Source organism: Maribacter polysiphoniae, assembly GCF_003148665.1.
GTDB classification, from domain to species: domain Bacteria; phylum Bacteroidota; class Bacteroidia; order Flavobacteriales; family Flavobacteriaceae; genus Maribacter_A; species Maribacter_A polysiphoniae.
On record NZ_QGGQ01000004.1, the window covers coordinates 230,686 to 288,356 of the forward strand.

Below are 57,671 nucleotides of genomic sequence, written 5' to 3' on the forward strand. Positions count from 1 at the left end.
TTCGAAGTAAATCAACCACATGGGCTTCCAACTCCTCCTTATTGATGACAATCTTCATACCTTGACCCCCTAACACATAGGATGGTCTTACCAACAATGGGAAGTCCAGTTTGTCGGCCAATTCCAAAGCCTCCTCGGCGGTTTCCGCCACCCCGAATTGCGGGAATGGGATATTGTTTTCCTCCAATAAAGTGGAAAAACTACCCCTATCCTCGGCCAAATCCAAGGCTTTAAAGCTGGTTCCAATAATCTTGATTCCGTATTTATCCAATTTTTCGGCCAGTTTCAAGGCTGTCTGCCCTCCCAATTGCACAATAACACCCTCCGGCTTTTCATGACGGATGATATCATAGATATGCTCCCAGAAAACCGGTTCGAAATATAACTTATCGGCCGTATCAAAATCCGTCGATACGGTTTCGGGGTTACAGTTGATCATTATCGTCTCATAACCACATTCCGCTGCTGCCAATACACCATGTACACAGCAATAATCGAACTCTATCCCCTGCCCTATCCGGTTGGGGCCCGATCCAAGTACCACTATCTTTTTCTTATCGGTGACAATACTATCGTTTTCAACCTTTTTAACGCCATCCGCGGTTTCGTATTCCGCTTCGAATGTTGAATAATAATAGGGAGTCATCGCTTTGAACTCCGCCGCACAGGTATCCACCAGTTTATAAATCCTATTGATGTTGAGCTCTTCCCGTTTGGAATAAACCTCGCTTTCATAGCAATCGAGCATATGGGCAATCTGCCTATCGGCAAAACCCTTCTGTTTGGCCTCCAACAACAGACTTTTCGGAAGACTGGCAATGGTATATTCCGATATCTCCTTTTCAAGAAAATGCAATTCCTCATACTGTTTCAGGAACCACATGTCTATTTTGGTGATGTCATGGATCCTTCGAAGTGGAATACCCAATTGAATCGCATCATAAATAACGAAAACCCTATCCCACCCGGGAATCGTAAGTTTGTTAATAATTTGATCGTAATCGGAATATCCCTTTCCATCGGCACCAAGTCCGTTTCGCTTGATCTCGAGCGATTGGGTCGCTTTATGAAGCGCTTCCTGAAAAGAACGGCCAATACCCATCACTTCCCCCACAGACTTCATTTGAAGTCCTAAGGTTCTGTCAGAACCTTCGAACTTATCAAAATTCCATCGCGGTATCTTTACGATTACATAATCCAAGGTTGGCTCAAAAAGAGCGGATGTTGATTTTGTAATTTGATTATCCAACTCATCCAAATGGTACCCAATGGCTAATTTTGAGGCAATCTTCGCAATAGGATACCCTGTTGCCTTTGACGCCAATGCCGAAGATCGGGATACCCTTGGGTTGATCTCAATAGCAATAATATCCTCTTCTTCATCCGGACTAACAGCGAACTGCACATTACAACCACCGGCGAAATCACCAATACTTCGCATCATTTTAATGGCCATGTCGCGCATTCTTTGAAAGGTACGGTCAGACAAGGTCATTGCGGGTGCAACGGTTATGGAATCCCCTGTATGGATACCCATGGGGTCCATATTCTCAATGGTACAGATAATCACAACGTTGTCATTCTTATCCCGTAACAACTCCAATTCGTATTCTTTCCACCCCATTAGGGCTTTATCGATCATAACCTCGTGAATAGGCGAGATTTCAAGTCCCCTACTCAATAACTCATCAAAATCCTCAGGTTTATACACAATGGATGCCCCGGCGCCCCCTAAGGTATAGGAAGCACGGATTACCAACGGAAAGCCAAATTCCTGGGCTATTTCCTTTCCTTTTAAGAAAGACGTCGCTGTTGCCTGGGGAGCCATTCCCACTCCAATTTTCAACATCAATTCCCTGAACTTCTCACGATCTTCGGTAATATTTATCGCATCGATATCAACCCCAATGATCTCAACATTGTGATCCACCCAAATTCCTTTTTCATCCGCCTCAATACATAGATTCAAGGCTGTCTGCCCTCCCATCGTAGGCAAAACCGCATCGATTTGAGGGTGTTCCTTCAATATTTCAAGAATAGATTTTGTCGTCAGCGGTTTCAGGTAAACATGATCCGCCATTGTAGGGTCGGTCATAATCGTGGCTGGGTTGCTATTGATCAAGACGGTTTCTATACCATCCTCCCGTAAACTACGAAGTGCTTGGGAGCCCGAATAATCGAATTCACAAGCTTGTCCGATTACAATTGGACCTGACCCTATAATCAATATTGACTTTAAATCTTTTCTTTTTGGCATGCTCTCAGTTTTGTTTAGATATTACAAGGATAAAAAAAAGGTGCTACTTTTAGAAAAGTAACACCTTAATATTTTAAAAAAATAGTTCTAACATTATTTTTTATGTCTCGGCTCAGAGGATACAGATAATTTTTTTCTTCCTTTTGCTCTTCTTCTAGAAAGAACTTTTCTACCATTAACGGTTGCCATGCGCTCTCTAAAGCCATGCTTATTCTTCCTTTTTCTTTTTGATGGCTGATATGTTCTTTTCATCCTCTGGCTAAATTTTTAAACTTATATTTTGTGCTTATGATTTTTGCTTATACCTCTGCAAAATCTGGGCGCAAATATACAAAGAGTTTTCGCTTTGACAAACCTAATCAAAAAAATATTTTTTTCATGCAGGTTTACTAGCTACAAGATGGTTTTTATTACTTTTGCCCATCAAGGGATTAAATATCCATTATTGGTTAAATTCATCCAAAAAACAATAGCAAACTACCATGTTCAACAAAAATATCAAACTCGTTATAGCAGGCCTGATCATTGCATATGCCATTTATCAATTTGTTGAAGGAAACATCGGAAACGGTATATTCTTGATTCTTTTTTCATTAATATTCATATTTCTTTATTTTAGGAACGAGATTATTTTACTTGCTTTTCTCAGAATGCGGAAACAAGATTTGGAAGGCACCAAAAAATGGTTGGACAAGATTAAAAATCCGGAATCTGCCCTGATCACCAAGCAACAAGGGTATTTCAACTATTTGCACGGAATCATTCTTTCCCAAAAGAACCTCACCCAAGCGGAGAAATTCTTTAAAAAAGCCTTGAAACTCGGACTCACCATGGATTATGATACGGCAATGGCCAAATTGAGCTTGGCTGGTATCGCCATGCAGAAGCGCCGCAAAAGGGAAGCTACGATGCTTTTGAACGAAGCCAAAAAATTGGATAAAAGCAACATGCTTACCGATCAAATAAAAATGATGCAACAGCAAATGAAAAAGATTTAACCTAGAGCAAAGGAGCCCATAACCTACTGATCGATTCTTGTATTTTACGGGTCATACCACGTTGTAACCACCTTTCATAATCCACTTCCTCACTTTCCAATAGATCCTTTTTGTAGATTTCCCGCATTTGCCGGTTAATTCCCGTATTGTATACCAAAGCATTGATTTCAAAGTTCAACGAAAAACTTCGATAATCTAAATTTGCGGTTCCTATACTCGTGAAATAGTCATCAATGATCATTGTTTTTGCATGCACAAACCCCTTGTGGTATCTAAAAATGCGAACCCCGGAACGCGCCAATTGCTCAATATAGGAATCCGTCGCGTACTGGGCCGCCCATGAATCTGATTTCTTGGGAATGATGACCCTAACATCCACCCCACTTCTTGAGGCTGTTGTCAAAGCGGTTAGAATTTGACTATTGGGAATTAAATAAGGGGTTGTAATACAAATGCTTTTCTTGGCCGTGTTTATGGCCGTGAACATGGCCTCCATTATATTCTCCCAATCGGTATCAGGGCCACTGGCAATGATTTGGACGGCTACAGGATCCGGTACTTTGGATTTGGATTTAGGAAAATGCCTTCCCTCCAATTCAATATCATCCTTGGCTGCAAAGTTCCAACTGAGAAAAAATGAGGATTGCAAGGCCCCTACGGCCGCACCTTGTATCCGCAAGTGGGTATCCCTCCAATAGCGCTTGTTCGTATAGTCATTATTATACTTCTTGTCAATATTGATTCCCCCTAAATAACCGATTTTACCATCGATAACGACTATTTTACGATGGTTCCTGTAATTGATCTTACTGGTGGAATTTGAGAACAATACCGGTAAGAATGCATGGTGCTGCACTCCACTGTCAGTCAGAAGTTTTTTGGATCTCGATGAAATAGTGCTTCCCACATCATCATAGATCAACCTTACCTGTACCCCTGCTCTTGCTTTTGCACAAAGCGATTCAATAATTTCAATTCCTTGTTCATCATCGACAAACACGAAATATTCCATGTGTATGTGATCTTCTGCCTGTGCAAGGTCTTTCTTTAATCTTTCAAATTTTTGCTCCCCATTGACCAGTATATCCACTTCATTCTCAAAAGTGAGTACCGCTTTCTCGTTGTGACGCAATAAATTATAGATTTTAAAGGCCCCATCACCAAATTCAGTCTTAAAGTCGAAACGCTCCTCCCTGTCCAAACTGAATTTCTTACGCCACTGCTTTAGTGACTCATTGTCGAAAATGTACTTCTTTTCAAATATTTTGTGCTTTCGATAGTCCTGTCCGAAAAAGTAATAAATGAAAATGCCCAAAAATGGCAGTATGGCCAGTATAAATATAAATGAGAGCGTTTTTACCGGATTTTTGTTCTTGAGAACGATAAGTATCGAAAAAAGAACAACCAGCACATAATTTACCCCTAAAAGAAATGGCCAAAGGTTTTCCCTAAAGAAAGAAAACATACCTATTTGGCGACTTTGTAGTAGCCTTTATTTGGGATTTCTATGGTGTATGTCTTTCTTGATGCATTGTTCAAGTGAGGCTCCCGTAACCAAGGGTTATGTCGTTTTAGGATTTTATAATTGATCTCATATTTTTGGGCAAAATCCGCAAAACTGGCAATAGGCTCATCGACCTCTACCTTAAACGTAGGAACGGCACTGTACATATCTTCCTTTTCAATCTCAAAGCCATATTTTTCTGGATTCGAAAGAATCTCTTTTATAGCCATAATCCTGAACACGTACCTTCCTGTCTCTTGTCCGAGCAAAAGATCGTAATAATCCTCTACCTTCTGGATTCCCATAAATTTATTGATTGCACCAGGACCTGCATTATAAGAGGCTGCAGTCAGTGTCCAACTTCCATATTTCTCCTTCCATTTGTTCAAGTAATCACAGGCCACCTGGGTCGATTTCTCTAGATGGTAACGTTCATCCACATTGGCATTTATCTCAAGTCCATACTCCTTTCCCGTTCCTTTCATTATTTGCCAAAAACCGGTAGCACCGGCATGGGATACCACATTGGTCAAGGCACTTTCCGCCACTGCCAAGTATTTAAAATCATCTGGAATACCATTTTTGGCCAGAATAGGTTCTATAACCGGGAAGTATTTATTGGCCCTTTTCATTAATAGCAAGGCATTAGACTGCCAATAGGTATTCACCAAGAACTCCCTATCGATACGCTCCATAATCTCAGGGTCATCCTGAGGAACCAATTCACCTGCAAAATTTAAATCTTCAGGAATCTCAATCGTAGAGATCCTATACGTATCGGAAACACTCTTGTCATTATCGTTTTCAGCAACATCCTGTACCGATTCATTTTCGGTTTCGTTAGCACCCTGTACGGCAAAAATCAGGGTCGTTATCACAAAAAAGACCCCTAACAGCATTAAAATATTCTTTAAAATCCTCATATTTCCTCATTAAGTTTAAATTCAAAGGTACTAAAGAAACATACAAAAAATGAAATCTTTATTTCTTTATACAGTAACAAACACCTTTACTACTAACTTCGTTATTCCTTAATAATTGTGGGCAAATGCTCATTAAACCATCGAGCCCGATGGATAATCATGGTATGAGTGCCGTTTTTAACAGGAATACAATCCTTAATATGCACGATAGGGAAAACAGCATCCTTATCCCCATGGATATGCACAAGGTTTTTAGGATACTGCACCTGTTTCCAATTGACAATCTGGTCGATTGACCAATCTATATACTGTTTATCCCTAATGGACAGGTACTTTTCATAAAGTTCCAACCGCTTGTGAACGGCCTCCCCAAAGGCATATTTGGCCAGCAATTCCACATTATTCACCAATCCCGTAGGTAATAACTTATGCACTTTGGTGTATTTGGCAAAGAGCATTCTTTTAGGCAGTTCTTCCGTTCTTTTTACGCTAGAGACCAAGATGACCTTTTTTGTATCTATGAGTTTGGCCATTTCCTGTACCAGCATACCCCCGAAGGAAACCCCAATCAGGACCGGGTGGTCATGTTTGATTTTTTTTACCATTTTCTCCGCATAGGCAACCAACGACATGTCCTTTTCCGGGACAAACCAATCGAGTCTATGGGTTTCAAATTCAGTTTCAGGTAAACGTATATTTTCGAATATTGTTGAATTTGCAGCCATCCCTGGCATGAAGTAAACTTGTATTTTTTCTTGGCTCATATCGTTCTGCCTTACGAATTTCTTAGGAAAATCGTATTTTTATTATTACTTTTGTATTCTGTTTCGAATAACCCCAAGCATCTTATTACAAAGCCATGTAAATGTATAAAATTACGATGCAATCTGACGTGATTTTTTTTAGATAAGACCAATAATAAAATCTAACTATATGAATGAAGTAGAAATAAATGACAATAGTTTCTTGCGCCAATTTGAAGCTAGAGTCGAAGGTCAATTAGCTAAGATCGAATATTCTTCACAAGAACGTAAAGTTTTTTTAACCAAATTGGTTATTCCGGAAGAAATCACAAAAGAAGGTTTTAAAGAAGACTTCATCAAATCTGTTTTACATCATATTCAAGATCAAAACCTACGTGTGGTACCTACGAGTCCGCAAATAGCAGGTTTCTTAAGAAAAAACAGACAGTACAAAGAGATGCTACCGGTAGGAATTAGGATCTGATCTAAAGAAAACAACTTACAAAACCTGTTATACACTGAAACAAATTCAGTCATTAACAGGTTTTTTTATGCGGTAATACCACTTGCCACAAACTGAATTTTTACGAGTCCGTCCACATCGATATCAGTAAGTTCCACTTCCTGTAGTGTATTTACCAAATCGGGATTCCAAGGATACTTTACCTTAACATAATTCTCGGTAAAGCCCTGAATATAACCTTCTTTGTTTTCCCCTTCGAACAATACGGTCCTGGTGGTCCCCAATTGACTTTCATAAAAAGCCCGTCGTTTTTTTACCGAGAGGCCACGAAGCATTTTACTTCGTTTGCTCCTTACCTTTAATGGTACGGGGTCAAGCATGCTCGCTGCAGGGGTATTATCCCTTTCCGAATAGGTAAAGACATGCAGATAGGAAATATCAAGTTCATTCAGAAATTGGTAGGTTTCCAAAAAATGGTCGTCACTTTCCCCCGGAAAACCAACAATAACATCGACCCCAATACAGGCATGGGGCATTGTTTGTCTTATTCTGTTTACCCTATCGATATAAAGTGTTCGCAGGTAACGACGCTTCATTTGCTTTAAAATATCATCGCTACCACTCTGTAGGGGAATATGAAAATGGGGCACGAATGAATTACTTTTTGCCACAAAATCAATGGTTTCATTTTTCAACAAATTAGGCTCAATGGAAGAAATCCGTAATCGATTGATACCCTCTACCCTATCCAAGGCCTGTACCAAATCCAAAAAAGTGTGCCCATGTTTTTTATTTCCGAATTCACCTTTCCCAAAATCGCCGATATTCACTCCCGTTAGTACAATCTCCTTAATTCCCTTTTCTGAAATTTCCTTGGCGTTCTTAAGTACGTTTTCCAAAGTATCACTACGGGAGATCCCCCGGGCCAAGGGAATGGTACAAAAGGTACACTTATAATCACAACCGTCCTGTACCTTCAAAAAGGCACGTGTACGATCACCAATGGCATAACTCCCTACGTAAAAATCAGCTTCCTCTATCTCACAGGCATGTACTTGCCCATAATCATTCTTGGATAGGTCATTGACATAATCGGCTATCTTGAACTTTTCCGTTGCCCCCAAAACCAAGTCCACCCCATCAACCGCGGCCAACTCTTCCGGTTTAAGTTGTGCGTAACAACCAATGGCCGCCACAAAAGCTTCTGGATTTGTTTTTAAGGCTTGTCGCACGATGGACTTAAAACGCTTATCTGCATTTTCGGTAACCGAACAGGTATTTATAACATACATATCAGCCTTCTCGGAGAAGTCAACACGCTCATATCCATCTTTTTGGAAATCTCTTGCGATTGTTGAAGTTTCTGAGAAGTTGAGTTTACATCCCAAGGTATAAAATGCTACTTTCTTCATGTGGAATTCAATTGGGTGCCCCGGGTAATTCTTTTTAATTGGGCTTGCAAATATATCAAATTTTGTAGTTAGGAGGTCCTAAAGGAATATTTCGAACGCATGGTTTTCCAACTACTGCTTATTGAATAGGATATTAATAATTCCTCCACTTTTTGGTGAGCTCAAAAACATGGCTAAGGATGTCCGCCTCTTTTTTATCAAACTCCACTCCCCTACGGGCCATCATTACTTTTGCGGCCTCAAAAGCCTTAATCGGCAAGTAGGATGTAAAACCTGAAGCGCCTCCCCAGCTAAAACTAGGTATAAAATTCCTTGGGAATCCAGGTACATAAATATTGGCGTTTACACCGATAACCGTTCCTGTATTGAACATGGTATTGATGGCCGTCTTACTATGGTCCCCCATCATCAGTCCACAGAATTGCAACCCTGTTTGCTCAAACTTCTCGGTGGCATAGTTCCATAAACGCACTTTGGCATAATTGTTCTTTAGATTGGAGTTATTGGAATCGGCCCCAATGTTACACCATTCCCCCAAAACGGAATTTCCCAAATACCCTTCATGACCTTTGCTCGAGTATCCGAATATGACCGAGTTACTTATTTCACCACATACCTTACCATGAGGTCCGACAGTAGTGGGACCGTACATTTTGCCCCCCATTTTAACCACGGCATTGTGACATAGGGCAAACCCGCCACGAATAAGGCTGCCTTCCCATATCTCGGCATTCTCCCCAATATATATGGGTCCTTCCGTAGCATTCAAAATACTGTATTCCACACTAGCGCCTTTCTCAAGGAAAATATTCTCAGGATGTATTACACTATTGGTATCAGATAAGGGCTCTGAGGTCCTTCCCTTTGTAAGAAAATCAAAATCCGCCTGTAGTGCCTCCCCATTTTTAGAAAAAATATCCCACGTATGTTCAATACGTATGACTTCCCCTTCGAACGATATTTGTTCAAATGTGGAGAAATCAACTTCCTGGCCCTCCAATGAAAAGAAGGCAATTACATCTTCCCCCTGAAAAACAGCCTGGTTTTCTTTAAGGGATTTAATTTGGTCCACTAATTCCCTGGTTGGCAAAAAAGAGGAATTGATCAACACATTCCTGTCCAACTCTACCATGGGAAACTTCCCTGAAAGATAATCCTCCGTGATTGTCGTCGTGGTCGTATTGAGATATTTTTCCCATTTTTCACGTATGGTAAGAATGCCAACACGTATGTCGGCTACCGGTCTTGTGAAAGTAAATGGCAACAAGGAATCCCTTGAAGGTCCATCAAAAAGAATATAATTCATAAATTGAATTTTGCTTAAAACAAATAGCGCCCTCGATACTAACTATCGAGGGCGCATGTTTATTGTTGAATAGTGTACTTATTCTATTCTTCTTCCTTTTTATCCGCTTTTTGGAATTTCTTGTACTTGTTCTTGAATTTATCGATTCGACCAGCTGTATCCAAGAATTTAGCCTTACCTGTATAGAAAGGGTGTGATGTCCTGGAAATTTCCAATTTCACTAAAGGATATTCAACACCTTCAACCTCTAAAGTTTCTTTGGTGTTTGCAGTTGACTTTGTTAAAAACACTTCTTCATTCGACATGTCTTTAAAAGCAACTAATCTATAATTTTCAGGGTGTATTCCTTTTTTCATTTTTTTAAAATCTTTATAACGCCCATTCCGACAGGCATGCATTTTAAGGCTGCAAATTTACATTTTTTTATCTAAATCACAATTATTTGTTTAAAAAAGAAAAAATAAATATTCGTACCTTTAAGTGTAACATTAATTACAATTAATCCACTAATATAGAAAACCAATTAAATCTTAGATACAAAAATGGAACAAAACGAACCAAAAACAGGGAAATACGCATTAAATTTTGGAGTACTACTTGGTGTAGTCAGCGTTGTATTCGGACTTATGTTATTTTCAATGGATATGCATTACGACCAAGGATGGGCGATTCGTGGAATTAGCTTGGTATTGACCGTGGCCGCCATATTTTTGGGAATATTCCAATACAAAAAAGCCAATGGAGGATATCTGACCATATCAGAAGCCTTGAAAATTGGAACAGGAATCGCATTGATTGCCGGAATTATAGGTTTGATCTATTTCTTTTTACTGTCCAATGTCATAGAACCTGGCTATATGGACAAGATGTATGAAATAGGTAAAGTGCAGGCTATGGCGGACAATCCAAATCTTACTGAAGAACAAATTGACCAAGGTATAGAAATGCAAAAAGGTTTCGCATGGCTAACCTATCCGTTCATACTAATCATGAATATTATTATCGGATTGGTATTGGGACTTATCTCTGGACTTATTTTGAAAAAACAAAAACCAGCGTATTAACAAATACTTTCAAACTTTTGAAATCAGCCAAAAAACATCCTTTTTTGCTTCTGATCAAAAAGTTTAATCGTGTTAAATGTCAAAATTGTACTTTTGAAAAGAATTTCAGAAGTTTTCAATGAACCTATCTGTAGTAATACCATTACTGAACGAAGAAGAGTCCTTAAACGAACTGCACGATTGGATTGTAGCTGTTATGCAATCCAATCGTTTTTTATATGAAATCATCTTTATAGATGATGGCAGTACCGATGGTTCGTGGAACATTATTTCCCTTCTTTCCGCCAAAAACGAAAATGTCAAAGGCATCCGTTTCAGCAAAAATTTCGGCAAGTCACAAGCCTTGCATGCCGGCTTCAAGGCAGCACAAGGCGATGTGGTCATTACCATGGATGCCGACCTACAGGATAACCCTGAGGAAATTCCCGAATTATTCGACCTGATCCAAAATCAAGGGTACGACCTTGTATCCGGATGGAAGAAAAAACGATACGACTCGGTCATAACCAAGAACATCCCCTCTAAATTGTTCAATTGGGCAGCCCGTAAAACTTCCGGGGTCAAATTAAACGATTTCAATTGTGGGTTAAAAGCCTACAAGAAAGCGGTAATCAAGACTATTGAAGTACGTGGTGAAATGCACCGCTATATACCCGTCCTTGCCAAAAGTGCCGGATTCACCAATATCGGCGAAAAGATAGTACAACATCAGGCCCGTAAATACGGTAAAACCAAATTCGGTATGGAACGTTTCATCAATGGTTTTTTAGATTTGATCACCATTTGGTTTGTTTCCAAATTCGGAAGAAGACCCATGCACCTTTTTGGCGCCCTTGGCGTGTTGATGTTCATCATAGGCTTCGGGTTTGCCATTTTTCTAGGCATTGACAAACTGTTTATAAACCCTACCGCCCGATTAATAACCGATCGACCTGAATTCTTTATTTCATTGACTTCAATGATCATCGGGACACAACTGTTCCTTGCGGGGTTCTTGGGTGAAATCATGGTACGATCCCGAAAAGACGAAAAACGATATAATATATTGGAGGAATTGAATCTTGCCCAAGAAAAAGAGCAATTTTCTTCGTAAATTAACCTATAAAACAAAAAGTACATGGATTCTATTTTAAACGCTGCCAAAAGCTGGCTTTCAGATTTTTTCGACGCTGATGTCAAAACTGAGATTCAACAACTAATCGACAATGACCCTGAGGGACTAAAAGACCGGTTTTACAAGAACATGGAATTTGGGACAGGTGGTATGCGCGGTATCATGGGCGTTGGAACCAACAGGATCAACAAATATACCTTGGGAAAAAGTACCCAGGGACTTAGTAACTATCTAAAAAAGAGTTATCCAGAGGAAGAAATCAAGGTGGTAATCGCATATGATTGTCGTCATAACAGTGATACGTTGGCTAAAACGGTGGCCGATGTGCTATCAGCCAATGGTATCAAGGTTTTTCTTTTCTCCGAATTAAGGACCACACCCGAATTATCATTTTCGGTAAGACACCTCAATTGCCATGCGGGAATCGTTTTGACGGCTTCCCACAATCCCCCGGAATATAATGGCTATAAAGTCTATTGGACCGATGGAGGACAAATAGTACCTCCACAGGATGGGGAAATCATTGGTGAGATCGACAAACTGGCTTACGAGAATATCAACTTCAACGCCAATGAAGATTTAATCGAATACATCGATAAGGATGTTGACGAGGCCTTTATTACCGCTTCGGTTGCCAATGGTAGTTTCAATGCCAAAGGAAAGGATGATTTCAAGATTGTTTTCACTTCATTACACGGTACATCGATCACAGCGATTCCCGAAGTTTTGAAGAGAGCTGGTTATAATAATGTAACCATCATTGAAGAACAGGCAAAACCCGATGGGAATTTTCCAACCGTAAAATCCCCTAACCCAGAGGAACCTGAAGCCTTATCCATCGCGATCAAGAAAGCTAAGGAAATCGGGGCCGATATGGTTATAGGTACAGACCCGGATAGTGATCGATTGGGCATTGCCGTTAGAAACCTTAAAGGGGAAATGGAATTGCTCAATGGTAACCAGACCATGGTAATGATGACCAAATTCCTATTGCAGAAACGCAAGGAAAAAGGGATGCAGGGCAATGAGTTCATAGCCTCGACCATAGTTTCCACCCCCATGATGGGTGCCTTGGCCAAAGCATATGATGTCGAATACAAAATAGTGCTGACCGGCTTTAAATGGATTGCCAAAATGATCAAGGATTTCCCGGAATTGCATTTTGTCGGTGGTGGCGAGGAAAGTTTCGGATTTATGGTTGGGGATTTTGTACGGGACAAGGATGCTGTTACCGCTACCCTATTGGCCTGTGAAATAGCAGCGGATGCCAAAGCCAAGGGAAGTTCGTTTTACAAGGAATTGATCCAATGTTATGCGGATTATGGTTTCTATAAGGAAAAATTGATTTCAATGACGAAAAAAGGAATCAGTGGCGCCGAGGAAATAAAACAAATGATGGTGGATTACAGGGAGAATCCAATCAAGGAAATCGATGGTTCCAAAGTTGAATGGGTACACGATTACGATAGCTCAGTAGCCAAAAATATGATTACAGGAGAAACGGAAGCTATTGAAATCCCAAAATCGAATGTGTTGATCTACACTACCGAAAATGGGACACGAATGGCCGCAAGACCAAGCGGAACGGAACCAAAAATCAAATTTTATTTCAGTATAAATTCAAAACTCAATACTGTGGAAGATTTCGAGAAAGTTCAAAAAGAACTTAATTCGAAGCTCGATCGGATTGTAAATGAACTGAAACTCGGTTAATGGATTATTTTAAAAAAATCCTTCGCTTTGCGAAGCCTTATAAGAAATACGGATTTCTTAATATATTTTTCAATATCCTTTATGCCTTGTTCAGTGCCTTGTCCTTTGCGGCATTGATCCCGATGTTGGATGTGCTTTTCAAACCGGAGAAAAAGGTTCTAAAAGAGCCTGTATACACCGGAATAGGCCAATTGAAGGATTATCTTCAGGATTATATCAATTACAGGGTCACTGACTATTCAGGGGACGATCAAATGAAAGGTCTCGTCCTGGTCATTGGGCTCGTTTTGGTCTTGTTCCTGCTAAAGAACTTCTTCAATTATGCGGCTATGTATTTTATTACATTCCTGCGTAATGGGGTCCTCAAGGACGTTCGTAACCGCATGTACCAAAAAATTACGGAACTGCCTATTTCCTATTATTCCGAAAAACGCAAAGGGGATGTCATCGCCCGTATTACCTCGGATGTACTGGAAATACAGCATTCATTCCTTTCTATTTTGGAATTGATCGTTCGCGAACCCTTGACCATAGTGTTCACCATCTTGATCATGTTTGGAATAAGTTCCAAATTAACCATTTTCGTGTTCATTTTCATACCGGTTGCAGGAGCCATTATTTCGAGAATCGGCAAATCGTTGAAAAAGAAATCGGATCGCGTCCAAAAAGAACAAGGGGAGTTTTTATCCATTGTGGAGGAAACTTTAGGCGGACTCCGGGTCATCAAGGCCTTTAATGCTGAATCCCGCTTTTATAAAACATTCAGTACCTCTACTGAACGGTTCTTTAAATTCTCGAACAAGTTATTGAACCGTCAGAATTTGGCATCACCAACAGGGGAGTTTTTGGGTATTTTGGTCATTGGTGTCCTATTGTGGTTCGGTGGTAAGATGGTATTGGTCGACAAGACCCTTGATGCCTCATCGTTCATCGCTTATATGGGACTGGCTTACAACATCCTAACCCCCGCCAAGGCTATCAGTAAAGCTTCATTCGGGGTCAAAAAAGGAAATGCGGCCGCGGAACGCGTCCTTCAGGTATTGGAAACTGAAAATCCAATTGTTGACAAAGAGGATGCCCTGGAAAAAACAACCTTCGACAATAGCATTGCCCTTGAAAACATCTCCTTTAAGTACGAAGATGAGTATGTATTGAAAGACTTTGATTTGAACATCCCCAAAGGGGATACTGTTGCCTTGGTTGGTCAATCAGGAAGCGGTAAGAGCACCATAGCCAATTTGGTCACCCGATTTTATGACGTCAACAAAGGGGCCATTAGCATTGATGGCACGAACATCAAGGATATAAGTAAAAAATCGCTGCGTAATTTGATGGGATTGGTCACCCAGGATTCTATCCTGTTCAATGATACCGTTCGCAACAATATCGGTATGGGCAAGGAAAATGCCACCGATGATGAGATCATCGAAGCTGCGAAGATTGCCAATGCCCATGAATTCATAGCCTTGCTACCAAATGGATATGACACCAACATCGGGGATAGCGGAAATAAACTAAGTGGTGGCCAAAAACAACGTATTTCCATTGCCAGGGCGGTTCTTAAAAACCCTCCGATAATGATACTCGATGAGGCAACCTCCGCGTTGGATACTGAAAGTGAACGATTGGTACAGGATGCCCTGGAAAAAATGATGTTGCACAGAACTTCTATTGTTATCGCACATCGATTATCCACTATTCAGAAAGCGAATTCCATTGTTGTACTCCAGAAAGGCAAAATCGTTGAACAAGGTACACACAAAGAACTTTTGGCCAAAAACGGGGTTTATAGGAAACTGGTGGAGATGCAATCTTTATAAAACACAATACCACACATTAAACCTTTTGCATTTTAATAGGTCTTAGATTAAACTTAAGTGCTGTAATTTGATTGCCGAAGAGACATTACTAGACGAGTTGAGACGTCCGGAAACCCTGGACAAGGCCTTTGAAGTGTTGGTAAACACCTACAAAGAAAGGCTTTATTGGCATATACGAAGAATCGTTTTAAACCATGATGATAGTGATGATGTACTTCAGAACACCTTCATCAAAGTCTATAAAAACATCAACGGCTTCAAAGGGGAAAGTCAATTGTATTCATGGATGTACCGTATTGCCACCAATGAATCCCTGACCTTTCTGAAGAAAAAATCCAACAAGATGGGGATTTCCGATGCAGAGCTTCAAGACAGAATGGTATCCAATTTACAAGCTGATGTCTATTTTGATGGGGATGAGATACAAATAAAACTTCAAGAGGCTATTGCCCGTTTACCAGAAAAACAAAAATTGGTATTCAATATGAAGTATTTTCAGGAAATGAAATACGAGGAAATCTCAGGAATATTACATACTTCGGTTGGCGGTTTAAAAGCATCCTATCATTTGGCGGTTAAAAAATTGGAAGCTTTTTTAAAAGAGGATTAAACCTTTTAAACTATTGAGAGTCAAAGAATAGAAATGAAAAAGACAAACAACAAAAAGGATTTTAAAGTCCCCGAAGGTTACTTCGAAGGATTTACTGATAAACTAATGGAACGTATTAAAACTTCCAATGGCGATCAGAAGAACCTTATGTTGCCCAAATCAGACGGTTTCAAAGTACCTGACACCTATTTTGAAGGCCTGCATTCAAAAATACAATCAAAATTGAAAGAGGACGAAACCAAGGTTATCCCCCTCAATCCTTGGCGCAAACAGCTTTATTACGCCGCTGCATCAGTGGCAATCGTAGTCCTTCTCACAATTGCAGTACAGTTTAACCAATCACCAGAACTGACTTTTGAGAGTTTGGCCAATTCTGATATCGAGGATTATTTTGAACAGACCGATTTAGGGTTTTCAACCTATGAGATCGCAGAAGTCATCCCTGTTGATGACCTTGAAGTTTCCGATATTCTGGAATATCAGTTTAAGGATGAAAACATCATCGATTATTTGGATGATGATATTGATAATATTGAAGAATTAAATCTATTGGACAATGATTAACTATAAGAACATCACAGTACTCCTGTTATTGCTGTTCACTACAACATTTACCTTTGGACAGCGTAAACCTGATAAAGAAAAGATACGTACACTCAAAGTGGCGTATCTTACGGAACAACTGGAATTCACAACGAGTGAAGCCGAGGCTTTTTGGCCCATTTACAATACCTATCAAGATAAAATGGATGCCTTTAGAAACAAGGAACGGAACCAAATCTATGGCAAAACAAAGGACATGGAATCCCTATCGGATCAAGAAGCGAATGCCCTATTGGAAGATTTGATAGCTTTGGAAGACGAGAAGAACAAGGTGAACAAGCAGTTTTTAAAAGATATCCGAAAAGTGATTTCCGCTAAGAAAACCTTTTTATTATTGAAAAGTGAAAACGGATTTAAGCGACACCTATTGAAGCAATACCATCAAAAAAGGAATGGCGGTCAACGATGATCGTCAATCCATAACGATTAGGATACATTCCGAAATAGGGGCCAAAAGGCCCCTATTTTGATTTAAAAACCAATTTGGCAATTCTATTTTTGCCGGCCGCATAGGCAATGGAATCATTTAAAAAACGTACCGTATAAAAGGATTCATCCGAAAGCTTCGACCAACTTTCACCTTTGTTGCTACTATAGGAAATCCCTGTGAAACCTACCGCAACGATCCCATTCCCCCCGGAATTGGGCACAAAACGAACACAACTTTTATAGTTTGGCCCTTGGCCATCAGCCAGTAACCTCCAGCTTTTTCCACCATCTTTGGTAATGGCCTTATTGGCGATATTCCCTTCAGGCTGGGTGTAATCACCACCTAGGGCGATTCCTAGGCTTTCATTATAAAAATCCAAAGAATAAATGCCTTGGGCTTCTTCCTTATTCATTATAGGTGTTTGAAAAACTTCCCAGGTCTTTCCTTTATCCCCTGAAAAATAAATGCGGCCACTCGTCGTTGCGACCCATGTCTTTTCCCCTAAGGTCTTAATGTTGGTGTTGCTCGCTGCGAAAGCCCCTTCCCCATCGATTCCATTCGGTAAGTTGGCACATGGCATCTTATTCCATGAAAGGCCGCCGTCCCTTGTGATAATAATGGACAAACAACCATCTACCGAATCACCAATGGCTATACCTTCTTGATCGTTCCAAAAAGTCATGGCATCGTAAAAAACACCCTCCCCTTCTTCCTTGTAAACCAGCTCCATCCCATTGTCCCCTGTTTTATACAACAAAGCAGGACTACCTACCGATAACATAAAAAAGTCGGTCGATGTATGTGCAACAGCCCTAAATTCGGGTAACAGGGAATCCTGCTTTAGCATATTGGTACGAATCTGTTTGGTGCTTAGGTCAATACTTCCAAAAACACCTTTATTGGCACCAAAGGCCAAACTATTATCCAAAAGGGCTATGGCCCTAATACTGAGGGAGTCTTCATAGAGAGGCTCTATCTGTACAGAAACGAAGGGTTTTGTTCCACTTTGATCGGCACACCCGATAACAATAATGAGAATAAGAAGAGAGATACAATATCGCATAGCAATAATTTTTTTCAAAAATAGACAGAATAGCAGCCAAAACGATACCTTTGCAGCCTTATTTTTTAGTTATGAAACTTCATAGAAATTTAGTTTTTGCAGTGGTCGATGCCCTTGGGGATATCTTCAACGAAGGGGAATATGCCGATAAGGTGGTTCAAAAAACATTGAAACGGGACAAGCGTTGGGGGTCTCGTGATAGAGGTTTTATTGCCGAAACCACCTATGATATCGTACGGTGGAAACGTTTGTATGCAGAAATTGCCGAAGTAAAAGCCCCTTATAGTCGTGCCAATCTTTTCAGGATGTTCGCTGTCTGGGCTGTTTTAAGGGGTATTGAACTTCCCGATTGGAAACAGTTGGAACCTGTACCTACAAGAAGGATCAAAGGTAAATTCGATGAACTCTCAAAAATCAGAAAATATAGGGAATCCATTCCCGATTGGTTGGATGCCTTGGGTGAAAAAGCCTTAGGGGATAAGTTGTGGACCAAAGAGATTGCGGCCCTAAACCAACAGGCCAATGTTATTTTACGGGTAAACACCTTGAACACTACCAAAGAAAAACTACGTAAAGCCCTACTGGATGAAGGTATTGTTTCCGAAGCCATAAAAGGGTACCCCGATGCCTTGCAACTTGCCGAAAGGGCCAATGTATTTACAACAAAAGCCTTTAAGGACGGACATTTTGAGGTTCAGGATGCCTCTTCCCAATTGGTGTCCGAATTTTTAGACCCCCAACCCGGGGAACGTGTAGTGGATACTTGCGCCGGTGCAGGTGGAAAAACCTTGCACTTGGCAGCCTTAATGGAAAATAAAGGACAGCTCATTGCAATGGATATCTACGAAAACAAACTCAAGGAGCTCAAACGTAGGGCAAGAAGAAATGGGGCGCACAATATCGAACCTCGGCATATTCATTCGACCAAGGTGATAAAAAAACTATATGGCAAAGCGGACAGGGTACTTATTGATGCCCCATGCACCGGACTGGGTGTATTGCGAAGAAACCCCGATGCCAAATGGAAATTACAACCTGATTTCTTGGATACAATCACGAAAACACAACAGGAAATCCTGAGAAGCTATAGTAAAATGGTGAAACCGGGAGGAAAAATGGTTTACGCCACCTGTTCCATTCTTCCCCAGGAAAACTCAGATCAAGTAAATTCATTCCTTGCCTCTGAAGAGGGTTCTGAATTCACATTGGCCCAAGAAAAGAAGATTTATGCTTCCAAAAGTGGGTTTGATGGATTTTATATGGCACTCATGGAAAGAAGTAAGTAAAAAAATCATCACTAAAAAAAAGAGCCTATTGGTCCATAGGAACCGATAGGCTTTTTTTAGATTCAAAAATCAGTAAAAAGGAATAGAACCATCTAGAAACGCCATAGTCAACCTTACATTAGAATAAAGGTAACTGTTGGTTTTTCGGAGGTTCGGGAGTTTTGGTTTTTACAGCATATTGTTTCTTTCCCCATCGATTCATTGTTTGCACAACCGGTAAAAGTGATTTTCCCTTTGAGGTCAAGACATATTCTACCCTTGGTGGAATTTCAGGATATAGCGTTCGGTCAATCACACCCGACTTTTCGAGTGATTTCAATTGCTTACTGAGCATTTGTCTATTGATTCCCTCTATAACCAAAATGAGTTTGTTAAATCGATTTGTTCCTTTTGAAATATAAAAGAGAATTATGGGCTTCCACTTACCGCCAATCATCTCAATACAATGTTCAAGTGCCTGGGTATCCAACTTTTGTTCGGCCATTATAAATCCTTCTTTTTTTAATGATAGAGGTACAACAAAGCAATATCATACTAAGTTCGATAAACAGACTTTAATATAAGTTATTATATAAATCCAATTATCATACTTATTATAAAATAAAACTAATCTATTTTTAGACATTGACCAAGTAGAAGCAAAAACTATTAATTTCATTAACAACTACTGTTTAAAAGTGTTTTGATTATCCGTGAAACATAGCGTCTAAAACCTTAATTTTGTATTTTAAAAATCAACACCAGACACATTAAATGATTCACTTTTTCGGGAATGTAGACAAAAAGGTTTTTGCCGTACAAACAGTTCAAGAACTTTCTCAGGAAGACAATAACAAACTCACATGGTTATTCGGTAACCAACCGAAGATAAACACGGCGTCTCTCGACGCCTTTTTTGTTGGACCCAGGGCCGCCATGGTCACACCATGGAGTACCAATGCCACTGAAATCACCCAGAATATGGGAATCAAAGGTATTCTTCGTATTGAGGAATTTGAGGCGGTTGATGCCGATTTTTCCGATTTCGACCCGATGCTTTCCCAAAAATTCAACACCTTGACACAGGAGGTTTTCAAAATTGATGTGGTTCCTGAACCCATTCTTGAGATTGCCGATATTGCCACCTATAACATACAGGAAGGGCTCTCTTTAAACGAGGAGGAAGTTGCCTATTTAAATCAACTTTCCAAAAAAATCGGACGTAAATTAACCGATTCCGAAGTATTCGGTTTCAGTCAAGTGAACTCTGAGCATTGTCGACACAAGATTTTCAATGGCACCTTCAAGATCGATGGAGTGGAAAAATCCTCCTCCCTCTTTAAGCTGATAAAGAAAACATCCCAAGAACATCCAAACGATATCGTTTCGGCATATAAAGACAATGTCGCTTTTGTAAAAGGTCCCAAAGCGGTCCAATTTGCTCCCAAAAGTGCCGATAAGCCCGATTTCTATTTGGAAAAGGAATTTGAATCGGTTATATCGTTAAAAGCGGAGACCCACAATTTCCCAACCACTGTTGAACCTTTCAACGGTGCCGCTACGGGTTCTGGAGGGGAGATTCGAGACCGTTTGGCCGGAGGTAAGGGTTCTTTACCCTTGGCCGGAACAGCAGTGTATATGACGTCCTATTCCCGTTTGGAAGAACATCGACCATGGGAAAAAGCAATGCCAGAACGTGAATGGCTATACCAAACTCCGATGGATATCCTGATCAAAGCTTCCAATGGGGCTTCTGATTTTGGTAATAAATTCGGTCAACCATTGATCGTCGGTTCGGTCTTGACCTTTGAACATACCGAAGACTCCAGGAGATTGGGCTTTGACAAAGTCATCATGCAAGCCGGTGGTATCGGTTATGGCAAAGCTGACCAAGCCTTGAAAGACACCCCAAATACCGGGGATAAGATTGTTATCCTTGGGGGTGACAATTACCGTATTGGCATGGGGGGCGCAGCCGTATCCAGTGCCGACACGGGTGAATTCAGTTCTGCAATCGAGTTGAATGCCGTTCAACGTTCGAACCCCGAAATGCAAAAAAGAGCCGCCAATGCGGTTCGAGGTATGGTGGAAAGTGAGGAAAACCCAATCGTTTCAATCCATGATCACGGTGCGGGCGGCCACTTGAACTGTTTGTCCGAACTCGTTGAGGATACCGGTGGCAAAATCGATTTGGATGCATTGCCTATCGGCGACCCCACCCTATCCGCCAAAGAAATTATCGGGAATGAATCCCAAGAACGAATGGGACTGGTCATTGGCAAAAAAGATGTTGATCTACTACATCGAATTGCAGATCGGGAACGTTCACCCATGTATGAAGTCGGTGATGTGACCGGTGACCATAAATTCACCTTCGAATCAAGCAAGACAGGGGCCAAACCAATGGACTTGGATTTGGAGGATATGTTTGGAAGCTCCCCGAAAACGATTATGAACGACATTACTGTCGATAGAAAATACGAAAATCCGGAATACTCCTTAGAACATTTTCATGAGTATCTGGAGCAAGTCCTTCAATTGGAGGCGGTTGCTTGCAAAGATTGGTTAACGAACAAAGTGGACCGCTGCGTGGGTGGTCGTGTCGCAAAACAGCAATGCGCAGGTCCCTTGCAACTTCCCCTGAACAATTGTGGGGTCATGGCATTGGATTTTAAAGGTAAGGAGGGGATCGCCACCTCAATTGGCCACTCCCCTATTTCCGGTTTGATCAATCCTATTGCCGGGAGTAGAAATAGTATTGCCGAAGCGTTGACGAATATCGTTTGGGCCCCTTTAAAAGAAGGCTTAAAATCGATATCCCTTTCCGCCAATTGGATGTGGCCTTGTAAGAATGAAGGGGAAGATGCCCGTTTATACGAAGCCGTACAAGCCGTTTCCGACTTTGCCATCGATTTGGGCATCAATGTTCCGACAGGAAAGGATTCCCTTTCGATGAAACAGAAATATAAGGATGGGGATGTTATTTCCCCCGGCACGGTGATTATTTCCGCTGCAGGCAACTGTAATGATATCACTAAGGTCGTAGAGCCTGTTTTAAAGAAAGATGGAGGCGCTATTTATTACATCAATCTATCCAAGGATACCTATAAACTTGGCGGCTCCTCATTTGCACAGATACGGAATAGGATTGGGAATGAAACACCTACTATTGTTGAGGCTGCTTACGTAAAAACCGTATTCAACACCTTACAACAGGCCATAAGGGAAGGTCAAATACTTGCGGGACATGATGTTGCCTCTGGTGGCTTGATCACCACCCTCTTGGAAATGTGCTTTGCCGATGTGAATCTGGGGGCAAACCTGGATTTATCCACATTGCATGAAGCGGACACCATTAAGCTTTTATTCTCCGAAAATGCCGGGGTGGTGTTTCAAACCAAGGATGACGCTATCCCGGACATCTTCAATGATGCCAAAATCGATGTCCATAAAATTGGGGCGGCCACTAGTGAACCAACACTTACAATCAAGAACAATGGCGTTGAAATGGGATTGAACATCCCTTCCTTACGGGACACTTGGTATAAGACATCCTTTTTATTGGACCAAAGGCAAACAGCCAATGACCTTGCCAAGGAACGGTTCGGCAATTTCAAGAACCAACCTTTGGAATATACATTTCCCAAGAATTTTGATGGCATGTTGCCTAAAGTTGGACAATCCAGGCCTAAAGCGGCCATACTTCGCGAAAAAGGAAGTAATTCGGAACGAGAAATGGCCAACGCCATGTATTTGGCAGGTTTTGATGTGAAGGACGTTCACATGACCGATTTGATTTCGGGTAGGGAAACACTTGAGGATATTCAATTTATAGGTGCCGTTGGCGGCTTTTCCAACTCTGATGTATTGGGCAGTGCCAAAGGTTGGGCGGGAGCCTTTAAATACAACGAAAAGGCCAGAACAGCCCTAAAGAATTTCTTTGCCCGGCCAGACACCCTGTCCGTAGGTATTTGCAACGGTTGCCAGTTGTTTATGGAATTGGATTTGATCAATCCCGATCATGATGAGCATGGTAGGATGTTGCACAACGATTCCCACAAACACGAAAGTAGTTTCACTTCGGTTAAGATCCAAAAAAACAACTCCATTATGCTTTCCAGTCTGGCTGGCACCACACTTGGGGTTTGGATTTCCCATGGTGAGGGAAAATTCAATTTACCTTATGCCGAGGACAAATATGATATCGTAGGTAAATATGGATATGCCGATTATCCTGCCAATCCGAATGGCAGCGATTACAACACGGCCATGCTATGTGATAAGTCCGGAAGGCATTTGGTGACCATGCCCCATATTGAACGTTCGATATTCCCTTGGAACTGGGCACATTACCCTGACAACACAAACGACCAAGTCTCCCCTTGGTTGGAAGCTTTTGTAAATGCGCGGATTTGGGTTGAACAACACAACCGATAAAACCCGATTTCAAAAGCAAGAACGTTGGACAACCAATAGTCTAAATCAAAAAAGGAGCCCATGAAGTGGCTCCTTTTTTTTCTAACTCAACATAACTCAAACTACTAATCACTAACTTTTTTGGAATAATCTATATAAATGGCTTTCTCAAATGCCTTCCAGTGTTCGGGCGTCATTCGCTCAGGTGTAAACAAACAAATACCTGTCGCCCCATTTTCCATTGAACCCCTTATGGCTGTTTCGATTTCAGAGGGCAACAACCCGTGGTTTTCAGGATCTTTCTCCTTGCTTTTACTTTCTGGTTTTGGACAGATAAACAATCCACTATATATAGGCTTTTCCCCTTTTACGGCCGCCACTTCCTCTTTGGTGATCGGCGCTAACCATTCGGGGCCTTCTAAATAAAAATCATTGTAATTCATAGGGTAAACGGCATCCAAATCCCATTTGTCCCATTCTTGTCGCACCAATTTCTTGGCAATCGAAGGACCAGGGAATACCGCTGCATTGATAACCTTCCCTTTATCGTGAACCACCTTGGACAATCGTCCTACCAAACGGGTGATCAAATCATATCTAAATTGCTTCCATTCCATTACTTGTGATGGATCCTCTACGGTTTTAATATCGATTCCCGTCTGGGTTAAAAAATCAGAGGTACACTTATCACAATAACAATAATCATATTCAGGAAACTCACGATCCATAACTAGGCCGTACTTCTCCCAAAGTCCCCTAGCCAAAATTACATCGGGAAAACGAATAAAATCCAAATGAATACCATCAACCTCCTCTACGGCAGCAACGCTTCCATACAAATCGGCCAAAAAATCAAAGGTACCTTCCTTGTTTGGGCATAAAAATTTATAATGGTCGACATAAGCTGGCTTTTCCAAAGCGGATTCACCCTTTCTGTTGTACGCATAAAGACTTGTATCAATCTTAGGATTTCGGCCTTGCACCATGGTGGGTATCCAAGTATGGAATTCCATTCCGGCCTCCTTTACCAAAGCCCCCACCCGCTTGTAGGTTTCCGGGTCGTGCCCCCCACTGTACATCAAACCATCGATGCCCTTAGCGTTGAAATCCTTGAATTTGGCCAACAACTCTTGGTCGGTATCATCTCCAGGACCCCCTGTCCATGCATAAACAGGAACCTTAGGTCCCTTTTCAGAACAAGAAGCAACGGCTAAAACCGTCATAAATAGCAATACTATCCTTTTAATCATAACAGAATTTTGAATTCGGGAATGAACTTAATAAAAGAATGCCATTGATCGAACAATTCTTAGCTTAACAACAAAATTGCCCATATAAACAACCAAAAAACAAAGCGATTTACTATTTTTTTAAAATAAAAAACCAAGACCTATTCCATTGTGAACCAATGCGAAATTGGAATTCAAATGAATAAATCATAAATAATATGCAGTTATTTTATTAATCTCATTTTAAAATCCCAACTGCTTTTCCTAATTTGCAATACTCTATCAGTAACAAGTATGTCAGAAATTACCAGACTTTTTGATTTTCCATATTACCAATTGGAAAAATACAATCTGAAAAATGCCCTTGTCACCAAATATGATGGCAAATGGGTCAGTTCATCTTCCAAGGAATATGTAGATCAAGCAAATAGCATTAGCCGGGGGTTATTGCGATTAGGTGTTGAGAAAAACGACAAAATAGCCGTTATTTCAATGACCAACAGAACAGAATGGAATGTACTCGATATCGGAGTATTGCAATTGGGTGCACAAAATGTACCTATTTATCCTACCATAGCCGAGGAAGACTATGAGTATGTTCTAAACCATAGCGAATCGAAATATTGTTTTGTCTCGTGCCAAGAGGTTTTTGACAAGGTGAATAAGGTCAGGGCGAATGTACCCCAACTTAAGGAAGTGTTTTGCTTTGACATGGTCGATGGTTGTAAAAACTGGAAAGAGGTTTTAGCCTTGGGTGAGGATTCATCGAACCAACCAGAGGTCGAAAAAAGAAAAGAAGAAGTTACCCCTAAGGACTTGGCGACATTAATATATACCTCAGGGACAACGGGAAAACCAAAGGGTGTAATGCTCTCACATAACAATCTTGTATCCAATGTAATCGGCAGCGAAAAAAGGGTGCCACTGGCCATGGGCGAATCGAGGGCCCTCAGTTTTCTACCCGTATGCCATGTGTTTGAGCGAATGATCCTTTATCTATACCAATATTGTGGGGTAGAGATTTATTTTGCGGAATCGCTGGAGAAGATGACCGACAACCTTAAAGAGGTCAACCCCAATATTATGACGGGAGTTCCCAGACTTTACGAGAAGGTTTATGATAAAATTGTGGCCAAAGGTGGTGAATTGACAGGAGTAAAGAAAGCCTTGTTTTTTTGGGCGATCGATGTCGGACTCAAATACGAACCTTATGGTGCCAATGGATGGTGGTACGAACAAAAATTGAAACTGGCGCGTAAACTGATCTTTAGTAAGTGGCAGGAAGCGTTGGGTGGCCAGCTGAAATTCATGGTTTCCGGTAGTGCCGCACTCCAACCCCGATTATCGCGTATTTTTGCTGCGGCACAAATGCCCATAATGGAAGGTTATGGCCTTACGGAAACATCCCCAGTGATTTCCGTGAATGATTTAAGAAATGGCGGTTTCCGTATAGGCACCGTTGGTAGGGTCATTGAAAACGTAGAGGTAAAAATAGCCGAGGATGGGGAAATCCTGGTTAAAGGGCCGAATATTATGCAAGGCTACTACAAAGACCCTGAAAAGACCGCAACGGTAATGACAGGGGATTATTTTCATACCGGGGATATTGGTGAAATGGATTCCGATGGCTTTCTGAAGATTACTGACCGTAAAAAGGAAATGTTCAAAACTTCCGGTGGAAAATACGTTGCCCCTGCCTTGATTGAAAACCAATTGAAACAATCGCGTTTCATTGAACAGGTGATGGTGGTAGGCGAAGGCGAAAAAATGCCTGGGGCCCTGATCCAACCTGACTTTGATTTTGTAAGGGAATGGGCTAAAAGACATCAATTGAAACTGGAAACGATGTCAGATGTAGTGAACAATGAAAAAGTATTGGAACGTTTTCAAGAGGAAATTGACCATGCCAATACAGATTTTGCCAAATGGGAAAAAGTAAAAGTATTCAAGTTAACCCCTAGCCTCTGGACGATCGATGGAGGACACCTCACCCCTACCTTAAAACTTAAACGAAAGGTAATCAAGGAGATATACAGGGACTTGTACAACGAAATTTACGGACATTAATAACCTTTAACGGGATACGCCTTTTTCATATGTCATTTGACAAAATGAAAAGGAATTCCTTTTTTTATTCCAATTTGTTATGCATGCATAGTATTTTTTCCTATATTTGATAGCCAATCAGTCCTTTATGAAAGATGCAACTATTGATTATGTACTAAGAGCCACTTGGCAAGCCGTTGCTAGGATGTATAATGAACAGGCAAAAACTTTTGATTCCACCATGGCGGTCGGTTTTACTTTATTGAGTATAGATCCCAAAACAGGAACACCGTCTACGGCGTTGGGTCCAAAAATGGGGATGGAAGCCACCAGCCTTTCCAGGATACTCAAAAGTATTGAGGACAAAGGGTTGATAAAGCGGAAGCCAAACCCGAAGGATGGTAGAGGGGTTTTGATCCATCTTACCGATTTTGGTCTTGAGAAAAGAAAGGATTCCAAGGATGTGGTACTGCGTTTTAATGAAGTAGTACGTGCCCATGTCACCGATGAGAAATTGGATTGTTTTTATGAAGTCATGGAAACGATAAACAAGCTTGTGGCAGAAAAGAACATTTATAAATGAAATTCAACATTAAATTAATACAGCTTTAACTACATGAACAAGCACATTGAAAAAGTAGCGGTAATTGGTTCTGGAATAATGGGAAGTGGTATTGCATGCCATTTTGCCAATATTGGGGTCGAGGTTCTATTGCTAGACATCGTCCCACGGGAACTTGATGACAAAGAAAAGGCCAAAGGACTCACCTTGGAAGACAAGGTCGTTCGTAATAGATTGGTGAATAATTCTTTGACTACGGCCTTAAAGTCGAAGCCCTCCCCTATTTACCATCAAAAATTCGCTTCTAGGATCACCACGGGGAATCTTGAGGATGATATTGCCAAAGTAGCCGAAGTAGATTGGATTATCGAGGTAGTGGTAGAACGTTTGGACATCAAGCAAAAGGTTTTTGAAAACCTTGAAAAATACAGGAAACCAGGCACGTTGATAACCTCAAACACCTCTGGCATCCCTATCAAGTTCATGTCCGAAGGGCGTAGTGACGATTTCCAAAAACATTTTTGTGGCACCCACTTTTTCAATCCTGCCCGTTATTTAAAATTGTTCGAAATCATTCCTGGACCTAAAACAGCCCCGGAAGTTTTGGAATTTCTAAACGGATATGGTGAGAAATTCTTGGGCAAGACCTCGGTAGTGGCCAAGGACACCCCTGCATTTATTGGAAACCGTATCGGTATTTTCAGTATCCAAAGCCTTTTCCATATGGTTAAGGAGATGGGCATGACCGTTGAGGAAGTGGATAAGTTGACCGGACCTGTAATCGGCAGGCCCAAATCAGCCACTTTCCGTACTGTCGATGTCGTAGGTATGGATACCTTGGTGCATGTGGCCAACGGCCTGTATGAGAATTGTCCCAAAGATGAAAAGCATGGACTTTTCAAATTACCCGACTTCATCAATACCATGATGGAAAATAAATGGTTGGGTAGTAAAACCGGTCAAGGTTTTTACAAGAAAGTAAAAGGAAAGGACGGTAAAAGCGAAATTTTGACCTTGGATTTGGACAGTATGGAATACCGTTCCAAAAAAAGCGCAAAATTTGCCACACTCGAACTGACAAAGACCATTGATAAGGTCGTAGACCGCTTTAAGGTACTTGTTGGAGGTAAGGACAAGGCTGGTGATTTTTACAGAAAGAGCTTTGCTGCCTTATTCGCATACGTATCGCACAGAATTCCGGAGATATCCGATGAGCTTTATAAGATCGATGATGCCATGAAGGCCGGTTTTGGCTGGGAGCATGGTCCTTTCCAGATTTGGGATGCCATTGGACTCCAAAAAGGTCTTGATATAATGAAATCGGAAGGTGAGGAACCTGCCGCATGGGTAACCGAAATGGTAGCCGCAGGTATGGATTCATTCTATTCGGTAAAGGAAGGAGCTTCCTATTTCTACGATATCCCTTCAAAATCCATGTTGAAGGTACCTGGACAGGACGCCTTTATCATTTTGGATAATATCCGCAAATCGAATGAAGTATTCAAAAACAGCGGAGTGGTTATTGAGGATCTTGGCGATGGCATTTTAAATTTGGAATTCCAATCCAAAATGAACACCATTGGAGGGGATGTACTGGCCGGATTGAACAAAGCGATCGATTTGGCTGAAAAAGATTTCCAAGGATTGATTGTCGGAAACCAAGGCGCCAACTTCTCTGTAGGTGCCAATATTGGAATGATATTCATGATGGCCGTTGAGCAGGAATATGATGAACTGAATATGGCGACCAAAATGTTCCAGGATACGATGATGCGCATGCGCTATTCATCAATACCGACGATTTCGGCTCCCCACGGTATGACCTTGGGTGGTGGTTGCGAGTTATCCATGCATGCCGATAAAGTGGTAGCCGCGGCTGAAACCTATATCGGATTGGTCGAATTTGGTGTAGGGGTAATTCCCGGTGGTGGTGGATCCAAGGAATTTGCGCTTAGGGCCTCAGACACCTTTAAGAAAAATGATGTGGAACTCAATGTACTTCAGGAATATTTCATGACCATTGGCATGGCAAAAGTCTCAACTTCCGCCTATGAAGCCTACGATCTCGGTATTCTTCAAAAAGGAAAGGATATTGTTGTCGTGAACAAGGACAGACAAATTGCCACGGCAAAAGCCTATGCAAAATTGATGGCGGAAACGGGATACACCAAGCCTGTAAAACGCAAGGACATCAAAGTGCTTGGAAAACAGGCGTTGGGAATGTTCCTTGTAGGTACGGATGCCATGGAAGCCAGTCATTTCATCAGTGAACACGACCAGAAAATAGCCAACAAATTGGCATACGTTATGGCCGGTGGCGATCTTTCAGAACCTACTCTGGTCAGTGAACAATATCTACTGGATATAGAACGGGAAGCATTTTTAAGTTTATGTACGGAACGCAAGACATTGGAACGAATCCAACATATGTTGAAAACAGGTAAACCGCTTCGCAATTAATTGTGAACCTTTTCGCCTGTTGCAATCGGCTTCGGGCACCTTTAATTTAAATTACAAATGCTAAGAGCCAAGAGCTAATAGCCAAAAGCATAGATAATGAAAACAGCATATATAGTAAAAGCTTATAGAACTGCAGTGGGCAAAGCACCCAAAGGGGTATTCCGTTTTAAGCGAACCGATGAGTTGGCGGCGGAAACCATAGAATACATGATGAAGGAGTTGCCCGACTTCGATAAGAAACGAATCGACGATGTCATTGTCGGCAACGCTATGCCGGAAGGATCCCAAGGACTTAACATGGCCCGTCTGATATCGTTAATGGGACTGGACATTGTTGATGTACCCGGGGTTACCGTGAATCGATTTTGTTCTTCGGGAATAGAGACCATTGGTATAGCCACGGCTAAAATCCAAGCGGGTATGGCCGACTGTATTATTGCAGGGGGTGCCGAGAGTATGAGTTCCGTTCCCATGACAGGTTATAAGACCGAACTTAATTACGACCTGGTAAAATCAGGACACGAAGATTACTATTGGGGAATGGGCAATACGGCAGAGGCTGTTGCCAACGAATTCAATGTTTCCCGGGAAGATCAGGATGAATTTGCCTATAACTCCCACATGAAAGCCTTAAAGGCACAGGCCGAGGATCGTTTTCAAGATCAAATCGTCCCTATTGAAGTGGAGCAAACGTATTTGGATGAGAACGGTAAAAAGGCCACTAAAAAATATACCGTGACCAAGGACGAAGGTCCAAGGGCCGGGACGAGTAAGGAAGTATTGGCAAAATTACGCCCTGTATTCGCCGCTGGCGGAAGTGTTACCGCAGGGAATTCATCACAAATGAGTGACGGAGCCGCTTTTGTATTGGTCATGAGTGAGGAAATGGTCAAAGAATTAAACCTGGAACCCATTGCCCGATTGGTCAATTACGCAGCTGCTGGGGTTGAGCCCAGAATCATGGGGATTGGTCCCGTAAAGGCAATTCCAAAGGCCTTGAAACAGGCTGGATTAAAGCAGAATGATATTGAATTAATAGAATTGAACGAAGCTTTCGCTTCCCAATCCTTGGCCGTAATGAGGGAACTGGACCTCAACCAAGAAATTGTCAATGTGAATGGCGGTGCCATTGCCCTGGGTCACCCCTTAGGTTGTACCGGTGGTAAATTATCCGTTCAACTATTCGATGAAATGCGGAAAAGGAATATGCAAGGTAAATATGGTATGGTAACCATGTGCGTCGGAACAGGGCAAGGCGCTGCAGGAATCTATGAGTTTTTAAAATAAATTAAAAAAATTAATACTATGAGTACCGAAACAAAAAGCGAAGATCTTCTAAGAGGAGGTCAATTCCTGGTAAAAGAAACCCAATGTGAGGATGTTTTTACGTTGGAAGACCTATCGGAAGAGCAACGCATGATGCGTGACAGCACCAAGGAATTCGTTGATCGTGAACTTTGGGCCCATTGGGAACGTTTTGAAAAGAAAGACTATGCCTATACAGAGGAATGCATGCGTAAGGCTGGTGAGCTTGGACTTTTGTCCATTGCCGTTCCTGAAGCTTATGGCGGCATGGGAATGGGATTCGTGTCCACCATGTTGGTATGTGATTATATCTCCGGGGCAACAGGATCGTTTAGCACGGCTTTCGGTGCCCACACCGGAATCGGCACCATGCCCATAACTTTATACGGAACCGAGGAACAAAAACAGAAATACGTACCTAAATTAGCCTCTGGGGAATGGTTTGGGGCCTATTGCCTAACAGAACCTGGGGCTGGATCCGATGCGAACTCGGGCAAGACCAAAGCCGTACTTTCCGAAGATGGCAAATACTATTCGATTACAGGACAGAAAATGTGGATATCCAATGCAGGGTTCTGTAATATGTTCATCGTTTTTGCCCGAATCGAGGATGATAAGTATATCACCGGCTTTATCGTGGAAAATGATCCCGAAAATGGCATATCATTGGGTGACGAGGAAAAAAAATTGGGAATCCACTCCTCCTCTACCCGTCAAGTGTTCTTTAACGAAACCAAGGTACCTGTTGAGAATATGCTTTCTGAACGTGGAAATGGTTTCAAGATTGCCATGAATGCGTTGAATGTTGGTCGAATCAAATTGGCTGCCGCTTGTTTGGATGCCCAACGTCGTATCATTGGGGAATCTGTAAAGTATGCCAACGAACGCAAACAATTCAACACCCCGATCATCAATTTTGGGGCCATAAAAGCCAAGATTGCTGAAATGGCCGCAAACACCTATGCCAGTGAATCAGCCAGTTATCGTGCGGCCAAGAACATCGAGGATAGGATTGCCATGCGGGAAGCTGCCGGCAACACCCATCAAGAGGCCGAATTGAAAGGGGTCGAGGAATATGCCATTGAATGTTCCATCTTAAAGGTTGCGGTTTCAGAACACGTACAGAGCACAACGGATGAGGGGATACAGATTTTCGGAGGTATGGGATTCAGTGCAGACGCACCGATGGAAAAAGCATGGAGGGATGCCCGTATCGCACGTATTTATGAAGGCACCAATGAAATAAACAGAATGTTGGCCGTAGGTATGTTGGTCAAAAAAGCCATGAAAGGCCATGTTGACCTTCTAGGGCCCGCAACAAAGGTCGGAGAGGAATTAATGGGAATACCATCGTTTGATACCCCTGATTTTTCGACACTTTTCGCAGAGGAAAAAGACATGATCGCCAAAATGAAAAAGGTTTTTCTAATGGTAGCCGGTAGTGCTGTACAGAAGTACGGTACCGAACTTGAAAACCATCAACAGTTGATGATGTCCGCGGCCGATATCCTAATCCAGATTTATATGGCGGAATCTACGATTCTTAGAACCGAGAAGAATGCCAAACGTTTTGGAGAGGAAGCCCAGAGCATACAAATAGCGATGTCCAGACTTTATTTGTACAATTCTGTTGAAATCGCCATATCCAAAGGTAAGGAAGCTATTATTTCCTTTGCTGAAGGTGATGAGCAACGTATGATGTTAATGGGACTTAAACGTTTCACAAAATATACCAATAACCCGAATGTAGTGGCCTTGAGAACACAAATTGCCGATAGGATCGCTGCAGATAACGGTTACACCTTTGACTAATTCAGATTGATCTTCGGAACTATTCTGAAGTAAAAACCACTCCCAATCGGAGTGGTTTTTTTGTTTTGTAAATATTACGGTCATTAATGTAATAGAAACCATACTATTTCCAAATTTTAACAAATTTTTAGTTTTTTGTTAATTTATTTGATATTTTGCTCCTTATTAACTCAAACTAAAAAGAAGTATGAAAAAAAGTGTTAACATTTTAAAAAAAAGTTATTTACCAGTTTGCTTGGCACTACTGTTTTTAAGTTCGTGTTCAACGGAGAACGACGTTACCAACGACACTGAGCTCAATGCTGTTTACGCAAAAACCTCTTTCAAAACGGATTACATGGTTATTTTAAAAAGTGAAAGCATTCCTAATGGCTTCGAAGCTGAAATGGAAAGCTTCGGTGCAACGGTAAAATCGACTATTCCGGAAATCGGCGTTTTAGTCGTTTCTTCAAGCGAAAATGTCAGCAATAAAATTTCTAAAAAAGGAAATGTTCGATCAGTGGTACCTGACTTGAATGTACAATGGATTGAGCCAAGTGATTTTGCTCCTTTGGCATCTCCGCTAAGTATTGGAAGTGATGAGTTCTACTTTGATCTTTTATGGGGAATGGATGCCATTGATGCTCCAGAAGCTTGGAATACGGGACAGACGGGAGCTGGCGTTAGGGTAGCAGTATTGGATTCCGGAATGGATGGGACCCACCCCGATATAGCTCCAAATTTAAACACAGGGCTTAGCGCCTCATTTATTGAAGATGAAGATTGGCAAGTTCAACCTGGTAGTTACTTTAATCACGGAACGCATGTTGCCGGGACAATTGCAGCCGCAGACAACGAAATTGGGGTTATTGGTGTAGCACCAAATGCTGAAATTGTAGCCGTAAAGGTACTATCTGAGTTTTCTGGCTCCGGACCTTTTAGCAGTATTAATGCAGGAATCGTATATGCTGCTGATATAGAGGCAGACGTTATAAACATGAGCCTAGGAGCAACCTTAAATAAAAATGGTAAATTTTATGATGAGGATGGTAATTTCACAGATAAAATTCCTTCTAAATACATACAAGAAGTGGTACATGCGCAACAAAGGGCCATTAATTATGCCTATAGAAAAGGTGTTACTATTGTGGTTTCTGCTGGCAACGGAGGCGAAAATTTCGATGGTAATGGCTCAACAATTAAGCTGCCCGCTAGTTTAAACAACGTAATCTCTGTTTCTGCCACGGCACCTGAAAGCTGGATTGAAAACCCTTTAGGTGATTTAGATCTACCTGCTAGTTACACGGATTATGGAAGAAGCCATGTCACCGTTTCCGCACCTGGAGGTGATTTCGACAGCCCAAGTGATTTTTGGTTTTATGATATGGTCTTAAGCGCTAGTCCTGGAGGTTGGTTTTTCAGCGCAGGCACTAGTATGGCATCGCCACACGTAGCCGGAGTTGCTGCTTTGATCATTGGTAAGAATGGAGGACAGATGGATCCACATGAGGTTACCAAGCAACTAACCAACACCGCTGATAATATAGATGGTAATGGAGCCAGTCTTTATCATGGTAAAGGAAGGGTAAATGCCTATAGGGCGGTTACTGAATAAAAGAAAACTTCCTAAAAACAAAAATCCGTCCCGACAGTATCGTCAGGACGGATTTTTTATTCTATTACTATTTCCTGATTGGGCTAATCCAAAAAGCTATACTTTTTAGCATACATGAGCATTTGCTCTGCAAAAGTTTCTGGCTGGGTTACCTTTACATCCACAATTTCCCCAGCATCATTGGTCTCAGGAACCAATACCGGATTTACAAAGCCACTGTATGGTGCCGATTTAAACTGTTTATTACGCTCCAACACCTGTGCGTGCAAGGCTTGGTCCACTTTTACACCATAACCTTCAACCAAATCCTGGGCGGCCTTAAAATCACCTTCGGATTTGATACGTTGCGCCTCACGTAACAACTCACCGAACAATTCACGAAGTTTTTTATAATCGTTGATGTTATAGTAGGTCTTACCATCTTTTTCAATCTTTTCGATGACATTATCGGCCTTTCCTTTTTCATAGACCCATGAAGAAACCCATTGTCTATTGACCATATGATCTTCCTCGATATCATCACCGAGATTTATACGGACCAATTGGGTAATCAATCCATTTCTAATATAGCCATCATAAGCCGCTTTACCTACAGCTTCCCAATCATCGACCAAACCTAGTTCCTGTAATTTGGGATCCATCAAATAATAGAGTCCGACCAAATCGGCCCTACCCTCTTCCATCGTTGATGCATAGTTCTTCAAGGTTTCCTTAGGTTGACCAACACCGGGGTTTATCAACCCTGAGGCATGGCCTATAACCTCATGTAACGCGGTATGCAGTTTATCGGCCAACTTACCATATTGCTCTTCCAAGGCAATTTCTTCCTCATCGTAGGCAAATTCCTTTAATCGCCCACTTCCACCTGCATTGTTGTAGGCATCAATGATATTTCCCAAAGAAACCGATTTACTACCATGTTCTTGTCTGATCCAGTTGTTATTGGGTAAATTCACACCAATAGGTGTACTTGGGGATGAATCCCCGGCCTCACCGGCTACATTGATTGTTTTATAGGAAACCCCAACAACATCACTTTTTTTGTGTGACTCCATTAAAGGGGCGTTATCTTCGAACCATTGTGCATTCTCTGAGAGTACGGCCATTTGCTTTGACATTTCAAAATCCTTAACCTGAATAATACTCTCATAAGACCCCCTATACCCTTTAGGGTCATTGTACACTTCAATAAAGCCATTGATCCAATCGATATTGCCTTCGGTAGACGTTGCCCATGAAATACAATATTCATCCCAGGTATTCAAGTCACCGGTTTTATAATAATCGATAAGTAATCCTAAGGTTTTTGCCTGTTTTTCATTCTCTGCAACACCTTTGGCCTTTTCAAGCCATTTTATGACCTCATCAATGGCACTACCATAAAGTCCCCCTGATTTCCATACCTTTTCAACAACCTTTCCATTTTCACGCACCAAAGTGGAGTTTAACCCTGCCTCAATTGGTCTACCCTTAGGCCCTTTGTATGCAGTTTTATAAAAAGCATCGACATCGGCATCCGTGATTGTTGGTCCATAGAAATTTACGGCGGAAGAAGCTATGTTATCAACCCCTTTTTTCTTATTGACTTTTTTCGCATCCTTATCATTAAAGATAACCTCAAAGGCCTCTCCTTCCAATTTGGTATCTGTTTCCTTCAATAAAAAGGTAAGGTAGTCGGACTTAAAACCTGGCTTTAGTTTATCGTTGGAATAATGATGATGGATTCCGTTGGAAAACCATACCCTTTTCAAGTATTCCTCAAAAGCCATCCAATCTTTGGTGGTTTTATCACCACCGTAGTTCGTGTAAATATTCTCTAAGGCATCCCTTATTTCAAGGTTGTGTCTGTAATTCTGGTCCCACATGATATCCCGGCCGGCCAATCCTGCTTGGGTCATGTAATACACCAATTGTTTTTCTTTTAAGCTCAATTCATCGAACCCGGGAATTTGGTAACGCAATATTTTTACATCGGCAAATTCATCCGCTAGATAATCAAACTTCTTTTCAACCTTAACGGTCGGTGTTTCATCCACCTTATCCTTGCAAGACCCAAGAATCCCCACTAAAAGGAATCCCAATAAAATATGTTTTAATTTCATGCTATATGTTGTTTATAATAAGGCCACAAATTTAACAAAACATCCGCTAAATGTTCCGTTTATACACATTAAATACCTTGCGAAAAAAAGCCAATCCAAATCGCCTTTGAACACCTATCGTTTTAATGCCAAAATCATGGAAAAATAAATGAATTAATAGTTAAATTTACTAGTCAAAAACTCAACCAATATTAGATTACAATCAATGAAAAAATCCTTATCCCTTCTCGTATTATTTTTTACCCAGTTAAATTTCTTTGCCCAGAACACGGCATACCCTTTTCAAGATGCAACGTTGGACCCCAATTCTCGTGCGCAGGATATAGTCGATCGATTGACATTGGATGAAAAGATAAGCCAAATGCAGGATGTTGCCCCAGCCATAGCGCGTTTGGGAATACCGGAATACAATTGGTGGAATGAGTGTTTGCACGGTGTAGCCCGTGCCGGTGCAGCGACTTCATTTCCCCAAGCCATAGGCATGGCGGCCACATGGAATCCTGAACTGATCAATGAAGTAGCCGATATTATCAGTACAGAGGCCAGGGCCAAATTCAACCGAAGTATAAAACTAGGACAACGGAATCGCTACCAAGGACTTACCATGTGGTCGCCAAACATAAATATATTCAGGGACCCACGTTGGGGTCGGGGTCAGGAAACCTATGGTGAGGACCCCTATCTCACGTCAAGATTGGGGGTTGCCTTTATCAAGGGACTACAAGGAAATGATCCTGACTATTTTAAGGTAATAGCCACTGCCAAACACTTTGCTGTACATAGCGGGCCTGAATACAACAGGCACCATTTTGACGCCTACACCGATGCCAAAGATTTATGGGAGACCTATTTACCAGCATTCAAAGCTGCCGTTTTGGAAGGGAAATCATACTCCGTTATGTCTGCCTATAACCGTTATCTAGGGGAATCCGCTACGGCCAGTACGTTGCTTTTACAGGATATCCTAAGGAAGCAATGGGGATTTAATGGATATGTCGTTTCCGACTGTGGTGCGGTCGAAGACATTTACCTACGCCATAAAATCGTGGAGACCGCAGAAGAAGCCTCTGCCCTAGCCGTACAATCAGGGTGTGACCTCAATTGTGGGTCAACATACGCCCATTTGAAAAAGGCTGTGGAGACAGGATTGATCACTGAAGAAGAAATCGATATTTCGGTCAAAAGATTATTCCTGGCCAGAATAAAATTAGGGTTGTTGAATGCCGCTGATAAAATGCCATTTTCAACGATTCCGGAAACCGTGATCGAATCGGAAAGCAACCAAAAATTAGCCCTGCAAACAGCTAGGGAATCCATGGTTCTCTTAAAGAATGAAAATAAGACGCTTCCCATTTCAAAAAAAATAAAGACCATAACGGTTGTTGGCCCCAATGCCAATGACAAACAGTTTTTACTTGGTAATTATTTTGGCACTCCGACCAATCGTACCACAATCTTGGAGGGCATCCGTGAAAAAGTATCGAAAAAAACGAAAGTCCATTATTTCAAGGGAACAAACCTTACCGACAACGAACCCATATTCGATATTATTGGTGCTGATTATTTTAAAGGGGCCATAAAAACGGAGTATTATGACAACCCTGATTTAGAGGGCAACCCTGTTGCCGTACAACAAGAAGACCATATTGATTTTGAATGGGGAGGGGCCGCCCCTATTGACCTTCTAACCCCAGGTAAATTCGCTATACGTTACACAGGAACACTAAAACCCGATATTAATGGTGATGTATCCTTTAGCATCCATGAGAGTGGTGGGTCATACCGTTTACTAATCGATGGCCATGAAATGGCAACAGGCAACAGTGGGAAAGAAGACACCCCAAAAACCATACAATTCCCTGTCAAAAAAAATAAGGACTACCGATTTGTATTGGAGTACAAATGTACCAACCCCTGGATTTCTGCCATTCAATTCTCATGGAACAAAGAGCATCTACAGGGCAAAGACCAAATGATCAAAAGTGTAAAAGAAAGTGACATTGTCATCTATGTAGGTGGTATTACGGCTAGATTGGAAGGCGAGGAAATGCCAATAGCCATCGAAGGTTTTTCAAAAGGGGATCGAACAAATTTAAAAATGCCCGCTGCCCAGCAAGATTTACTCAAAGAGCTCTACGCCTTGGGGAAACCAATCGTATTCGTGTTGACCAGTGGAAGTGCCATGGCGATAAATTGGGAACAAGAACACTTACCAGCCATAGTAAGCGCATGGTATCCCGGCCAAGCTGGCGGTAGTGCCGTGGCCGACATTCTTTTCGGTGATTATAATCCGTCAGGAAAATTACCGATAACCTTCTATAAATCCGTAAAAGACCTGCCTCCTTTCGAAGATTACCATATGAAAGGGCGTACTTATCGCTATTTTGATGGTGAAGTGCTATACCCATTTGGATATGGGCTGAGCTACACCCATTTCTCGTATTCCAAACCGATTTTAGAAAAAGCAACCATGGGCAAGGACGAAAAGAATAAAATCAGTTTTACCATTACCAATGATGGGGAATACGATGGGGAAACCGTTGCCCAAGTTTATATCAGTGACAAGGAAGCCAGTGTAAGCAAACCTTTGAAATCATTACGAAAGTTCAAAAAAATAGAATTGGCCAAAGGGGAATCAAAAACAATTGAATTTGAGATTTCCGCTGAGGACCTTTCAATCTTTGATTCTAAAGGACAGAGTTTCGTCGAACCTGGGAAATTTGAGGTTTATGTGGGTGAACATTCCGCTTCTGAAAACAAGACAACCCTTACCGTGAAGTGAGTTCTTATGGGCGACCAACCTTTTTAAAATAGGAGGATATGGTCCGGGGATTGAAGTAAGTCAATGGTTGGGACATACTGGTAGACGAATACGCCTACTGGTATGTCCCAATCAAATTTATAGGCATCTACTACCGATGCACTTCAATCGATAACCATACCCCAAAAAGGATTCAGTCCAGCTGATGAACAAATCAATCCCTCATTGACTCCAAGATACGCTCTTCGGTATCTTTGGTCGAGAAGTTGACAGCACACTCTATCAAGGCCAGGTGGGAATAGGCTTGCGGGAAATTACCCAACAATCTTTTGGTCTTAAAATCAATATCCTCACTAAACAATCCTAAATGATTACTATAACTTAAAAGCTTTTCAAAATGCTCCCTTGCTTTTTCTACCTCCCCTATTTTAAAGAGGCTGTTTATATACCAAAAAGTACAGATCGTGAACGATGATGAAGGCAAACCAAAATCATCTTCATTTTTATATCGGTATAGCAACCCATCATTACTAAGGTCTTTCCCAATGGCTTTTACGGTACTGACATATTTAGGATGCTTAGCCTCTATAAATCCATAGGATTCCATCAACAGTACCGATGCATCCAAATGCGAAGAACCATACGATTGGGTAAAGGCATTTACCTCCCCGTTCCATGCATTTTCATAAATATCGGCTTTGATCTCCTTTTCCAAAAGAAGCCATTTTTCCAATTTTCCAGTCTTTTTCAATATTCTAGCTACCTTGACCGCCCGATCAATGGCTACCCAACAGAGCACCTTGGAAAATGTAAAATGTCGATCCTCTGTACGGAACTCCCAAATACCCTTATCGCGTTCTTTCCAATGCCGGGAAACAATCCAAACGATACCTTTGGTTATACCCCATAATTCCTCGCCATTCTCAATATCGGTATTGAACTTTACCAATTGGGCGTGTATGACATCCATTAGAATACCATAAATGTCATTCTGTTTTTGTTCATAAGCGGCATTCCCAATTCGGACGGGCTTTGAACCTTTATAGCCACTAAGGTGGTCCAAGGTCTCCTCGGTCAGTTCCTTTTCTTTATTGATACCGTACATGATCTGGAGTTTTTCATCCTTATCGGGCATTAGATCGATGATGAATTGCAGATATCGCCTTGCGACGTTCTTATGGCCAAGTCCCCCCATGACCTTTATCACCATTGAGGCATCCCTTATCCAACAAAAGCGGTAATCCCAGTTTCTCACCTCCCCTATGGTTTCCGGCAAGGATGTAGTAGCAGCAGCCAAGACGGCACCCGTCTTATCATAGCTCAATAATTTAAGGGTAATGGCACTACGGGCGATTTCCTGGTTGTATTTTTTATAGGTCGGGGTTTTATTGGTCCAATTCAACCAATAGACCTTGGTCCTTTCCAAGTCCAAATATATTTTTCGGGTTGTGGGCTGCAAAATCTTTTCATTATAGCCCATCAAGAAATAACCGTTTTTCGTCACCTCGATTTCCTGGCCTTCCAAAACAGCGTTCTTGTTGAAGGATGTATAAAGGAAAACGGTATCGAATTTTACGGTTTTGGTTAAACTGACTATAAAATCATCCTTAACATAGGTTTCAGTCTCTCCTTGTGCGTATTCCAATTTGGGATCGTACAATACCCTAAAAACAGGTTTTCCTTTTATATGCTTAACATACCTCACCAATTCCGGTGGGGCGTGGTACTTACCTTTCTCATCGTGGTAACGAGGCATAAAATCATGGATCTCAAAAACATTCCCTTTGTTGGAAAACCTCGTGATCAAGACAGCCGTATTCTTCTTATACCGTTGTTTTACGGTATATTTATCCGAAACCTGTATCTCAAAACTCCCTCCAATCCTTTCGTCCAATATTTTGGCAAAGACCGATGATGAATCGAACTCAGGTAAACAGCACCATTCAATGGCCCCTGTTTTCGATATTAGGGCTGCACTCCTACAATTTCCGATAATTCCGTAATCCAGATTGTCCATATTTTAAATATCCTCTAAAAGACCTTTATTAGTTGGTTTTGCCACGCAATTTGACGAAATTTATACAAACAAAAGACAAAACACTTTAAAAAAAATCCACTTTATGGGAAAAACTATCATAATCTCAAATAGACTACCTGTACAATTACAAATTAGCAATGGAGGCATCTCTGCAATACCAAGTGTAGGGGGATTAGCTACGGGTATGAAATCTGTACATTCGGGCAGCGATAGTATTTGGATTGGCTGGAGCGGTTTGACCGATGAAGAGATCCCTAAGAAATTAGCCCCGAAAATAGATCAGGCCCTAGCCGAACATGGATCAGCAAAAGTAAATCTGACAGCTAAGGAGGTAGATGGGTTTTACTATGGCTTTAGCAACAGGACCATATGGCCCTTGTTCCATTATTTCCTGGAATATTCCGAGTTTGAACTGGAAAGCTGGAATGTCTACAAGGCTGTCAACCAAAAATTCGCCGATGCCATTCTGGAAAAAGCAGAAGATGACGATATTGTTTGGGTACATGACTACCAATTGATGTTGGTTCCGCAGATGGTACGTGAAAAACGTCCCGATATTTCCATAGGGTTCTTTTTACATATCCCATTTCCTTCCTTTGAGATCTTTAGGACCCTACCTTGGCGGGAAGAAGTGCTGGAAGGACTATTGGGTGCCGATTTAATTGGTTTCCACACCTATGATTACGAGCGCCATTTTTTAAGTTCGGTACGACGGTTATTGGGGCTAGAAGTGAGTTTCAATGATATTTATCTAAACGATAGGATCATTAAGGTTGATTCTTTCCCCATGGGGATCGATTATAAGAAATTCAGCGAAGCCGCCAAGGAACACGAAAAGAACACTACGGCCCAACAATCCGAACTGCAACAACGCCTGAACAACCATAAACGCTCTACCCCCGATGCCAAGCTAATACTCTCCATTGACCGATTGGACTATTCCAAAGGCATCGCCAAGCGACTAAATGCTTTTGAGTATTTCTTGAACAAATTTCCACAATACAAAGAAAAGGTAAGGCTTATAATTTTAGCCGTGCCCTCCCGATCCAACGTACCCCAATACCAATTATTGAAGAAGGAGGTAGATGAACTGATAGGACGCATCAATGGTGATTTCTCTACGGTTAGCTGGACGCCCATTTGGTATTTCTATCGTTCTGTACCCTTTGAAAACCTGATAGACCTCTATACTTCAAGTGATATTGCATGGCTCACCCCGCTCAGGGATGGAATGAATCTGGTTGCCAAGGAATATATCGCCACCAGAACCGATAAGACAGGTGTGCTTATCTTAAGTGAAATGGCAGGATCGGCCAATGAGATGAATGAATCGCTCTTGGTCAACCCCAATAATTTTGAACAAACTGCAAATGCTATTTATGAAGCCATAAATATGCCTATTGAAGAACAAAAAGCACGAAATACAGAATTGCAAAAACGCTTGGAACGCTATAACGTAGAAAGATGGGCAAATGATTTTATGTCTTCCTTGAAAGAACAGAAGGAAAGGGATGCTGCCAATATTTCCAAACGATTGACCGAACATCGTTTGAGTGCTGTTTTGGATGATTTTAAGAAGGCTAAGAAAAGAATGCTTTTCTTGGATTACGACGGCACCCTCTCCGGATTTCATGTTGATCCCCAAAAAGCAGGTCCCGATGAAGAACTTTACGCCCTTTTGGATGCCTTGAATGCTTTAAAAGACACAGAAGTATATTTAGTCAGTGGGCGGGACAAGGAGACATTCACCAAATGGTTCCTACCCAAAAAATACAACATGATTGTTGAGCACGGGGTATGGATTTCCCAAAATGGGGAGGACTTTAGAATGCTCGAAAATGTAAAAAACGACTGGATGGAAAAAATTCGTCCCGTATTGGAATCGTTCGTAGATCGTACACCAGGTAGTTTTATTGAAGAAAAAAACTACTCCCTAGCATGGCACTACCGAAAAACCGATCCCGATTTCGGCAATCTAAGGGCCAATGAACTCAATACCGTTTTGACCAGTTTGATCGCCAATGATGATTTAAGTATATTGAACGGCAATAAGGTCATGGAAATAAAAAGTAGCAATGTAAACAAAGGTCGTGCAACAATGCGCGTTTTGGGAGAAGGTGATTATGATTTTGTATTTGCAATTGGTGATGATTGGACCGATGAATTCATGTTCCAGGAACTTCCTGAGCGTACGGTAACCGTTAAGGTAGGAAGACAAAAAACCCATGCCAAATACTTTATCGATGATATAAAATACGTTCGCAATGTGTTGAAGCGATTTGCCGAATAAAGAAATAGGATGTAAACAAAAGGGGGCTTATTACATGTTAATGGCCCTCTATTGTTCGCCAAATAGCGTTGATATCCATTAAAAACACCAAACTTGATTCTGATGAAAAAACCACTTTTTGCATTACTAGTTCTCCTCCCTATTCTTGTATGCGCCCAAACCGATGATCGCATATACGATATTATCGATGCCGTTTCCGCTGAACGCATACAAACTGACGTAACCAAACTTGTCAATTTCGGAACAAGACACACCTTAAGCGATACGGTATCCCAAACCAGGGGAATTGGTGCAGCCCGTAGATGGATCAAAAGTGAATTCGAAAAAACATCGAAGAACTGTGGGGACTGCCTAGAGGTTTTCTATCAAAAAGACCTGATTAAAAAGGGGGATAATGAGCGCATCGTTCACGACGTTATGGTGGTAAATGTGGTTGCCATCCAACGTGGCACCAAATACCCGAACCGCTATATCATCATGAGTGGGGACATAGACTCCAGGGTTAGTGACCCAACAGACTTTACCTCGGACTCCCCAGGGGCCAATGACAATGCCAGTGGAATGGCCGGAACCCTAGAGGCTGCACGGGTTCTTTCTAAATACAAATTCGAGAATAGTATTATCTATGTTGGACTTTCTGGTGAGGAACAAGGACTTTATGGCGGTAAGGGACTTGCTGCCCATGCCAAGAAAAATGGCTGGGAAATCATTGGGGTGTTGAACAATGACATGATTGGCAACATCAAAGGAGTAGATGGAATCATCGATAATCGGGAGTTTCGGATTTTCTCTGAACCCGTACCTCCCACCGAGACTGAAAAAGAACGTAACGCCAGACGATTTTATGGAGGTGAGGTCGATGGTATATCTCGCCAATTAGCCCGATACGTTTACAAAAACACCAAAACCTATATGCCAGAAATGAACCCGATGATGGTCTATCGTTTGGATCGCTTTGGGCGTGGAGGACACCATAGACCTTTCAACGATGCCGGTTTTGCAGGGATTAGAATTATGGAAGCACATGAAAACTACACCCAACAACATCAAGATATCAGAATTGAAAATGGCACTGCCTATGGAGACGTTTTAGAACATGTGGATTTTGATTATGCCCGTAAATTGACCGCCGTAAACGCAATTAACCTTGCTTCCATAGCTTGGGCTCCCCCTGCTCCCAAAGAGGTTAAAATAGGTGGTATCGTAGAACCATCGGCACGATTGCAATGGAGTAAGGTTGATGGGGTTGCCAGTTATAAGATTTATTGGAGGGACACCACCGCCCCACAATGGGAACACAGTCGTAACGTTGGGAACGCAACCCAATTCACCCTCAAGGGTATCGTGATCGACAATTCTTTTTTCGGGGTTTCCGCTGTTAGTGCGGATGGCTTTGAAAGTCCAGTTGTTTTTCCGAATTCGATTATGAGATAATAGCCTTAAAATGAAGCAAAACGTATTTTTATTATTTCTTACCCTATTTACACTTGGCCTTTCGGCACAGCAATTTACACATCAGGATACATTGAGGGGAAGCATTACCCCAGAGCGTGCTTGGTGGGACTTGACGTATTACCATTTGAGTATTGAAGTACGACCTGACAATAAATTCATTTCAGGAAGCAATCTAATCCGTTACCAGGTGTTGGATGCCCAAAAAGTACTTCAAATTGATCTTCAACCCCCGTTAAGAATCGATAAGGTTACCCAAGATGGAAAGTCCCTAGCGGTTATTTCCAAGGGCAATGCCCATTTTATACAACTGAAAAAAGAACAAGTTAAAGGACAATACAATGAGGTTGTCGTGCATTATTCCGGTCACCCGAAAGAAGCTGAAAATGCTCCTTGGGACGGTGGATTTTCATGGAAGAAAGATACCAATGGCAAGCATTTTGTGGCAACGAGCTGTCAAGGTCTTGGTGCCAGCGTATGGTGGCCCAATAAAGACCATATGTACGACGAAGTAGACAGCATGGCCATTAGCGTAAAAGTACCCAAGGGGTTAATGGACGTGTCGAATGGGAGATTGCGAAAAGTTGATAAGGATACCAACACCTACCATTGGTTCGTCGCCAACCCCATCAATAACTACGGTGTAAATGTCAATATTGGTGATTATGTCCATTTTGGGGAAAAATACAAAGGGGAAAAAGGTCTCTTAGACATGGATTATTATGTGCTACGGGATAATCTTGAAAAAGCAAAAAAACATTTTAAACAAGCCCCTATGACCCTAAGGGCCTTTGAACATTGGTTCGGCCCCTACCCTTTCTACGAAGACAGTTATAAATTGGTGGAAGTACCTTACTTGGGTATGGAACACCAGAGTTCGGTCACCTATGGCAACCACTATCAAAATGGATATTTGGGCGGAGACCTTTCGTCTTCTGGTTGGGGATTGGAATTTGATTACATCATTATCCATGAATCGGGTCACGAATGGTTCGCCAATAATATCACCTACAAGGATATTGCGGATATGTGGGTACATGAGGGGTTTACCTGCTACTCGGAAAACCTGTTCTTGGATTACCATTTTGGTACCAAAGCAGCCGAGGATTACGTAATAGGCCTTCGAAGGAATATCCGTAACAACATTCCTATTATCGGCCCTTATGGGGTAAACCAAGAAGGATCTGGCGATATGTATTTCAAAGGAGCGAATATGTTGCATACCATTCGTCAATTGGTTGACGATGATGTAAAATGGCGAGAGGTTTTACGAGGGATCAATAAGGATTTCTATCATCAGACCGTTACTTCTGACCAAATTGAAAAATATCTTATTGACCAAACCGGGATAGACCTCAGTTCAATCTTTGATGAATACCTGCGCACAACAATGATTCCAGAATTTGAATATAGCATAGCTGGCAATACCCTCAAGTTTCGATACAGAAAGGTTGTCGATGGTTTTAATATGCCGATAAAGATCCATATTGGGGACAAAACACATTGGATTGCCCCAAGTAAACAATGGAAAAACCAAACTTTTACCGGTGACCTATCAACCCTCCAAGTCGACAGGAATTTTTATATTAAGGATGTACGAAGCAGGCCGTGATTGCACACCCCATAAAAGATGATAATCCAATCAAAGGTTCCTTAAAAAGGATGCATCCAAACAGTTATGGATTGCAAAAAGAAGTACAAAGTTATTTATGGGCGTTAGGAAGTGGATTATCATCCTTTACGGATAATCCCGTACGCTAAAGAATAGAGATATTCTTATCCTTAAACTTTAGCAAAGCCTTATCTTCAGGGTCAAGTTCCGTTATCAACACATCCACCTCCTCGATATTACATATTTTATAGCGTCGATAGGAATTGAGTTTTTCAGAAATGACCGGGGCAACAACTTTCCTGGATGCCCTTATCATGGCCTTCTTGATTTCAACTATTTCCCAGTCGAACTCAGTAAGCCCATGTTCAAAATCAATAGAGTTGGTCCCTAAAAAACACACATCCGCTTTTATATCGGCCAGCATATTTATTGCGGTACCCCCCACAGCTATTTGGGAATCCTTAGACAACTTCCCTCCAATTAAAATAACCTCTACATTATTTTTGGACAATAATTGATTGGCTATTGCAATACTGGGGGTAAAACAGGTAATGGCCAGCGAAGCAGGCAACTCTTTCGCTAATTCCAAATTAGTGGTCCCCCCGCTAAACAATACTACTTGACCATTCTTCAAAAGCTGGATGGCTTTCTTTGCTATCAAAGATTTCTTTTCAATGGAATACACTTCCTTTTCTTGGGCATTATGATTATAAAACCCTAAGGATATCGCCCCACCATGCACTTTTTTAAGCTTACGTTCATCGTGCAATTCCTTAATATCCCTCCTGACAGTATCCACCGAAACACTTACTAATTCCGCTATATCGTTCAAAAGAACACGGTTGTGTATCCTTACTTCATTCAGTATTATTTGCTTTCTTTCTTCTTTTAACATATTCAAAAAATGATTTTGCTTAAAAATGCTACATTTAATTGCAAATAACGAAATATTTAACCTAAAATACCCAGTAAATCTTCAATTGTTTGCATATTATTGCATAATACTGCAATGAATTGCATATTTTTGATAGAGCGACAAAGGGAGGTTTCATTCGGATGGACATCGATGTTAAAAACAACATTACCCTTTCTCGATTACTTCCTCTTATAAAAGTAATTATTAACCTTTTTAAAAAATTTGTGCCAATGAAAAACATTAAACAGACAGCTTAAAAAAACATGTTCAAACTCTAATTAACTAGAAATAATTATGAAATTAAAACTCTTTATTACCTTACTTATCCTATCCATAACTTCTTATGGTCAGGATATACGTGGAAAAGTAACAGATGCCACAAATATACCATTACCTGGGGTATCCATTATTATTGAAGGTACTACCCAGGGAACAACGACTGACTTTGATGGGAATTACAGCATTAAGGCCCAACCTGAAAATCGACTCATATTTTCATATTTGGGAATGAAGACCCAAATTATCGCAGTGGGTTCCCAAAAGGTAATCAATGTTGGTTTACAAGATGACACTACTAGTTTAGACGAAGTTGTTGTGACCGCTTTTGGCAATGAAAGTCAAAAAAAATCAATAACCACTGCGGTACAAGCCATTAAGTCTGACCAATTACAGGAAGGAAATCAAAACAATATGGTAAATGGACTTCAAGGAAAAGTATCGGGGGTTACCGTCGTAAACTCTGGAGGGGCCCCTGGTTCATCATCTGTTATCCTAATTCGAGGTGGTACTTCAATTACAGGGGACAACCAACCCTTATTCGTTGTTGATGGAATTCCTATAGACAATTCAACAAGTTCAAGTTTGGAAGTAGCAAGTACGAATAGGGCATCTGACATTAACCCTGAGGATATCGAAAGTATCTCCGTATTAAAAGGTCCTTCAGCTGCAGCCTTATATGGTATACAAGCCGCCAATGGTGCCGTGATTATTACCACCAAAAGAGGTAAAGCAGGAGTAAGTAAAATTTCTTATTCCGGATCAATTTCCGTTGATCAAATATTAGGCACTCCAGATGTACAGACCGTTTATGGACAAGGAAAAGAAATAGGTACTGGAAGCGATATTACATATGATACCGAATCTGAATTCTCATGGGGTGGTCAAATAGGAACAGGAACACCCTTATATGATAACATAGCGGACCTTTACCAGACGGCCGTTACCCAAAATCACAATGTCAGTTATTCCAGCGGAAATGAAAAAGGGAACATGTACTTCTCAATAGGGGATATTTCCCAAGACGGGGTGATACCGACCTCGAGCTACGATAAAACTTCCTTCAAGGTTAACATGAACTCCACCTTCAAAGAAAACTTGACTATTGGTGTTTCTGCAAATTATATAACTACGGATGTCTCCAGTACCAGACAAGGTAACGCATCAGGAGGTAGTTTTAGCAGCCTATTAGCTTACCCTAGTAATGTTAATGCCAAGGACTACCTAAATGAAGATGGCTCACAAAAGCAATATTTTCTGGACCAACAATTCGATAATCCTTATTGGAGTTTTAAAAATAGCCCAAATACCGATGAGGTAAACAGGCTTATTGGGGTTATTAGCTTAAACTATAGATTTCTAGATGATTTCAATCTTTCTTATAAACTAGGAACGGATAATTATACAGAATTCAACAAGAAAATAATTGGGGATGGCTCCCTGATTGAAAATAGGGAGGATGGTTATATCAGCCAGTTTGAAAAAGACCACAAACGATTGACCTCCAACCTCTTTCTAAGATATGATAAACAACTCAGTAATGATTTTTCATTGAATTCAATGATTGGTAATTCGGTAGAGGAACTTGATATCAGGACAAACTATAGCACAGGAGATGGCTTTCAAGCTCCTGGTATTTATAGTATAGGGAACGTTCTGGTCGAAAAGCAGAAGCTATCAGAAATTATTGCCAGAAAAAGAATTGTAGGCCTTTTTGGAGAAATCAAACTAGGTTGGAAAGATGCCCTTTTCCTTACAGCCACAGGGCGAAATGACTGGTCGTCTACCCTTCCCGAGAACAAACGATCATTCTTTTACCCTTCAGTAGGTACCTCTGCTGTCATGACCGATTTGTTCAAGGATCTATCTTCTGAAAATGGCTTAAACTATTTAAAGCTTAGGGCGTCATGGGCAAAAGTAGGTAAGGATGCTCCCATCGGGGCTTTGGAGAGTTTCTTAAAGACAAACATAAATGGCCTCGCCAGTTCAGCCTATACTTGGAACGGTGTTGACGTAGGAAACCCCGATCTAGAACCCGAATTCACCAACAGCTATGAATTCGGCGCAGACATGAGGTTTTTAAATAACAGGATATCCCTTGACCTTAGTTATTATTATACCAAATCGGACAACCAGATTCTAAGGGATATTCGGGTTCCCCCAACCACAGGAACTTTTTATGCCACCCTGAATGGTGGGGTCATAGAAAACAAAGGTTTGGAAGCCCTTTTAACCGCTAGGATACTTGAATCTTCCAATGGCTTTTCATGGAACACCAATTTCAACTTCGGCATGAACAAAAGTAAAGTATTGGAACTTCCTGGATTCTTAAATGAAGTATACCTTTCTGATTCATGGACCTATAGAAATTCTGCCGCTGGTGCGGCCGTATTGGATGGTTCTTTATTTGGATTAAGAGGAAAACGACCTCAACTTACTGATGATGGACAGGTACTAATCCAATCAAACGGTAATTACATCCTTGAAGACGCCACATACGATGACGTTCAAAGATTACCCGATTGGTCGCTTGGTATCACCAATAGCCTAAGCTATAAGAACCTTAAACTTTCCTTCTTACTCGACATTGTACAGGGTCAGGAAATTTATAATGCTACAGAATCCGCTTTGGCTTATTATGGACTTAGTACAAAAACCTTAGACCGTGGGGAATCCGTTGTTCTAAGTGGTGTGGACATTAACGGGAACACCAATCAAACAGCCATTGTCAAAAATCAAGAATTTTATCAGAACTATTATTCGTTGAACTCTGAGAACTTTATTGAGGATGGTTCTTTCGCTAGGTTAAGGTATGTAACCTTATCCTATAAGTTTCCACAACCGCTTTTGGAGAAACTATCCCTTGCCTCATTGGAGTTGTATGCAACAGGAAGAAATCTATTTACCATAACAAATTATAGTGGTGTAGACCCTGAAATAAACACCTTCGGGGCAGGAATTTCCGGTGCTGGTTCAATGTACATCGATAACTTGGGTACGCCAAGCACCCAGGGATTTGACTTAGGATTAAAATTCACCTTTTAAAAAAATTGAAATATGAAATTACTCAAATATATTATCGTTTTTTCGGTCACCCTTATTACCTCGTGTTCCGACGACTATTTTGATGTAAATAGTTCGGAAACGGCACCATCGACCGAATCACTGCCCCCCCAGTATAGAATTCAGGGTGCTATTGAAAATACGACCGGTACGGCACAATATAGAGGTACCCGGGAAGTATTGGGAATTATGCAGTATGGCTCACAGAATGTAGCTGATTATTATTCAGAAACCTGGAGTTCATCTTTAACCACAGGCCGTTATTTCCTTTGGCAAAACGCCTACGTTTATTCTCTTCCCAACACCGCTGATTTAATCGTCCTTGGAAAAAAATACAATGCTCCAAATTATGTTGCCGTAGGTAAGATCCTAAGGGCTTATATTCTGGGCATGACCACGGACCAATATGGCGATATTGTTATTGGTGACACTTACGATGGGGAATCCTCGATGAACATTACCCCTAAATTTGTTACCCAAAAAGAGGCATATCAAACTATTTTACAAATGCTTGACGAGGCGATAGAAGAACTTAATCAGGCCAGTGAAATCGATTTGAACCAAGAGGATGGGGATGTACTCTATCAAGGAAACCAAGAAAATTGGATCAAGTTCGCCAACTCCATCAAAGCAAGGTATTTAAACCACTTGAGCAAAAAAAGTTCAGGGGATTTGGCCTATGATGCGGACGCCATTATTGAAGCCTGTAATAACGCCATAAACTCAAATGTATTCAATGCACAAAAAAATTATGGCGGCGGGGAAATGGAAAATGACAATCAGCCCTTTAGTGAAAACGGGTATGGCTCTTCCCGTTTCGACTACTTTTCTGATTTCTTTGTTGAATTGTTGAAAAACCCCCTTCAACTAGAACCTGCCTATGAAGACCCTAGACTACCATTGATCGTTCCTGAAGCTGTTAATGGCGGATATCATGGCGTGGTAACAGGTAGTGGACTTGGTGATGCGTCTGGAGATGATTTCTCGGTAGGGAATGGCGGTTTTTATACCAGTCCAGATTCCCCGACCTATATGTTTACCTATAGTGAGGTCAAATTTATATCGGCTGAGGCTAAATTCAGAAAAGGAGATCTTGAAGGTGCCTACGTAGATTTTAAGGAAGGTGTTAAGGCTGATTTGGAGAAAGTCACGGTGGCTCCTGAAAAAATCAACGAATATCTTGCCAAATTGGATGATGAAGTCGGTTCCACAAATATTAGTCTGTCCCATATATTCGTTCAGAAATATATCGCCAATATGCTCAACCCGGAAACTTGGGTAGATATGCGAAGGGCAGATTATAGCTCCGATATCTATCCAGGTCTTCAAAGACCTGAAAATGTAAACTTGGACATCTTCCCCAATGAAGATGACTGGATCCAAGCGATGATGTACGAGTATAATGAAGAAGACAGGAATTATGAAAACATGCCAGACAATAATCCCAATGTACGATTGACCACCCCATTATGGTGGAACACGGAAGAGTAGGGTTTTGTGTATAATCATTAAAAAGGGACCGATATTCGGTCCCTTTTTTATGCCAAATAATCTATACCCAAACAATCAATTACAGCATAATTATTATAACTTAGATTTTTTTCCATTGTAACATATAAAATCATCCAGATCGAATCATCGGTTCAAGAAAATAATCTTCCGACACCTATTAAAACATAACTCGAATGAAAGCGTATAGAATTCCCAAAATAACCCATACCATAAGCTGGGACGAATTGAACCCACTAACTGATTTTTCATATCCTTGGCAAAAGGAAAAAGCTCCGATGACCACATTCAATGCTTATTACGATGAAAACCATATTCATTTTCGTTATGTCGCATGGGGGCCCAAACCGATTGTATATGTTGAAAACAATGATAAATCAGAGGTTATTGATTCAGAGCGTATCGAATTGTTTTTTCGGCGTGATGAAAAAATGCAACCCTATTACTGCTTGGAAATTGACCCCAACGGTCGTGTACTTGATTATAAAGCCAATTTTTACCGTGAGTTCGATCTCGATTGGGTTTGGCCAGAGCCGCTAGACATACAAACCAATATAGAAGAGGGGAAGTACATCGTGCAAGGCAAACTAGGAATACCTGTGCTAAAAAGATTGGGGCTACTCAAAGACGGTCAAATTCAAATAGGCCTGTTTAGAGGACACTGTATTGCCTTAAAAGCAAATAAAGCATCATTAAAATGGATCAGCTGGGTGGATTCGAAAACCGAGGAACCCGATTTTCATGTCCCTACCGCTTTCGGAATATTGATTCTAGAATAATTTCAATACAACCTTGACGGATACCGACATTATCATAATACCCTTATGACGGCATCGTCTATCCGCCCTGTAATTTATCGGCACCATCCAATAAACCCACCAAATCTTGGGGATTATGGATCAAAACAGGTAAATGCTGTGGACAAATATAAAATTCACTCTCCTTGTGATAGAACTTTGTTACCGGGGTTTCGTTTGAGGATTTTTTGCAAACTATACATGATTTGTTCGTACTCATACTTTGCTTTTTTTTGATACGACAAAACTATTCTTTACCAAGGGTTTAAAAGCTAACAAATATCATGCTTTCCCTTTTTTTTCAATTTCATCAAGGATTTTATCAACTTGGGGACAATGCAAACCATCTATTACAATTATTTTGTACTTTGATTTTCTTTAAATAACAATCAATTGTATGTAAGGATTCCCTTTATAATTAAAGCCTTTTTACAATAAGACCAACATTTAGTTTAATTCATGGGTTGGACATCAAACCACATCGCTTCGGAACATCGAATGGAATTGACCTTGAAAGGTAAAATAGATTACGACACCTTACTCGAAGCTGTATTGACCAACGTGGAAAAGTCCAATGAATTCAATGCTTTAAATCATTTGGTCGATTGCACGGCATTGATAGCTGATTTCGATAGACGTGTATTATTTGAACTTCCCAATAAACTTTACCCCGAATGGGGTATGGTGCCAACTACAAGGATTGCCTTGATCGAACCCCGAAATATCGATGCCAAAGGAAAAGCCGAATTCTATGTATACGCTATGAAAAAATTAGGTTGGGATACGGCTATTTTTTCCAATCGGAAAAAGGCGTTAACATGGCTAAATCAATCCTAATACACCAAAAATACACCAGCAAGTTCCAATCCCCAATCCAAGAGATTCCTACCATGAATCCAATAATTCCATAAGCGTTAACCTTATTTCACCCAAGGTCGTTAAAAGACTATTTAGCCTCTTTACGGCCATCGGTTAAAGCAACGGAACTTGTTCCCGTGAGCGGGATGCCATTCCCTTCCCCTTTGTCAGTATAACTAGCGGTGATTACCATAACCCTATCCCCTACCGAAGGAGCTGGCAGTATACTTCCTGAAGGTGGTAATGATTCCTTTTCCGTATTCCGTTTTACCAAGGATTGAATGTATAGGATAATCTGTCGCGTCTCATCATCCGTAATATCCGTATGTGCCGGCATCACAATTTCTCCCCAAACGCCCGACCCCCCTGCTGCAATCTTTTTTTGCAAATATGTCATTGCCTTTGGGTCATCCATGTACTTTTCTGCTACGCTTTGATATGCTGGTCCTATTGACGCCCCTATTTCCTTATGGCAAGATTTACAGTCCATCGACTGCGTAAGGGCCTTGCCCATCACTGCGGCGGAAACCTGTTGATGGCCTTGGGAGATATTTACTTTATCCATACCACTCAAATAATCTACAGAAACATAAATATTGGACGGATTGATGGTGCCACCATCGGCATCGGTCACCGAAACTTTATACCGAACCGGTGTCCCTTCATCATAAAACGATTGATTTCCGCCTCCTATTTCGATTGTCACTTCAGGTCTGGTATTGCCTGCTGCTATGGATACCTTTTCACTTACCGCCAGTGCATTCTTGTCATCCTTCACCTCGACCGATACCAGATATCCACCGGCCTCCGTGTAGGTATAGGTAAGTTCGGGTTTCCGGGTCTCCAAGGTCTCCCCATTGCCCAGATCCCATAAATAGTTGAGCGGATCATTTTCGAGGTCTTTCACATCAACGGTTGCCGATATGGTTAAAGGTAATTTACCCGAGGTTTTATCAAGTGATATGCCTTTGATTACCGGTGGGCGATTTCCTCCGTTGTATTGAATATACCCCAATCCCGAATTTTCATTCTGTTGAAACCATCCTGTACCGTATTCCAAAAGATATACGCGTCCATCAGGGCCCATTTCCATATCTATCAGGTTGTTCAATGCTATCTCCGACGCGAAAGGTTCCATTTTATCAAAAGTATCATCCTCAAAGAGGGTCACTGCTTTCATCCAACCCCGCATCCAATCATAAACCAGTACTTTTCCATCATAATAGGAAGGCAATCCACCTCCCTTAGGATATACATCAGAATAATAGGTTGGTCCTGCCATGGCATTCCTCCCCCCTGTTCCTACCTGTGGGAATTCCCCGGAATGGTCATAAGGATAATATACAAACGCCCCTTTGGCTGGCGGTAATTCCCGTAAGCCGGTATTGTTTTTGGAATCGTTTATAGGTTTTAGAGGGTCAAAGGTGTCCCCTGAAATACCATTGCTATAATCATAATCCTTATAAGGTTTATTATCACCAACAAACAAGGGCCAACCGAAATTACCCGCTTCCCGTGCCTGGTTCATCTCGTCATACCCCTTTGGGCCGCGGTTTTCAAAATCATCCTCACGGGCATCAGGACCTACATCTCCCCAATATAAATATCCTTTTTTAGGATCTACAGCGATACGGTATGGATTACGGTGTCCCATAGTATAAATCTCTGGCCTAGCATTTTTGGTTCCCACAGGAAAAAGATTACCCTCGGGTATACCATAAGTACCATCCTCGTTTACCTTGATTCTTAATATCTTACCCCGAAGGTCATTGGTATTTCCTGAAGAACGCCTTGCGTCATATTGCTCCTTCCCTGGAATATCGTTTATAGGGGCATACCCCTTGGAGACATAGGTCGCTCCTTTTTCATTAAAGGGGGTTGTGTTATCCCCCAATGACAAATACAACAGCTTATCAGGTCCAAATGCTATGGAACCTCCTGTATGGCAGCAAACCTCACGTTGGGTATTTACTTCCAGTATAATCTGTTCAGATTCCATATTGAAAACACCTTCCTTGAACTTGAACCGCGACAGGCGGTTTACCCAGTTATCGCCAGTTGGACTGTAATAGAGATAAACCCAATGATTAATGGAAAAATCAGGATCCTTTTGCAACCCCAACAACCCATTTTCCACATTTATACCCGGAGTACTCAATGCCTTATAATAAACATCCAGTTTTGCAACTTGACGTAGTTGGTTTACATCTGCATCATAAAGTAGCACTTCTCCCCTTCGTTGGGCAACCAAAACATCATTATTGGGCAACACGGCCATTTCGGTTGGCTCAAAGAACTCCCCGGCAGTCAGGGAAACCTTTGTAAAACGGTCCATTTCCGGTGGAATTTGCGTTCGTACCTTGGAATAATCCAACTTTTGATTATCCCCGATGGCATATTGTATACCCCCCAGTATATGCTTCAGGAATTTTTCCTCCGAGTAACTTTCCTCGGTATGCCCCGCTGCCGTATAGAAGGCCCTTCCACCATCATATTCATGATACCAACTCATTGGGTGGTCACCACCATTCGCACCACCTTCATAAGTTGTTTCATCCACGGTCACCAGAACATGGACCTTAGGATTCAAATTCTTGAAATTATACAGTTCATCATTCCGGTTCCATATCGAATCCGTAAAATGCTTGGTGGCACTGAAAGAATTGTCCTTTATAATGAAGTTTGAATTGGGGGTACCTGCTGGATGGCTGAGAAATTGTCCGCCTACCAATTTATTGTACCACCCCCAATCGTACTCTGTATCCGTAGCGGCATGTATACCCACAAAACCACCCCCGGATTGCATATAACGTTCAAAAGCCGCTTCCTGATAATGATCTAGGATATTTCCGGTAGTACTTAGAAAAACAATCGCTGAATATTGTTTCAGGTTTTCATCGGTAAAGAGAGCGGCATTCTTGGTTGTATCGACCTCAAAACCATTTTTCTGACCTAATTGCTGAATAGCCTCGGTTCCTTTTAAGATTGAAGCATGTTTATAGCCCATAGTTTTTGAAAAAACCAAGACCTTTGGCTTTCCCTCCCTTTTCGTATTACAACCTGCAAGCATAAAAACCACCGCAATCATCATTAAAAACAATATCCTTTTCATTATTTAATCCTATCTTTAAATTATACCTGAAGCCGATAAATATAGGCATAGATATAGTGGCTGCCCAAATGCTTTCTTGGAATGACACAAAAAAACGACGGAAAGGTTGTAAAAATCCATACCTGAAGATGCTCTTTTAAAATAGCATCATTGCAATAAATAAAACCTACGAA

Annotated in this window: 41 protein-coding genes (1 of these 41 running past the window's edge); 25 read left to right on the plus strand and 16 right to left on the minus strand. The window is 41.3% G+C overall.

Translation table 11 applies throughout. The features are described from left to right. Together carB and rpmH are read right to left on the minus strand one after the other, a co-directional pair. On the minus strand, positions 1-2,257 hold the 5' portion of the coding sequence (gene carB, locus LX92_RS10810; protein WP_109650385.1) for a carbamoyl-phosphate synthase large subunit. 596 nt of this gene lie to the left of the window's left edge; 2,257 of the gene's 2,853 nt are visible here — the first part of the coding sequence; it begins with the start codon at positions 2,255-2,257; its stop codon lies off the left edge, out of view. A gap of 93 nt (positions 2,258-2,350) precedes the next feature. Next, positions 2,351-2,509: a 50S ribosomal protein L34 gene (gene rpmH, locus LX92_RS10815; RefSeq protein ID WP_089887732.1), complete on the minus strand. Its 159-nt coding sequence runs from the start codon at positions 2,507-2,509 to the stop codon at positions 2,351-2,353. A 230-nt stretch (positions 2,510-2,739) separates the two neighbouring features. On the opposite strand from rpmH, the gene LX92_RS10820 reads away from it, so the two are divergent. Beyond that, positions 2,740-3,255, plus strand: a complete 516-nt coding sequence (locus LX92_RS10820; RefSeq protein WP_109650387.1) for a hypothetical protein — start codon at positions 2,740-2,742, stop codon at positions 3,253-3,255. A gap of 1 nt (position 3,256) precedes the next feature. Here the strand turns inward: LX92_RS10820 and cls are convergent, their stop codons facing one another. From cls to LX92_RS10835, 3 genes are all read right to left on the minus strand, one after another. Then, positions 3,257-4,720 carry a cardiolipin synthase gene (gene cls, locus LX92_RS10825; protein ID WP_109650389.1) on the minus strand — a complete coding sequence of 488 codons (1,464 nt, stop codon included), beginning with the start codon at positions 4,718-4,720 and terminating at the stop codon, positions 3,257-3,259. A gap of 2 nt (positions 4,721-4,722) precedes the next feature. Beyond that, complete coding sequence (locus tag LX92_RS10830) at positions 4,723-5,682, minus strand: lytic transglycosylase domain-containing protein (RefSeq protein ID WP_109650391.1); 960 nt, start codon at positions 5,680-5,682, stop codon at positions 4,723-4,725. Between the two features lie 101 nt (positions 5,683-5,783). Continuing rightward, positions 5,784-6,446: an alpha/beta fold hydrolase gene (locus tag LX92_RS10835; protein ID WP_109650393.1), complete on the minus strand. Its 663-nt coding sequence runs from the start codon at positions 6,444-6,446 to the stop codon at positions 5,784-5,786. A 169-nt stretch (positions 6,447-6,615) separates the two neighbouring features. Here LX92_RS10835 and LX92_RS10840 point away from each other — a divergent pair, with 169 nt between their 5' ends. After that, on the plus strand, positions 6,616-6,909 hold the full coding sequence (locus tag LX92_RS10840; RefSeq protein ID WP_109650395.1) for a GNAT family N-acetyltransferase: 294 nt from the start codon (positions 6,616-6,618) through the stop codon (positions 6,907-6,909). Positions 6,910-6,974: 65 nt separating this feature from the next. On the opposite strand, the gene mtaB is transcribed toward LX92_RS10840, so the two are convergent. The 3 genes from mtaB to LX92_RS10855 form a co-directional block, all read right to left on the minus strand. After that, entirely contained in the window at positions 6,975-8,300 is a 1,326-nt protein-coding gene (mtaB, locus tag LX92_RS10845; protein WP_109650397.1) for a tRNA (N(6)-L-threonylcarbamoyladenosine(37)-C(2))-methylthiotransferase MtaB, read from the minus strand. Positions 8,301-8,433: 133 nt separating this feature from the next. Then, on the minus strand, positions 8,434-9,606 hold the full coding sequence (locus LX92_RS10850; protein ID WP_109650399.1) for a GlmU family protein: 1,173 nt from the start codon (positions 9,604-9,606) through the stop codon (positions 8,434-8,436). Between the two features lie 83 nt (positions 9,607-9,689). Further along, complete coding sequence (locus tag LX92_RS10855; protein ID WP_109650793.1) at positions 9,690-9,962, minus strand: type B 50S ribosomal protein L31; 273 nt, start codon at positions 9,960-9,962, stop codon at positions 9,690-9,692. A 186-nt stretch (positions 9,963-10,148) separates the two neighbouring features. Between LX92_RS10855 and LX92_RS10860 the strand changes: the two genes are divergently transcribed. From LX92_RS10860 to LX92_RS10890, 7 genes are all read left to right on the plus strand, one after another. Then, positions 10,149-10,670, plus strand: a complete 522-nt coding sequence (locus tag LX92_RS10860; protein WP_109650401.1) for a DUF4199 domain-containing protein — start codon at positions 10,149-10,151, stop codon at positions 10,668-10,670. 118 nt (positions 10,671-10,788) lie between these two features. Continuing rightward, on the plus strand, positions 10,789-11,763 hold the full coding sequence (locus LX92_RS10865) for a glycosyltransferase family 2 protein (protein ID WP_109650403.1): 975 nt from the start codon (positions 10,789-10,791) through the stop codon (positions 11,761-11,763). A gap of 24 nt (positions 11,764-11,787) precedes the next feature. Continuing rightward, positions 11,788-13,497 (plus strand): phospho-sugar mutase, encoded by a 1,710-nt coding sequence (locus LX92_RS10870; protein ID WP_109650405.1) that lies wholly within the window; start codon positions 11,788-11,790, stop codon positions 13,495-13,497. Continuing rightward, a complete protein-coding gene (locus LX92_RS10875; RefSeq protein WP_109650407.1) occupies positions 13,497-15,317 on the plus strand; it encodes an ABC transporter ATP-binding protein in 1,821 nt (606 codons plus the stop codon). Before LX92_RS10870 ends, LX92_RS10875 begins: the two co-directional genes overlap by 1 nt. A gap of 67 nt (positions 15,318-15,384) precedes the next feature. Then, positions 15,385-15,927, plus strand: coding sequence for an RNA polymerase sigma factor (locus tag LX92_RS10880; RefSeq protein ID WP_109650409.1), 543 nt, complete (start codon positions 15,385-15,387; stop codon positions 15,925-15,927). Between the two features lie 33 nt (positions 15,928-15,960). After that, positions 15,961-16,491 (plus strand): hypothetical protein, encoded by a 531-nt coding sequence (locus LX92_RS10885; RefSeq protein WP_109650411.1) that lies wholly within the window; start codon positions 15,961-15,963, stop codon positions 16,489-16,491. Continuing rightward, positions 16,484-16,939 (plus strand): hypothetical protein, encoded by a 456-nt coding sequence (locus LX92_RS10890; protein WP_109650413.1) that lies wholly within the window; start codon positions 16,484-16,486, stop codon positions 16,937-16,939. The genes LX92_RS10885 and LX92_RS10890 overlap by 8 nt, the downstream gene beginning before the upstream one ends. A gap of 52 nt (positions 16,940-16,991) precedes the next feature. On the opposite strand, the gene LX92_RS10895 is transcribed toward LX92_RS10890, so the two are convergent. Next, complete coding sequence (locus LX92_RS10895) at positions 16,992-18,023, minus strand: WD40/YVTN/BNR-like repeat-containing protein (RefSeq protein ID WP_109650415.1); 1,032 nt, start codon at positions 18,021-18,023, stop codon at positions 16,992-16,994. Between the two features lie 71 nt (positions 18,024-18,094). Here LX92_RS10895 and LX92_RS10900 point away from each other — a divergent pair, with 71 nt between their 5' ends. Continuing rightward, positions 18,095-19,309, plus strand: a complete 1,215-nt coding sequence (locus LX92_RS10900; RefSeq protein ID WP_109650417.1) for an RsmB/NOP family class I SAM-dependent RNA methyltransferase — start codon at positions 18,095-18,097, stop codon at positions 19,307-19,309. Between the two features lie 118 nt (positions 19,310-19,427). Here the strand turns inward: LX92_RS10900 and LX92_RS10905 are convergent, their stop codons facing one another. Then, a complete protein-coding gene (locus LX92_RS10905; RefSeq protein WP_109650419.1) occupies positions 19,428-19,793 on the minus strand; it encodes a winged helix-turn-helix transcriptional regulator in 366 nt (121 codons plus the stop codon). Between the two features lie 269 nt (positions 19,794-20,062). Between LX92_RS10905 and purL the strand changes: the two genes are divergently transcribed. Continuing rightward, positions 20,063-23,725, plus strand: a complete 3,663-nt coding sequence (purL, locus tag LX92_RS10910) for a phosphoribosylformylglycinamidine synthase (RefSeq protein ID WP_109650421.1) — start codon at positions 20,063-20,065, stop codon at positions 23,723-23,725. A gap of 104 nt (positions 23,726-23,829) precedes the next feature. On the opposite strand, the gene LX92_RS10915 is transcribed toward purL, so the two are convergent. Continuing rightward, positions 23,830-24,954: a glycoside hydrolase family 10 protein gene (locus tag LX92_RS10915; protein WP_109650423.1), complete on the minus strand. Its 1,125-nt coding sequence runs from the start codon at positions 24,952-24,954 to the stop codon at positions 23,830-23,832. Positions 24,955-25,227: 273 nt separating this feature from the next. On the opposite strand from LX92_RS10915, the gene LX92_RS10920 reads away from it, so the two are divergent. From LX92_RS10920 to LX92_RS10945, 6 genes are all read left to right on the plus strand, one after another. Beyond that, entirely contained in the window at positions 25,228-27,000 is a 1,773-nt protein-coding gene (locus LX92_RS10920) for an AMP-dependent synthetase/ligase (protein ID WP_109650425.1), read from the plus strand. Positions 27,001-27,127: 127 nt separating this feature from the next. Continuing rightward, on the plus strand, positions 27,128-27,562 hold the full coding sequence (locus tag LX92_RS10925; RefSeq protein ID WP_109650427.1) for a MarR family winged helix-turn-helix transcriptional regulator: 435 nt from the start codon (positions 27,128-27,130) through the stop codon (positions 27,560-27,562). A 33-nt stretch (positions 27,563-27,595) separates the two neighbouring features. Further along, positions 27,596-30,001: a 3-hydroxyacyl-CoA dehydrogenase/enoyl-CoA hydratase family protein gene (locus LX92_RS10930; protein ID WP_109650429.1), complete on the plus strand. Its 2,406-nt coding sequence runs from the start codon at positions 27,596-27,598 to the stop codon at positions 29,999-30,001. A 96-nt stretch (positions 30,002-30,097) separates the two neighbouring features. After that, positions 30,098-31,288 carry an acetyl-CoA C-acyltransferase gene (locus LX92_RS10935; protein ID WP_109650431.1) on the plus strand — a complete coding sequence of 397 codons (1,191 nt, stop codon included), beginning with the start codon at positions 30,098-30,100 and terminating at the stop codon, positions 31,286-31,288. A gap of 18 nt (positions 31,289-31,306) precedes the next feature. Then, positions 31,307-33,118, plus strand: coding sequence for an acyl-CoA dehydrogenase family protein (locus tag LX92_RS10940; protein WP_109650433.1), 1,812 nt, complete (start codon positions 31,307-31,309; stop codon positions 33,116-33,118). Positions 33,119-33,305: 187 nt separating this feature from the next. Beyond that, the gene (locus LX92_RS10945; protein ID WP_109650435.1) at positions 33,306-34,712 is read left to right on the plus strand and encodes a S8 family peptidase; all 1,407 of its coding nucleotides are present in this window, start codon (positions 33,306-33,308) and stop codon (positions 34,710-34,712) included. 83 nt (positions 34,713-34,795) lie between these two features. On the opposite strand, the gene LX92_RS10950 is transcribed toward LX92_RS10945, so the two are convergent. Next, positions 34,796-36,814, minus strand: a complete 2,019-nt coding sequence (locus LX92_RS10950) for a dipeptidyl-peptidase 3 family protein (protein ID WP_109650437.1) — start codon at positions 36,812-36,814, stop codon at positions 34,796-34,798. 205 nt (positions 36,815-37,019) lie between these two features. On the opposite strand from LX92_RS10950, the gene LX92_RS10955 reads away from it, so the two are divergent. Further along, entirely contained in the window at positions 37,020-39,596 is a 2,577-nt protein-coding gene (locus LX92_RS10955; protein ID WP_109650439.1) for a glycoside hydrolase family 3 C-terminal domain-containing protein, read from the plus strand. Between the two features lie 193 nt (positions 39,597-39,789). Here LX92_RS10955 and LX92_RS10960 read toward each other — a convergent pair whose 3' ends face one another. Beyond that, positions 39,790-41,592 (minus strand): glycoside hydrolase family 15 protein, encoded by a 1,803-nt coding sequence (locus LX92_RS10960; protein ID WP_109650441.1) that lies wholly within the window; start codon positions 41,590-41,592, stop codon positions 39,790-39,792. Between the two features lie 103 nt (positions 41,593-41,695). Here LX92_RS10960 and LX92_RS10965 point away from each other — a divergent pair, with 103 nt between their 5' ends. The 3 genes from LX92_RS10965 to LX92_RS10975 all read left to right on the plus strand — a co-directional run bounded on the left by LX92_RS10965 (position 41,696) and on the right by LX92_RS10975 (position 46,967). Next, positions 41,696-43,903 (plus strand): bifunctional alpha,alpha-trehalose-phosphate synthase (UDP-forming)/trehalose-phosphatase, encoded by a 2,208-nt coding sequence (locus LX92_RS10965; RefSeq protein ID WP_109650444.1) that lies wholly within the window; start codon positions 41,696-41,698, stop codon positions 43,901-43,903. A 102-nt stretch (positions 43,904-44,005) separates the two neighbouring features. Next, positions 44,006-45,337: a M28 family metallopeptidase gene (locus LX92_RS10970; protein WP_109650446.1), complete on the plus strand. Its 1,332-nt coding sequence runs from the start codon at positions 44,006-44,008 to the stop codon at positions 45,335-45,337. Between the two features lie 10 nt (positions 45,338-45,347). Further along, a complete protein-coding gene (locus tag LX92_RS10975) occupies positions 45,348-46,967 on the plus strand; it encodes a M1 family metallopeptidase (protein ID WP_109650448.1) in 1,620 nt (539 codons plus the stop codon). 145 nt (positions 46,968-47,112) lie between these two features. On the opposite strand, the gene LX92_RS10980 is transcribed toward LX92_RS10975, so the two are convergent. After that, positions 47,113-47,862, minus strand: a complete 750-nt coding sequence (locus tag LX92_RS10980) for a DeoR/GlpR family DNA-binding transcription regulator (protein WP_109650450.1) — start codon at positions 47,860-47,862, stop codon at positions 47,113-47,115. 315 nt (positions 47,863-48,177) lie between these two features. Between LX92_RS10980 and LX92_RS10985 the strand changes: the two genes are divergently transcribed. The 3 genes from LX92_RS10985 to LX92_RS10995 all read left to right on the plus strand — a co-directional run bounded on the left by LX92_RS10985 (position 48,178) and on the right by LX92_RS10995 (position 53,510). Further along, positions 48,178-51,204, plus strand: a complete 3,027-nt coding sequence (locus LX92_RS10985) for a SusC/RagA family TonB-linked outer membrane protein (protein ID WP_109650452.1) — start codon at positions 48,178-48,180, stop codon at positions 51,202-51,204. A gap of 12 nt (positions 51,205-51,216) precedes the next feature. After that, on the plus strand, positions 51,217-52,713 hold the full coding sequence (locus LX92_RS10990) for a SusD/RagB family nutrient-binding outer membrane lipoprotein (RefSeq protein ID WP_109650454.1): 1,497 nt from the start codon (positions 51,217-51,219) through the stop codon (positions 52,711-52,713). Positions 52,714-52,907: 194 nt separating this feature from the next. Then, entirely contained in the window at positions 52,908-53,510 is a 603-nt protein-coding gene (locus tag LX92_RS10995; protein ID WP_109650456.1) for a sugar-binding protein, read from the plus strand. 58 nt (positions 53,511-53,568) lie between these two features. Here the strand turns inward: LX92_RS10995 and LX92_RS11000 are convergent, their stop codons facing one another. After that, positions 53,569-53,748, minus strand: a complete 180-nt coding sequence (locus LX92_RS11000; RefSeq protein WP_109650458.1) for a hypothetical protein — start codon at positions 53,746-53,748, stop codon at positions 53,569-53,571. Between the two features lie 239 nt (positions 53,749-53,987). On the opposite strand from LX92_RS11000, the gene LX92_RS11005 reads away from it, so the two are divergent. Continuing rightward, positions 53,988-54,365: a hypothetical protein gene (locus LX92_RS11005; RefSeq protein ID WP_109650460.1), complete on the plus strand. Its 378-nt coding sequence runs from the start codon at positions 53,988-53,990 to the stop codon at positions 54,363-54,365. A 109-nt stretch (positions 54,366-54,474) separates the two neighbouring features. Here LX92_RS11005 and LX92_RS11010 read toward each other — a convergent pair whose 3' ends face one another. Beyond that, positions 54,475-57,498 carry a ThuA domain-containing protein gene (locus LX92_RS11010; protein WP_109650462.1) on the minus strand — a complete coding sequence of 1,008 codons (3,024 nt, stop codon included), beginning with the start codon at positions 57,496-57,498 and terminating at the stop codon, positions 54,475-54,477. Positions 57,499-57,671: the final 173 nt, after the last annotated feature.

Excerpts from the sequence above, each read along its gene's own strand:
- rpmH (WP_089887732.1), bottom strand. The coding sequence starts at position 2,509 with ATGAAAAGAACATATCAGCCATCAAAAAGAAAAAGGAAGAATAAGCAT.
- LX92_RS10820 (WP_109650387.1), top strand. The coding sequence starts at position 2,740 with ATGTTCAACAAAAATATCAAACTCGTTATAGCAGGCCTGATCATTGCA.
- cls (WP_109650389.1), bottom strand. The coding sequence starts at position 4,720 with ATGTTTTCTTTCTTTAGGGAAAACCTTTGGCCATTTCTTTTAGGGGTA.
- LX92_RS10830 (WP_109650391.1), bottom strand. The coding sequence starts at position 5,682 with ATGAGGATTTTAAAGAATATTTTAATGCTGTTAGGGGTCTTTTTTGTG.
- LX92_RS10835 (WP_109650393.1), bottom strand. The coding sequence starts at position 6,446 with ATGAGCCAAGAAAAAATACAAGTTTACTTCATGCCAGGGATGGCTGCA.
- LX92_RS10840 (WP_109650395.1), top strand. The coding sequence starts at position 6,616 with ATGAATGAAGTAGAAATAAATGACAATAGTTTCTTGCGCCAATTTGAA.
- mtaB (WP_109650397.1), bottom strand. The coding sequence starts at position 8,300 with ATGAAGAAAGTAGCATTTTATACCTTGGGATGTAAACTCAACTTCTCA.
- LX92_RS10850 (WP_109650399.1), bottom strand. The coding sequence starts at position 9,606 with ATGAATTATATTCTTTTTGATGGACCTTCAAGGGATTCCTTGTTGCCA.
- LX92_RS10855 (WP_109650793.1), bottom strand. The coding sequence starts at position 9,962 with ATGAAAAAAGGAATACACCCTGAAAATTATAGATTAGTTGCTTTTAAA.
- LX92_RS10860 (WP_109650401.1), top strand. The coding sequence starts at position 10,149 with ATGGAACAAAACGAACCAAAAACAGGGAAATACGCATTAAATTTTGGA.
- LX92_RS10865 (WP_109650403.1), top strand. The coding sequence starts at position 10,789 with ATGAACCTATCTGTAGTAATACCATTACTGAACGAAGAAGAGTCCTTA.
- LX92_RS10870 (WP_109650405.1), top strand. The coding sequence starts at position 11,788 with ATGGATTCTATTTTAAACGCTGCCAAAAGCTGGCTTTCAGATTTTTTC.
- LX92_RS10875 (WP_109650407.1), top strand. The coding sequence starts at position 13,497 with ATGGATTATTTTAAAAAAATCCTTCGCTTTGCGAAGCCTTATAAGAAA.
- LX92_RS10885 (WP_109650411.1), top strand. The coding sequence starts at position 15,961 with ATGAAAAAGACAAACAACAAAAAGGATTTTAAAGTCCCCGAAGGTTAC.
- LX92_RS10890 (WP_109650413.1), top strand. The coding sequence starts at position 16,484 with ATGATTAACTATAAGAACATCACAGTACTCCTGTTATTGCTGTTCACT.
- LX92_RS10895 (WP_109650415.1), bottom strand. The coding sequence starts at position 18,023 with ATGCGATATTGTATCTCTCTTCTTATTCTCATTATTGTTATCGGGTGT.
- LX92_RS10900 (WP_109650417.1), top strand. The coding sequence starts at position 18,095 with ATGAAACTTCATAGAAATTTAGTTTTTGCAGTGGTCGATGCCCTTGGG.
- LX92_RS10905 (WP_109650419.1), bottom strand. The coding sequence starts at position 19,793 with ATGGCCGAACAAAAGTTGGATACCCAGGCACTTGAACATTGTATTGAG.
- purL (WP_109650421.1), top strand. The coding sequence starts at position 20,063 with ATGATTCACTTTTTCGGGAATGTAGACAAAAAGGTTTTTGCCGTACAA.
- LX92_RS10915 (WP_109650423.1), bottom strand. The coding sequence starts at position 24,954 with ATGATTAAAAGGATAGTATTGCTATTTATGACGGTTTTAGCCGTTGCT.
- LX92_RS10920 (WP_109650425.1), top strand. The coding sequence starts at position 25,228 with ATGTCAGAAATTACCAGACTTTTTGATTTTCCATATTACCAATTGGAA.
- LX92_RS10925 (WP_109650427.1), top strand. The coding sequence starts at position 27,128 with ATGAAAGATGCAACTATTGATTATGTACTAAGAGCCACTTGGCAAGCC.
- LX92_RS10930 (WP_109650429.1), top strand. The coding sequence starts at position 27,596 with ATGAACAAGCACATTGAAAAAGTAGCGGTAATTGGTTCTGGAATAATG.
- LX92_RS10935 (WP_109650431.1), top strand. The coding sequence starts at position 30,098 with ATGAAAACAGCATATATAGTAAAAGCTTATAGAACTGCAGTGGGCAAA.
- LX92_RS10940 (WP_109650433.1), top strand. The coding sequence starts at position 31,307 with ATGAGTACCGAAACAAAAAGCGAAGATCTTCTAAGAGGAGGTCAATTC.
- LX92_RS10945 (WP_109650435.1), top strand. The coding sequence starts at position 33,306 with ATGAAAAAAAGTGTTAACATTTTAAAAAAAAGTTATTTACCAGTTTGC.
- LX92_RS10950 (WP_109650437.1), bottom strand. The coding sequence starts at position 36,814 with ATGAAATTAAAACATATTTTATTGGGATTCCTTTTAGTGGGGATTCTT.
- LX92_RS10955 (WP_109650439.1), top strand. The coding sequence starts at position 37,020 with ATGAAAAAATCCTTATCCCTTCTCGTATTATTTTTTACCCAGTTAAAT.
- LX92_RS10960 (WP_109650441.1), bottom strand. The coding sequence starts at position 41,592 with ATGGACAATCTGGATTACGGAATTATCGGAAATTGTAGGAGTGCAGCC.
- LX92_RS10965 (WP_109650444.1), top strand. The coding sequence starts at position 41,696 with ATGGGAAAAACTATCATAATCTCAAATAGACTACCTGTACAATTACAA.
- LX92_RS10970 (WP_109650446.1), top strand. The coding sequence starts at position 44,006 with ATGAAAAAACCACTTTTTGCATTACTAGTTCTCCTCCCTATTCTTGTA.
- LX92_RS10975 (WP_109650448.1), top strand. The coding sequence starts at position 45,348 with ATGAAGCAAAACGTATTTTTATTATTTCTTACCCTATTTACACTTGGC.
- LX92_RS10980 (WP_109650450.1), bottom strand. The coding sequence starts at position 47,862 with ATGTTAAAAGAAGAAAGAAAGCAAATAATACTGAATGAAGTAAGGATA.
- LX92_RS10985 (WP_109650452.1), top strand. The coding sequence starts at position 48,178 with ATGAAATTAAAACTCTTTATTACCTTACTTATCCTATCCATAACTTCT.
- LX92_RS10990 (WP_109650454.1), top strand. The coding sequence starts at position 51,217 with ATGAAATTACTCAAATATATTATCGTTTTTTCGGTCACCCTTATTACC.
- LX92_RS10995 (WP_109650456.1), top strand. The coding sequence starts at position 52,908 with ATGAAAGCGTATAGAATTCCCAAAATAACCCATACCATAAGCTGGGAC.
- LX92_RS11000 (WP_109650458.1), bottom strand. The coding sequence starts at position 53,748 with ATGAGTACGAACAAATCATGTATAGTTTGCAAAAAATCCTCAAACGAA.
- LX92_RS11005 (WP_109650460.1), top strand. The coding sequence starts at position 53,988 with ATGGGTTGGACATCAAACCACATCGCTTCGGAACATCGAATGGAATTG.
- LX92_RS11010 (WP_109650462.1), bottom strand. The coding sequence starts at position 57,498 with ATGAAAAGGATATTGTTTTTAATGATGATTGCGGTGGTTTTTATGCTT.